The 55740-nt window shown below is 62.1% G+C and carries 59 protein-coding genes (1 of these 59 only partly in view); 38 read left to right on the top strand and 21 right to left on the bottom strand.

The genetic code is table 11. The annotated features are described in order from the left end of the window. A protein-coding gene (locus U1E20_RS06020; protein WP_409979701.1) for a YkgJ family cysteine cluster protein crosses the window boundary here: on the top strand, window positions 1–467 show its 3' portion. 331 nt of this gene lie to the left of the window's left edge; 467 of the gene's 798 nt are visible here — the last part of the coding sequence; its start codon lies beyond the left edge, outside the window; it ends in the stop codon at window positions 465–467. A 207-nt stretch (window positions 468–674) separates the two neighbouring features. On the opposite strand, the gene U1E20_RS06015 is transcribed toward U1E20_RS06020, so the two are convergent. Beyond that, window positions 675–1037, bottom strand: a complete 363-nt coding sequence (locus U1E20_RS06015) for a DUF983 domain-containing protein (protein ID WP_409979700.1) — start codon at window positions 1035–1037, stop codon at window positions 675–677. A 198-nt stretch (window positions 1038–1235) separates the two neighbouring features. Here U1E20_RS06015 and U1E20_RS06010 point away from each other — a divergent pair, with 198 nt between their 5' ends. Beyond that, window positions 1236–3500: a ComEC/Rec2 family competence protein gene (locus U1E20_RS06010; protein ID WP_409979699.1), complete on the top strand. Its 2265-nt coding sequence runs from the start codon at window positions 1236–1238 to the stop codon at window positions 3498–3500. 120 nt (window positions 3501–3620) lie between these two features. On the opposite strand, the gene lexA is transcribed toward U1E20_RS06010, so the two are convergent. Then, the gene (lexA, locus tag U1E20_RS06005) at window positions 3621–4331 is read right to left on the bottom strand and encodes a transcriptional repressor LexA (protein WP_409979698.1); all 711 of its coding nucleotides are present in this window, start codon (window positions 4329–4331) and stop codon (window positions 3621–3623) included. Between the two features lie 223 nt (window positions 4332–4554). Here lexA and gltX point away from each other — a divergent pair, with 223 nt between their 5' ends. After that, entirely contained in the window at window positions 4555–5979 is a 1425-nt protein-coding gene (gene gltX / locus U1E20_RS06000; RefSeq protein ID WP_409979697.1) for a glutamate--tRNA ligase, read from the top strand. Window positions 5980–6269: 290 nt separating this feature from the next. Then, window positions 6270–7556, top strand: coding sequence for a citrate synthase (locus tag U1E20_RS05995; protein WP_409979696.1), 1287 nt, complete (start codon window positions 6270–6272; stop codon window positions 7554–7556). Here U1E20_RS05995 and U1E20_RS05990 read toward each other — a convergent pair. Beyond that, a complete protein-coding gene (locus U1E20_RS05990) occupies window positions 7532–8050 on the bottom strand; it encodes an SRPBCC family protein (protein WP_409979695.1) in 519 nt (172 codons plus the stop codon). The two genes, U1E20_RS05995 and U1E20_RS05990, sit on opposite strands and share 25 nt — an antisense overlap. A gap of 134 nt (window positions 8051–8184) precedes the next feature. Between U1E20_RS05990 and U1E20_RS05985 the strand changes: the two genes are divergently transcribed. From U1E20_RS05985 to U1E20_RS05965, 5 genes are all read left to right on the top strand, one after another. Beyond that, on the top strand, window positions 8185–9693 hold the full coding sequence (locus U1E20_RS05985; protein ID WP_409979694.1) for a YcjX family protein: 1509 nt from the start codon (window positions 8185–8187) through the stop codon (window positions 9691–9693). A 72-nt stretch (window positions 9694–9765) separates the two neighbouring features. Beyond that, window positions 9766–9981: a dodecin gene (locus tag U1E20_RS05980; RefSeq protein ID WP_409979693.1), complete on the top strand. Its 216-nt coding sequence runs from the start codon at window positions 9766–9768 to the stop codon at window positions 9979–9981. Window positions 9982–10892: 911 nt separating this feature from the next. Continuing rightward, window positions 10893–13538, top strand: coding sequence for a hypothetical protein (locus tag U1E20_RS05975; protein ID WP_409979692.1), 2646 nt, complete (start codon window positions 10893–10895; stop codon window positions 13536–13538). A gap of 160 nt (window positions 13539–13698) precedes the next feature. Continuing rightward, entirely contained in the window at window positions 13699–13917 is a 219-nt protein-coding gene (infA, locus tag U1E20_RS05970) for a translation initiation factor IF-1 (RefSeq protein ID WP_016920926.1), read from the top strand. A gap of 24 nt (window positions 13918–13941) precedes the next feature. Next, window positions 13942–14580 carry a Maf family nucleotide pyrophosphatase gene (locus U1E20_RS05965; protein WP_409979691.1) on the top strand — a complete coding sequence of 213 codons (639 nt, stop codon included), beginning with the start codon at window positions 13942–13944 and terminating at the stop codon, window positions 14578–14580. A gap of 3 nt (window positions 14581–14583) precedes the next feature. On the opposite strand, the gene alr is transcribed toward U1E20_RS05965, so the two are convergent. Both alr and ybgC read right to left on the bottom strand, forming a co-directional pair. Beyond that, the gene (gene alr / locus U1E20_RS05960) at window positions 14584–15720 is read right to left on the bottom strand and encodes an alanine racemase (RefSeq protein ID WP_409979690.1); all 1137 of its coding nucleotides are present in this window, start codon (window positions 15718–15720) and stop codon (window positions 14584–14586) included. Window positions 15721–15777: 57 nt separating this feature from the next. Beyond that, window positions 15778–16203, bottom strand: coding sequence for a tol-pal system-associated acyl-CoA thioesterase (gene ybgC / locus U1E20_RS05955; protein ID WP_409979689.1), 426 nt, complete (start codon window positions 16201–16203; stop codon window positions 15778–15780). A gap of 199 nt (window positions 16204–16402) precedes the next feature. Between ybgC and U1E20_RS05950 the strand changes: the two genes are divergently transcribed. After that, complete coding sequence (locus U1E20_RS05950; RefSeq protein ID WP_409979688.1) at window positions 16403–17062, top strand: peroxiredoxin; 660 nt, start codon at window positions 16403–16405, stop codon at window positions 17060–17062. Between the two features lie 21 nt (window positions 17063–17083). Further along, window positions 17084–18121 (top strand): MBL fold metallo-hydrolase, encoded by a 1038-nt coding sequence (locus tag U1E20_RS05945; protein WP_409979687.1) that lies wholly within the window; start codon window positions 17084–17086, stop codon window positions 18119–18121. Window positions 18122–18164: 43 nt separating this feature from the next. Here the strand turns inward: U1E20_RS05945 and ruvB are convergent, their stop codons facing one another. Next, a complete protein-coding gene (gene ruvB, locus U1E20_RS05940) occupies window positions 18165–19205 on the bottom strand; it encodes a Holliday junction branch migration DNA helicase RuvB (protein WP_409979686.1) in 1041 nt (346 codons plus the stop codon). A 61-nt stretch (window positions 19206–19266) separates the two neighbouring features. Between ruvB and U1E20_RS05935 the strand changes: the two genes are divergently transcribed. Continuing rightward, window positions 19267–19848, top strand: coding sequence for a Uma2 family endonuclease (locus U1E20_RS05935; protein ID WP_409979685.1), 582 nt, complete (start codon window positions 19267–19269; stop codon window positions 19846–19848). Between the two features lie 10 nt (window positions 19849–19858). On the opposite strand, the gene ruvA is transcribed toward U1E20_RS05935, so the two are convergent. Genes ruvA through U1E20_RS05915 form a run of 4 tightly spaced genes read right to left on the bottom strand, consistent with a single transcriptional unit; the run spans window position 19859 to window position 22641 of the window. Beyond that, on the bottom strand, window positions 19859–20473 hold the full coding sequence (gene ruvA, locus U1E20_RS05930; RefSeq protein WP_409979684.1) for a Holliday junction branch migration protein RuvA: 615 nt from the start codon (window positions 20471–20473) through the stop codon (window positions 19859–19861). Further along, the gene (locus U1E20_RS05925; RefSeq protein ID WP_409979683.1) at window positions 20470–20835 is read right to left on the bottom strand and encodes a hypothetical protein; all 366 of its coding nucleotides are present in this window, start codon (window positions 20833–20835) and stop codon (window positions 20470–20472) included. The genes ruvA and U1E20_RS05925 overlap by 4 nt, the downstream gene beginning before the upstream one ends. Then, window positions 20832–21341: a crossover junction endodeoxyribonuclease RuvC gene (ruvC, locus tag U1E20_RS05920; RefSeq protein WP_409979682.1), complete on the bottom strand. Its 510-nt coding sequence runs from the start codon at window positions 21339–21341 to the stop codon at window positions 20832–20834. The genes U1E20_RS05925 and ruvC overlap by 4 nt, the downstream gene beginning before the upstream one ends. Before the next feature lie 58 nt (window positions 21342–21399). After that, window positions 21400–22641, bottom strand: coding sequence for a dicarboxylate/amino acid:cation symporter (locus U1E20_RS05915; RefSeq protein ID WP_409979681.1), 1242 nt, complete (start codon window positions 22639–22641; stop codon window positions 21400–21402). A 130-nt stretch (window positions 22642–22771) separates the two neighbouring features. Here U1E20_RS05915 and U1E20_RS05910 point away from each other — a divergent pair, with 130 nt between their 5' ends. Further along, window positions 22772–24283 carry a choice-of-anchor I family protein gene (locus tag U1E20_RS05910; RefSeq protein ID WP_409979680.1) on the top strand — a complete coding sequence of 504 codons (1512 nt, stop codon included), beginning with the start codon at window positions 22772–22774 and terminating at the stop codon, window positions 24281–24283. 111 nt (window positions 24284–24394) lie between these two features. Here U1E20_RS05910 and U1E20_RS05905 read toward each other — a convergent pair whose 3' ends face one another. Further along, the gene (locus tag U1E20_RS05905; RefSeq protein ID WP_409979679.1) at window positions 24395–24832 is read right to left on the bottom strand and encodes an iron-sulfur cluster assembly scaffold protein; all 438 of its coding nucleotides are present in this window, start codon (window positions 24830–24832) and stop codon (window positions 24395–24397) included. A gap of 254 nt (window positions 24833–25086) precedes the next feature. Here U1E20_RS05905 and folE point away from each other — a divergent pair, with 254 nt between their 5' ends. From folE to U1E20_RS05890, 3 genes are all read left to right on the top strand, one after another. Then, complete coding sequence (folE, locus tag U1E20_RS05900) at window positions 25087–25716, top strand: GTP cyclohydrolase I FolE (protein WP_409979678.1); 630 nt, start codon at window positions 25087–25089, stop codon at window positions 25714–25716. Further along, the gene (gene hisI / locus U1E20_RS05895; RefSeq protein ID WP_409979677.1) at window positions 25716–26123 is read left to right on the top strand and encodes a phosphoribosyl-AMP cyclohydrolase; all 408 of its coding nucleotides are present in this window, start codon (window positions 25716–25718) and stop codon (window positions 26121–26123) included. Before folE ends, hisI begins: the two co-directional genes overlap by 1 nt. A gap of 115 nt (window positions 26124–26238) precedes the next feature. Further along, window positions 26239–27288 (top strand): patatin-like phospholipase family protein, encoded by a 1050-nt coding sequence (locus U1E20_RS05890; protein WP_409979676.1) that lies wholly within the window; start codon window positions 26239–26241, stop codon window positions 27286–27288. Window positions 27289–27393: 105 nt separating this feature from the next. Here the strand turns inward: U1E20_RS05890 and U1E20_RS05885 are convergent, their stop codons facing one another. Together U1E20_RS05885 and U1E20_RS05880 are read right to left on the bottom strand one after the other, a co-directional pair. Further along, on the bottom strand, window positions 27394–27825 hold the full coding sequence (locus U1E20_RS05885; RefSeq protein ID WP_409979675.1) for a CBS domain-containing protein: 432 nt from the start codon (window positions 27823–27825) through the stop codon (window positions 27394–27396). Window positions 27826–27874: 49 nt separating this feature from the next. Then, a complete protein-coding gene (locus U1E20_RS05880; protein WP_409979674.1) occupies window positions 27875–28579 on the bottom strand; it encodes a rhomboid family intramembrane serine protease in 705 nt (234 codons plus the stop codon). A gap of 330 nt (window positions 28580–28909) precedes the next feature. Here U1E20_RS05880 and U1E20_RS05875 point away from each other — a divergent pair, with 330 nt between their 5' ends. The 6 genes from U1E20_RS05875 to U1E20_RS05850 all read left to right on the top strand — a co-directional run bounded on the left by U1E20_RS05875 (window position 28910) and on the right by U1E20_RS05850 (window position 34652). Then, the gene (locus U1E20_RS05875; protein ID WP_409979673.1) at window positions 28910–29485 is read left to right on the top strand and encodes a PAS domain-containing protein; all 576 of its coding nucleotides are present in this window, start codon (window positions 28910–28912) and stop codon (window positions 29483–29485) included. Between the two features lie 267 nt (window positions 29486–29752). After that, window positions 29753–30670 (top strand): outer membrane protein, encoded by a 918-nt coding sequence (locus U1E20_RS05870; protein WP_409979672.1) that lies wholly within the window; start codon window positions 29753–29755, stop codon window positions 30668–30670. A 268-nt stretch (window positions 30671–30938) separates the two neighbouring features. After that, window positions 30939–31868, top strand: a complete 930-nt coding sequence (locus tag U1E20_RS05865; protein WP_409980357.1) for an outer membrane protein — start codon at window positions 30939–30941, stop codon at window positions 31866–31868. Between the two features lie 259 nt (window positions 31869–32127). Next, window positions 32128–33066, top strand: coding sequence for an outer membrane protein (locus U1E20_RS05860; RefSeq protein ID WP_409980356.1), 939 nt, complete (start codon window positions 32128–32130; stop codon window positions 33064–33066). Between the two features lie 147 nt (window positions 33067–33213). Further along, window positions 33214–34005 (top strand): autoinducer binding domain-containing protein, encoded by a 792-nt coding sequence (locus U1E20_RS05855; RefSeq protein ID WP_409979671.1) that lies wholly within the window; start codon window positions 33214–33216, stop codon window positions 34003–34005. Beyond that, window positions 34002–34652 (top strand): acyl-homoserine-lactone synthase, encoded by a 651-nt coding sequence (locus tag U1E20_RS05850; protein ID WP_409979670.1) that lies wholly within the window; start codon window positions 34002–34004, stop codon window positions 34650–34652. The genes U1E20_RS05855 and U1E20_RS05850 overlap by 4 nt, the downstream gene beginning before the upstream one ends. Before the next feature lie 46 nt (window positions 34653–34698). Here the strand turns inward: U1E20_RS05850 and U1E20_RS05845 are convergent, their stop codons facing one another. Both U1E20_RS05845 and U1E20_RS05840 read right to left on the bottom strand, forming a co-directional pair. Beyond that, window positions 34699–34848, bottom strand: a complete 150-nt coding sequence (locus tag U1E20_RS05845) for a hypothetical protein (RefSeq protein ID WP_409979669.1) — start codon at window positions 34846–34848, stop codon at window positions 34699–34701. Between the two features lie 164 nt (window positions 34849–35012). After that, complete coding sequence (locus tag U1E20_RS05840; protein WP_409979668.1) at window positions 35013–36479, bottom strand: helix-turn-helix domain-containing protein; 1467 nt, start codon at window positions 36477–36479, stop codon at window positions 35013–35015. A 172-nt stretch (window positions 36480–36651) separates the two neighbouring features. Between U1E20_RS05840 and ftsH the strand changes: the two genes are divergently transcribed. The 4 genes from ftsH to U1E20_RS05820 all read left to right on the top strand — a co-directional run bounded on the left by ftsH (window position 36652) and on the right by U1E20_RS05820 (window position 40468). Beyond that, window positions 36652–38568 (top strand): ATP-dependent zinc metalloprotease FtsH, encoded by a 1917-nt coding sequence (gene ftsH / locus U1E20_RS05835; protein WP_409980355.1) that lies wholly within the window; start codon window positions 36652–36654, stop codon window positions 38566–38568. 210 nt (window positions 38569–38778) lie between these two features. Further along, complete coding sequence (amoC, locus tag U1E20_RS05830) at window positions 38779–39549, top strand: bacterial ammonia monooxygenase, subunit AmoC (protein ID WP_409979419.1); 771 nt, start codon at window positions 38779–38781, stop codon at window positions 39547–39549. 84 nt (window positions 39550–39633) lie between these two features. Further along, window positions 39634–39759 carry a hypothetical protein gene (locus U1E20_RS05825; RefSeq protein ID WP_409979667.1) on the top strand — a complete coding sequence of 42 codons (126 nt, stop codon included), beginning with the start codon at window positions 39634–39636 and terminating at the stop codon, window positions 39757–39759. Between the two features lie 211 nt (window positions 39760–39970). Next, entirely contained in the window at window positions 39971–40468 is a 498-nt protein-coding gene (locus U1E20_RS05820; protein ID WP_409979666.1) for a DUF1269 domain-containing protein, read from the top strand. A 232-nt stretch (window positions 40469–40700) separates the two neighbouring features. Here U1E20_RS05820 and U1E20_RS05815 read toward each other — a convergent pair whose 3' ends face one another. Continuing rightward, complete coding sequence (locus U1E20_RS05815) at window positions 40701–41366, bottom strand: hypothetical protein (RefSeq protein WP_409979665.1); 666 nt, start codon at window positions 41364–41366, stop codon at window positions 40701–40703. A 331-nt stretch (window positions 41367–41697) separates the two neighbouring features. On the opposite strand from U1E20_RS05815, the gene U1E20_RS05810 reads away from it, so the two are divergent. From U1E20_RS05810 to U1E20_RS05765, 10 genes are all read left to right on the top strand, one after another. Further along, window positions 41698–42840, top strand: a complete 1143-nt coding sequence (locus tag U1E20_RS05810; protein WP_409979664.1) for a 4Fe-4S dicluster domain-containing protein — start codon at window positions 41698–41700, stop codon at window positions 42838–42840. Beyond that, a complete protein-coding gene (locus U1E20_RS05805; protein ID WP_409979663.1) occupies window positions 42837–43301 on the top strand; it encodes a cyclic nucleotide-binding domain-containing protein in 465 nt (154 codons plus the stop codon). The genes U1E20_RS05810 and U1E20_RS05805 overlap by 4 nt, the downstream gene beginning before the upstream one ends. 37 nt (window positions 43302–43338) lie before the next feature. After that, window positions 43339–44133: an FAD/NAD(P)-binding protein gene (locus U1E20_RS05800; protein ID WP_409979662.1), complete on the top strand. Its 795-nt coding sequence runs from the start codon at window positions 43339–43341 to the stop codon at window positions 44131–44133. 1 nt (window position 44134) lies between these two features. Then, on the top strand, window positions 44135–44911 hold the full coding sequence (locus U1E20_RS05795) for an oxidoreductase (RefSeq protein ID WP_409979661.1): 777 nt from the start codon (window positions 44135–44137) through the stop codon (window positions 44909–44911). Then, a complete protein-coding gene (locus U1E20_RS05790) occupies window positions 44901–46193 on the top strand; it encodes a Ni/Fe hydrogenase subunit alpha (RefSeq protein ID WP_409979660.1) in 1293 nt (430 codons plus the stop codon). Before U1E20_RS05795 ends, U1E20_RS05790 begins: the two co-directional genes overlap by 11 nt. Further along, a complete protein-coding gene (locus U1E20_RS05785) occupies window positions 46183–46656 on the top strand; it encodes a hydrogenase maturation protease (protein ID WP_409979659.1) in 474 nt (157 codons plus the stop codon). The genes U1E20_RS05790 and U1E20_RS05785 overlap by 11 nt, the downstream gene beginning before the upstream one ends. A gap of 354 nt (window positions 46657–47010) precedes the next feature. Then, window positions 47011–47142 (top strand): hypothetical protein, encoded by a 132-nt coding sequence (locus tag U1E20_RS05780; protein ID WP_409979658.1) that lies wholly within the window; start codon window positions 47011–47013, stop codon window positions 47140–47142. 257 nt (window positions 47143–47399) lie between these two features. Beyond that, complete coding sequence (locus U1E20_RS05775; protein ID WP_409979657.1) at window positions 47400–47621, top strand: hypothetical protein; 222 nt, start codon at window positions 47400–47402, stop codon at window positions 47619–47621. A 434-nt stretch (window positions 47622–48055) separates the two neighbouring features. After that, window positions 48056–48631: a M15 family metallopeptidase gene (locus U1E20_RS05770; RefSeq protein WP_409979656.1), complete on the top strand. Its 576-nt coding sequence runs from the start codon at window positions 48056–48058 to the stop codon at window positions 48629–48631. Between the two features lie 924 nt (window positions 48632–49555). After that, window positions 49556–50461, top strand: a complete 906-nt coding sequence (locus tag U1E20_RS05765; RefSeq protein WP_409979655.1) for a hypothetical protein — start codon at window positions 49556–49558, stop codon at window positions 50459–50461. Window positions 50462–50939: 478 nt separating this feature from the next. Here the strand turns inward: U1E20_RS05765 and U1E20_RS05760 are convergent, their stop codons facing one another. Further along, window positions 50940–51128, bottom strand: a complete 189-nt coding sequence (locus U1E20_RS05760; RefSeq protein ID WP_409979654.1) for a hypothetical protein — start codon at window positions 51126–51128, stop codon at window positions 50940–50942. A 937-nt stretch (window positions 51129–52065) separates the two neighbouring features. Here U1E20_RS05760 and U1E20_RS05755 point away from each other — a divergent pair. Next, window positions 52066–52554, top strand: a complete 489-nt coding sequence (locus U1E20_RS05755; RefSeq protein ID WP_409979653.1) for a hypothetical protein — start codon at window positions 52066–52068, stop codon at window positions 52552–52554. Between the two features lie 195 nt (window positions 52555–52749). Here the strand turns inward: U1E20_RS05755 and U1E20_RS05750 are convergent, their stop codons facing one another. The 4 genes from U1E20_RS05750 to U1E20_RS05735 all read right to left on the bottom strand — a co-directional run bounded on the left by U1E20_RS05750 (window position 52750) and on the right by U1E20_RS05735 (window position 55205). Next, window positions 52750–53388: a cytochrome b/b6 domain-containing protein gene (locus tag U1E20_RS05750; RefSeq protein ID WP_409979652.1), complete on the bottom strand. Its 639-nt coding sequence runs from the start codon at window positions 53386–53388 to the stop codon at window positions 52750–52752. Window positions 53389–53432: 44 nt separating this feature from the next. Next, the gene (locus U1E20_RS05745) at window positions 53433–54206 is read right to left on the bottom strand and encodes a PAS domain-containing protein (RefSeq protein ID WP_409979651.1); all 774 of its coding nucleotides are present in this window, start codon (window positions 54204–54206) and stop codon (window positions 53433–53435) included. 13 nt (window positions 54207–54219) lie between these two features. Next, window positions 54220–54720 (bottom strand): SRPBCC family protein, encoded by a 501-nt coding sequence (locus U1E20_RS05740; protein WP_409979650.1) that lies wholly within the window; start codon window positions 54718–54720, stop codon window positions 54220–54222. Window positions 54721–55022: 302 nt separating this feature from the next. Further along, window positions 55023–55205: a hypothetical protein gene (locus U1E20_RS05735; RefSeq protein WP_409979649.1), complete on the bottom strand. Its 183-nt coding sequence runs from the start codon at window positions 55203–55205 to the stop codon at window positions 55023–55025. Between the two features lie 268 nt (window positions 55206–55473). Here U1E20_RS05735 and U1E20_RS05730 point away from each other — a divergent pair. Continuing rightward, on the top strand, window positions 55474–55740 hold a 267-nt coding region (locus tag U1E20_RS05730), incomplete at its 3' end, for an Arm DNA-binding domain-containing protein (RefSeq protein ID WP_409979648.1).

Raw genomic sequence — 55740 nt, 5'->3', positions numbered from 1 at the left:
CCGCCTTCGCCGAGCGCGGAATCATGCTCCTTCAGCGGGTCGCCGACGCCGATCGGGCGCTTGGCGCGCTATCCGAGGAGCAGCGCATGGCGGCGCAGGGCGCGTGCCCGTTGATCGAGCGCGAATTATGTCTCGCCTATAAAATGCGGCCGCTGGCCTGCCGCGGCCACGCGGCGTTCGACAAGGCGTCATGTCTCGCCGCCGCCCGAGGCGAAGCGGTCGAAGCGCCGATCTCGACGCCCCATCTCGTGGTCCGCAGCCTCGTCCAGAACGCCTTGATGGCGTCGCTGCGGCGCGCCGGACTGGCATGGGGACTCTATGAAATCAACCGGGCGCTGAATGTCGCGCTCTCGGCGCCGAATGCGCTCGAACAATGGATTTCAGGCGAGGACCCTTTGGCGTCCGCCCGAATTCCCGACTTCGACATGGCCGAGGCCGGCGCGATTTTTGACGCGGTCGAAGGATAAGGAATTGCATTCGCGGTTGTTTGATCGCGCGCGGCATTTCCTTCCGTGTTGAGATGAGGAGCGCGCGGCCTTTTTGCGGCCGGAGACCTCACGCCGCCGCTAAGCGGGGAGCCATGTACGACGCGAACCGTTGGGCGCAGGCGCGCGTTCGTGGGATTCTCAATGTTCTTTCATAGCCGGGGACCCCGAGAGCAAGTAGCGTCCCTTTTATGCATTCGGCTTCCTCGACAGCAGCCATAGCGCCGAGATGAGGAATCCCTTTGCAAGTGGGAGCAAGAACAAGACGAGCGCGATCGTTGTCGGCAGAACGATCAACATTTCGACCGCATAGGAGTAACGTCCGCTGCTCTCCAATATGAAGAGTAGCGACACGACGAAAATTGTTACGGCGCCGACCGTCAACCAGGCCGGGCCGTCATCCGCATCGAGGCCCGCAAAGCTTTCCCGGCAATGCTCACAAGAATCGTTCGGCTTGAGGTAGCTTGCGAACAGGGCGCCCACGCCGCAGTTCGGGCATTTTCGCGTAAGTCCGCGAAGCAGGGCCGTGACCGATGACGGTTCGCTCTTCATTGACGCCAAACCGAATGATGGCGATCGTCGCGCCATTGCGCGTAATCGCAGTCTCGCTTTGAGTTAACGGGATAGTTTCTTATCGGGCCGCAGGCAACCGTCGAAGGGCCAAGCGGCGAATCAACACATAGGCGACGCAGACAAGCGCGGCAATCAGCGTTAAGCTCGTCGCTGCATTTGAGCGGGGCCGGCATTTTCTTGAACGACGTTTCGCGCACGGCCGAGAAAGGAGAGGGGAGCCGCGATGTTTCATCGCGCCTCCTTCGCTTATCTGCGCGAGGATTAGCCGCAGCTTTGCGCGCGTCGCTCGAGCAGGAGCGGGCGCTGCGCCGACCCTTTCTTTGGCTGGTCGTCGCCGCCGGCGCCGGCGTCGCGCTCTATTTTTCGGCAGAGCGGGAACCCTCGCTAGCGCTTTGCCTCGGCGCGTTCGCAACCCTCGCCATTCTCGCCGCGCTTGCGCGCAGCCATGCGCGCGCGCAGGCGCTTTTTCTCGCGCTCGCCTTCCTCGCCGGCGGCTTCGCGTCGGGCGCCTGGCGGACGGCGCGGGTCGCCGCGCCGATCGTTCCGCGAACCGGCATCGGCGAACTGACCGGCTTCGTCGAGGAGGTCGATCTGCGGCGCGCCGGCGCGCGTTTCATTCTGCGCGTCGCGAGCGCCGAAGGCCTTCCCGATGGCGTCGTTCCCGCCCGCGTGCGGCTGACGACGCGCGGCGATCCGAGCTTTTCCGCCGGCGACTTCGTCGCTCTTAAAGCGCGGCTGATGCCGCCGGCGCGGGCGGCGCTGCCGGGCGGCTATGATTTCGCGCGCGACGCATTTTTCGCGCGCATCGGCGGCGTCGGCAATGCGCTCGGGCGCATCGAAACAATGTCGCCGCCCGATCCGGCGCCGCTGTCGCTGCGGTTTTTCGCGCGCGTCGATCGGCTGCGCAATGCGCTGGCGATGCGGGTCTATCGACTCATCGACGGCGACGCCGGCGCGATCGCCGCCGCGATGGTCACCGGCAAGCGCGACCTCCTGTCGGAAGACGCCAAGAATCTCATCCGCCGGGCCGGCATTTTTCACATCATCACGATTTCCGGCGTTCAGATGACGCTCGTCGCCGGCATCTTCTTCGTCGGCTTTCGCCGCCTGCTGGCGATGTCGCAGACGCTCGCGCTCAATTATCCGATCAAGAAATGGGCGGCGGCGCTCGCCATGATCGGCGCCGTTCTCTATGACATCGGCACGGGTTCGCGCGTCGGCACCGAGCGCGCGCTCGTCATGACTCTGATCATGCTCGCGGCGGTTCTGTTCGATCGGCCGTCGCTGTCGATGCGCAATCTCGCGATCGCCGCGCTCCTCATCGTTTCCTTCGAGCCGGAGGCGCTGCTTGGCGCGAGCTTTCAGCTTTCCTTCGCCGCTGTCGCAGCCTTGATCGCCGTCTATGAATGGCGCGGCGAATATCTTGCGACGCGCCGCATCGAGGACCGCTCGCCGCAGACATGGTGGCGTGCGTTTCGTGAAAGCGTCATCGAACGCCTGTTGCACGGTCCAGGCGCGGCGATCTTCGCGACGCTATGCGCGACTTCGGCGACGGCGTCTTTCATGGCGAATGATTTTCACGAGCTCAGCCCCTATGTGCTGATCGGCAATCCGCTGACCCTCGCCATCATCGAATTCTTCGCGGTTCCCTGCGCGCTTCTCGGCGCCGCGCTCTATCCGCTCGGCCTCGATGGATTCGTCTGGCGCTATCTCAAAATGGGCATCGACCTCGTGACCTATCTCGCCGGGCTCATCGCCAGCGCGCCGGGCGCGAGCCTGCCGGTCAAAGCCTTCGCGCCCTGGGCGATTATTTTTCTTGCTCTCGCGGTGTTGTCGCTCGTTCTGTGGCGGACATGGGCGTGGCGCGGCCTCGCCATTCCTCTCGCCTTGATCGGATTGATGGGCGCGACGGGCGGCGCGCCTTTCGACCTCGCCGTGCCGGCGACCGGAGAATCGGCGGCGCTGCGCCTGTCGTCGGGTCAGCTCTCGGTCCTCGGGCGAAGGCCGAGCGCTTTCGCCGCCGAACAATGGCTACGCGCCGACGGCGATGCGCGCCTCGCGTCGGACGCGAAGAGCGGCGTCGCCTGCGATGATTTAGGCTGCGTCGCCAAGTCGATCGACGGCCGCTTCGTCGCGCTCGTCGCCGAGCGCGGCGCCTTTTTCGAAGACTGCGCGCGCGCCGGCGTCGTCATTACGCCGCTCTATGCGCCGACTGGATGCGCGGCGCCGATCGTGATCGATCGCCGCAAGCTCAGTGAAACGGGGGCGGTGTCGCTGCGTTTCAAGGGTGACGAAGTCGAATGGACGACGGCGCGCGCGATCGACGAGGATCGGCCATGGTCGCCGGCGCCGCGCGAGCGCCGCAAGCCGGCGTTCCCGGCGCCGCTCAGCGATGACGAGCGTAACGAGGAAGACGCCCGCGCGACGGAGCCGCTGGAATAGGGCGAGCAATTTGTTCGTCATTGCGAGGAGCATAGCGACGAGGCGCTCCAGCCGGGCCGCGCGGCCCTGGATTGCTTCGCTTCGCTCGCAATGACGGCTCGCCCCTGCGTAGCGCTGAGGCTAATACTTCCGCAGCAGGCTGACGAGCTTGCCTTGAATCCGCACGCGGTCGGGGCCGAAGATGCGGGTCTCATAGGCGGGGTTCGCCGCCTCCAGGGCGATCGAGGCGCCGCGCTTGCGCAGGCGCTTCAGCGTCGCTTCCTCATCGTCGATCAGCGCCACGACAATGTCGCCAGTGTCGGCGTTGTCCTGTTTCTTGATGACGACGGTGTCGCCGTCGAGAATGCCGGCCTCGATCATCGAATCGCCGCGCACTTCGAGCGCGAAATGCTCGCCGCTCATCAGCAGGTCGGGCGGTAGGTTGATGGTATGGCTGCGGTTCTGGATGGCGGAGATCGGCGTGCCGGCGGCGATGCGCCCCATCACCGGAATCGCGACCTGCTGATCGCTCTCGTCCTCGATACGCTCGTTGAGCGGGCGCACGCGGCCGAGATTTCCTTCAATGACCGAGGGGGCGAACTTGCCGCCGCGTCCGCCAGCGCTCCGCGGCGTCGCTGATTCGGGCAGACGCAGGACTTCGAGCGCGCGAGCGCGATTGGGCAGGCGGCGGATGAAGCCGCGCTCCTCGAGCGCGAGTATGAGCCGATGAATGCCGGACTTCGAACGCAGATCGAGCGCGTCCTTCATCTCGTCGAAGGAGGGCGGCACGCCCGACTCCTTCAGGCGCTCATGGATGAAGCGCAACAGGTCGTTTTGTTTTTTGGTCAGCATCGCCGCTCCGCCTCGCAAGCCCAATCGTCGAATTTCGCCGCGCCGCAGCTTTTCGCTGGATAACCTAAACAAATCATGAACGAACGATATATGTTCTCACTGCGTTCCGCAAGTCTTATGTTCACGCTTTGGTTAAGCGATCATACCGGCGCTCTATATTCGCCGGGCGAGACGCGTGCTAGACGGTCCGACCCTTATAAAAGTTGAGGAATTCGCGGCGCTCATGTCACAAATCGTCACCCGCTTCGCTCCGTCGCCCACCGGCTTTCTGCATATCGGCGGCGCGCGCACGGCGCTGTTCAACTGGCTCTATGCCAAGAAGCACGGCGGACGGATGATGCTGCGCATCGAGGACACCGACCGCGAACGCTCCACGAAGGCGGCGATCGACGCGATCATCGACGGTCTCACATGGCTTGGCCTCGATTGGGACGGCGACATCGTCTACCAGTCCGCCCGCGCCGCGCGCCACGCCGAGATCGCGCAGGCGTTGCTGGCGCAGGGTAGGGCCTATCGCTGCTACGCCACGGCGCAGGAACTCGACGAAATGCGCGAGACCGCCAAGGCGGAAAAGCGTCCCTGGCGCTATGACGGCCGCTGGCGCGATCGCGATCCCGCCGAGGCGCCGGCGGGCGCGCCCCATGTCGTGCGCATCAAGGCGCCGCAGGACGGCGAGATGATCGTCGACGACGCGGTGCAGGGACGCGTCGTCTTCCAGAACAAGGATCTCGACGATTTCATTCTGTTGCGCTCCGACGGCGCGCCGACTTACATGCTTGCGGTCGTCGTCGACGATCATGACATGGACGTCTCCCAGATCATTCGCGGCGACGATCATCTCACCAACGCGGCGCGGCAGACGCATATCTATCAGGCGATGGGCTGGCAGACGCCGGCCTTCGCCCATATTCCGCTGATCCACGGGCAGGACGGCGCCAAGCTCTCGAAGCGCCATGGCGCGCTTGGCGTCGACGCCTATCGCGCCATGGGCTATCTGCCGGCGGCGCTGCGCAATTATCTCGTGCGTCTCGGCTGGTCGCAGGGCGACAAGGAGTTTTTCACCACGCAGGAGATGATCGACTCTTTCGATCTTGCGCAAGTGCATCGCTCGCCGGCGCGCTTCGATTACGCCAAGCTCGAAAATATGAACGGCCATTATTTGCGCGACGGCGACGACGACGAATTGTTCGAGACGCTCGTCGCGACGCTGCCCTATCTCGACGGCGGCGAGGCTGTGGCGCAGGCGCTCGACGACAGGAAACGCGCGCAATTGCGCGCTGCGCTGCCCGGCCTCAAGGCGCGCGCCAAAACCTTGAACGAACTTCTCGACGGCGCCGGCTTTCTCTTCGCGCATCGTCCGCTGCCGCTCGACGCCAAGGCGGCGCAGTTGCTCTCGACCGACGCGCGCGCTCGGCTTGCGACGCTCGTCGAAAAGCTCGCGGCCCTGCAGGACTGGACGGCGGCGGCCACCGAAGCCGTCGTGCGCGATCTCGCGACGTCGCTCGGCGTCAAGCTCGGCGATCTCGCCCAGCCCTTGCGCGCGGCGCTCACCGGCCGCGCGACCTCGCCCGGCATTTTCGACGTGCTCGAAATATTGGGGCGCGAGGAAAGCCTGGCGCGAATTTCCGACCAGGCCGCCCTCGGATAGCGCTCTACGCCCTCACGGCGCGCGTCGCTGACGAGAATTGTGGCGCCGCGCCGATTTGCGCGCCATAGGAAGACAAGCGGGCAATGCATGAGGCGCAAGAATCATGGCGCGCGCTTGACAGGCCTCGCCGTTGCTATAGCTTTTTGCGCTGCACAAATGATCGGAATGCGCATCGGCGTGCGACGGATGCGACGACATCGCGAAGGCGACGCAATTCATGCTTAGCCTTCGCCGCGCGTCGCGCCGCGAACCGGCTCGTCGCGAGGCGGGACGTTTGAGAGGGAGCGGGCATGCCGGAGAAGAACGGTATCTTCACGATCGGCGACAGATCGGTCGATTTGCCGGTCATGGACGGAACGCTGGGGCCGTCGGTGGCGGATATCCGCAATCTCTACGCCGAAACCGGCATGTTCACTTTCGATCCCGGTTTCACCTCGACCGCGTCCTGCGAGTCGAAGATCACCTTTATCGATGGCGAAGAGGGCATTCTGCTCTATCGCGGCTATCCGATCGAACAGCTCGCCGAGCACGGCGACTTTCTCGAAACCTGCTATCTGCTGCTCTATGGCGAACTGCCGTCGGCGGCTGAAAAAGCCAATTTCGATTATCGCATCACGCGCCACACCATGGTGCATGAGCAGATGGCGCGCTTCTTCCAGGGCTTCCGCCGCGACGCGCATCCGATGGCGGTGATGGTCGCCTCAGTCGGCGCGCTTTCGGCCTTCTATCACGACTCGACCAATATCGCCGATCCCACCCAGCGCATGGTGGCGTCGACGCGCATGATCGCGAAAATTCCGACGCTGGCGGCGATGGCCTATAAATATTCGATCGGCCAGCCCTTCGTTTATCCCAAGAACGATCTCGATTACACGTCGAACTTCCTGCGCATGTGTTTCGCGGTTCCTTGCGAGGAATATAAGGTCAATCCGGTGCTGTCGCGCGCGCTCGACCGCATCTTCATCCTGCACGCCGACCATGAGCAGAACGCGTCGACCTCGACCGTTCGGCTGTCCGGCTCGTCAGGCGCCAATCCCTTCGCCTGCATCGCGGCGGGCATTGCTTCGCTGTGGGGGCCGGCGCATGGCGGGGCCAATGAAGCGGTGTTGAAAATGCTCGGCGAAATCGGCACGCCGGATCGGATTCCGCAGTTCATCGCGCGCGCCAAGGACAAGAACGATCCGTTCCGGCTGATGGGTTTCGGCCATCGCGTCTATAAGAACTACGATCCGCGCGCCAAAATCATGCAGCGCACGACGCGGGAAGTTCTGAACGAACTTGGCGTCAAGGATGATCTCCTCGACGTCGCGCTGGAGCTCGAACGCATCGCCCTGCACGATGATTATTTCATCGAGAAGAAGCTCTATCCCAACATCGACTTCTATTCGGGCATCACCCTCAAGGCGATGAATTTCCCCACCGCGATGTTCACCGTGCTGTTCGCGGTCGCGCGCACGGTCGGCTGGATCGCGCAGTGGAAGGAGATGATCGAGGACCAGGGCTCGCGCATCGGGCGGCCGCGCCAGCTCTATACGGGCGAGAAGCAACGCGACTATGTGCCGATGTCGAAGCGCTGATTGAGGGAAGCAGGGCGATCGCCGCGGCGCGCCCTGAGATAATCCCTCAGTCCTTTCTCGCCCCGTGGCGTCGTCCAATAATGATTGAGGGCGAACAGCGGCCAAAGGACGGGCGCGAGGAAGCGCATGCCCGGTCGGTCGATTTTCACCTCGAAGAGCAGCGCGACATAAACATCGTCGCCGCGCTGCGTTAGCGTCGCGCTCCAGGCGCCGTCGAGATCGCCACAGGTGCGGACCGCCACTTTGCGCGGCGGCTCCAGTTCCGTCGCCTCGACGATGAAATTGAGGGTGAAGGGCAAAAAGCCGCGCACCTTTGCCCGCAGTCTCGCGCCGATCTCTGGCGCATCGCCCGGCGTCACCCGTTCGGCGTCGAGATAAACTCCCTTCCACCACCGGGGCAGGAGTTCGCCGCGCGCCAATATGTCATAGACTTCCTCGACGCTGGCGTCCGGAATGTCCCAGCTTTCGTCAAATTTGAAACTATGCGCCGACATCGCCGCCTCCCTATGCAAAGTCCTCTGGCGTAACGCGCAAAACGTCGCTTTGGATGCGCGCTCTATTCAATCCCGGCGGCTTTGGATTAGATGTGCCGCGACCATATCTTGCAGGTTGATCGACGGGAGCGGCCTTGACGCAATTTTCCGATCTGATGTTCGAAACGCGCGTCGCCGCCGAGAGCGTCGCCGATTTTCTCGCAGGGGGTCGACTGCGCCTCGGCGTCACCGGCCTGTCGCGCTCGGGCAAGACCGTCTTCATCACCGCGCTGGTGCATCAATTGACGCGCGCGCTTTCGGCGCGCGGCGCCAAGGGCGTCGACAGCAAGACTTTGCTGCCGGTGTTTCGTCCGCTCGCCGAAAGCCGTATCGTTTCGGCGCATCTCGACCCGCAGCCCGATTATAGCGTGCCGCGTTTCGCCTACGAGGAACATCTCGCGGCGCTCGCCGGCGCGGACCGGCATTGGCCGGAGTCGACCCGGCGCATTTCCGAATTGCGGGTGAGCCTCGAATATCGCGCCAAGGGCTGGTCGCTGCGCAAGGGCTTGAACCAGGGGCCGGCGCGGCTCGACATCGACATCGTCGACTACCCCGGCGAATGGCTGCTCGATCTGCCATTGCTGGGCAAATCCTATGCGCAATGGTCGCTTGAGACGCTGGAGGCGGCGAGCGTCTCGGCGCGCGCGACGATCGCCAGCGAGTGGCGCGGCCTGACGGCGCAGACCGACGTCAAGGCGCGTTATGAGGAAGAAACCGCGCAGGCTCTGGCGCGGGCCTTCACCCAATATCTACGTCTCGCGCGTTCCGATCGTTTCGCGCTGTCGAGCCTGCCGCCAGGGCGTTTTCTGATGCCCGGCGACCTTGAAGGTTCGCCGGCGCTCACCTTCGCGCCGCTGCCCGTCGCCGAAGGCGAAGAGTTTCCTTATCGCAGCCTCGGGCGCGAAATGGAGCGCCGTTATGAAGCATATAAGTCGCAGGTGGTGCGGCCGTTCTTTCGCGATCATTTCGCGCGGCTCGACCGTCAGATCGTTCTCGTCGATACGCTCGCCGCGTTGAATTCCGGCCCCGAGGCGGTGCGCGATCTCGAAACCGCGCTGACCGGCGTGCTGACGGCCTTCCGCACCGGCCGCGCCAATCTGTTCTCGACGATCTTTCGGCCGAAAATCGACCGCATTCTCTTCGCGGCGACGAAGGCCGACCATCTGCATCACACCAGTCACGACCGGCTCGAGGCGATCCTGCGCCACCTGACCGCCCGCGCCATCGAACGCGCCGAGGGAGTGGGCGCGACGATCGACGTGATCGCGCTCGCCGCCGTGCGGGCGACGCGCGAAGCGATGGTGCGCCACGAAGGCGAAAAGCTTTCCGCCATCGTCGGCGTCCCGACCGCGGGGGAGCATATCGGCGGCGAAATCTTCGACGGCGTGGCGGAAGGCGCGATTTTTCCCGGCGAGCTGCCGGCCGATCCGAGCGACGTGTTTCTCGGCGAAGCGCTGGCGGTTTCCGACGAGGAGGCCGACTTCCGCTTTCTCAAATTCCGGCCGCCGGTCGCGGCGCTTGGCGCCGACCGAAAGCCGCTGCCGCTCCCGCATATCAGGCTCGATCGGGCGATGGAGTTTCTTTTCGGCGACCGATTGAGCTGACGCTACGCGCCCGCCGGGCATGGCCTACCTATTGCAAGTCAGTATTAACAATCTGAATTGTGGGAGCCGAAGATGGAAGGCCATGTCTACAAGATCGTCGAACTCGTCGGCGCTTCGCCGGACAGCGTCGAGGACGCCGTAAGCGCCGCGCTCAAGCGCGCCGGCGAGACCCTGCGCAATTTGCGATGGTTCGAGGTAACGCAGATTCGCGGCAACATCAATAAGGGCGTGGTCGCCGAATATCAGGTGGTGCTGAAGGTCGGCTTCACCCTCGATCGCGACGACTAGGGCATGAAGTGACACGTCGCGGCTTCTGACCGATTCGGCGCCGTCGCCCCACCCCGCATTGCTGCGCAATGCGACCCTCCCCTTCAAGGGGAGGGTGGAGTCGCGCAGCATCAGATTTCCCGCCATCTTTCGACGCAGGTTTAAAAAGGGCGGTCCGGGACGCCTCGGCCCCGTTACTCGGCCGAGTGCGATAAGAGCGAATTGCGGTCGGGGCTGATGAGCCGTCCCGGACCCGGTCTTTTTCCGCGAGGCGCCTTTTTGTGCGCATCGCAAGAGCCTCATATTCGCCGCAGCGCGCTTTCCGATCAGACGAAATCGTCTGATTGATAAGAAATCGCGCCAAATAAAAAAGTGGAGCAAGTTCCGATCGAAAAAGTCTGTCAACTTTTTCGGAACTTGCTCTATGCCGCTGGAACTTTGCCCGTTCTAGGTACTCGTTCCCTGCGTGCAGCCTAAGCATTCGGCCGGGACTTTTCGCGCCTGTTGGACATGCGCCCTCCACGCGAGGAGGAGGCCCGATCGGCGGTCGGAGCGCCCGACGCAGGAGCGAGGGTCGTCGTCCTGCGCTTAACCGTCCCCGCCAGCGCCGACCCTGACGACGCCCCTTTTTAGTTGGCGAGGCGGGGGCAGGATAGGGGAGGTTTTGGGAGTGGGGATAAGTTTTGATTTTGAGGTGTCACCTTTCCACGTCATGCCCGCGCTTGTCGCGGGCATCCACGCGGCGCCGTCACCCGTTGCGCAACAAGCGCTGCGCAACGTCCCGGCGTGGATGGCCGGGACAAACCCGGCCATGACGTGTGTGGGACGGAGGCGTGGGCGACGAAAATCAGCTTATGCTTTCCGCTCGTAATCGATTATCATCAGCGCGTTTTGAGCGCCCGCCCATGCACGGGTTGAATATTGGAATGGCGATGGCCGAACTATTTCCCCTCTCAGAGCCTCAGGGCGAGGTTAAGCGTCACGTCATATTTGTTCACGGGCTCGACGGCGACCCGCGAAAAACCTGGACCAGTCCAGCGTCGCCGCAGCCGGATAACCGGCTTTGGCCGACTTGGCTTGCCGCCGACATCGACGGCCTCGCGGTCTGGTCGCTTGGCTATGAGGCGACAGCGCTCGAATGGCGCGATTCGACGATGGGTCTTGCCGACAAGGCGCGCAAAGTGCTCAGCATGCTCGAAGTCGAAGATCGACTGGCGACTGGCGAACTGATTTTCGTCGGACATAGTCTCGGCGGACTTCTCATCAAGCAAATGCTGCGCAAGGCGTCAGATGCGGCGTCGCTGCACGCGGAAGCGCTCAGTCTGATCGAGCGCACGCGCAAAATCGCCTTTGTTACGACCCCGCAGCTTGGCGCGCATCTGGCGGGCTGGGGCGACAGCTTTCGCCTGCTGTTTCGTCCCTCCGCGGGGGCGCGCGTATTGTTGCGCAACGACCAGCATTTGCGAGACCTGAACGTGTGGTATCGCGACTGGGCGCGCGAAAAGAAAATCGCTCAACTCATTTTGTATGAAACGAGAGCGACCTCTGTTTTCGGCATGCTGGACAAGCCGGACAGCGGCGATCTTGGACTGGCGTTGGAAGCGATCGCGATCGACGCCGAACACATTCAGATCGCGGAGCTGCTCAGCCCTGATCAACAAGTCTATAAATTGATCCGGGCCTTTATCGAGCGTGAGGCGGCGCGTCCAATCACGAAAGTGGAAAGGACAATTGAGGCGCTCGCCGACCGAGTCGCCAGGGAAAAAGGCGTTCTGGTCGAGCCCCTGCAAGCGATATTGGCAAAATTCAGAGAAGCAGGCGTCGCGCCTGAAACAATACCGACGCGCTTTGAGGCGAAAGCCGACGAATTAGTCGATTTACGCAGGCAGCTCGCGCGTCTGAGCAATGAACGTCCCGAACTCTCGGCGATCCGTGAGAGCGCCCTCGCGCTGATCGAGCGCGGGGATTTCGATGCGGCGCGCGCGGCGCTTGCGCGTGGTCGTGAGGCGGCGCGGGCCTTGCGCGTCGACGCTAGGCGTAGCGAGGCGGAATTGCTCGCCGACGAAGCCCGCGTCGACAATCTGCAGCTTGCCTATCGCGCCGCCGCATCAAAATATGCGGAAGCGGCGCGTCTGGTCGCCGATTTCGACAGCGAAGGCAACGTCAACTGGCTATTGGCGCGGGCGGTCGAGCTTTACGCGCAAGGAGACGAATTCGAAGATAGTGCGGCGCTTGTCGATGCGGTGGCGGCATATCGCGTGGCGCTCATGAAAATTTCGCGACAGCGCGCTCCGCTTCAATGGGCGGCGACGCAGAACGATCTCGGCGATGCGCTCGCGAGGCTCGGGGAGCGCCAGAGCGGGATCGCGCGTCTTGAGGAGGCGGTGGCATCCTATCGCGCGGCGCTGACGGAAAGAACGCAAGAGCGTGTTCCGTTGGATTGGGCGATGACGCTGAACAATCTTGGCAATACGCTCAGAACGCTGGGGGAGCGGGAGAGCACGCAAGAAGAATCCAATCGGCGACTTGAGGAGGCGGCGGCGTCCTATCGCGCAGCGCTGACGGAAGGGACGCAAGACCGCGTTCCGCTCCAATGGGCGATGACGCAGATTAATCTCGGCGATGCGCTCACCGCGCTCGGGGAGCGCGACAGCGGGCAAGAAGAATCGAATCGGAGTCTTGAGGCGGCGGTCGCGGCCTATTGCGCGGCGCTGACGGAAAGGGCGCTGGAGCGCGTTCCGTTCGATTGGGCGATGACGCAGAACAATCTCGGCGCTGCGCTCGCCAGGCTCGGGGAGTGGGAGAGCAGGCAAGAAGAGTCCACTCGGCGCCTTGAGGCGGCGGCGGCGGCTTATCGCGCGGCGCTGACGGAATGGACGCAGGAGCGCGCTCCGCTCCAATGGGCGATGGCGCAGAACAATCTCGGCGCCGCGCTCATGGCGCTCGGCGAGCGCGAGAGCAGGCAAGAGGAATCTATTCGGCGTCTTGAGGCGGCGGTCGCGGCCTATCGGGCGGCGTTGACCGAAATTGTGCAAGAGCGCGTTCCGCTCGACTGGGCGATGACGCAGAACAATCTCGGCAATGCGCTCACCAGGCTTGGGGAGCGTGAGCAGGGGCAAGTAGAATTCACTCGGCGACTAGAAGAGGCGGTGGCGGCGTACCGGGCGGCGCAGACGGAAAGGACGCAAGAGCGCGTTCCGCTCCAATGGGCGATGACGCAGAATAATCTCGGCAATGCGCTTACGGCGCTCGGAGAGCGCGAGAGGGGGCAGGAGGAATCTATTTGGCGTCTTGAGGAGGCGGTTGCGGCTTTTCGCGCGGCGCTGACGGAAAGGACGCAAGAGAGCCTGCCGCTCCAATGGGCGACCACGCAGAATAATCTTGGCGCTGCGCTCATGATCCTCGGGGAGCGTGAGAGCGGGCGAGACCAATCCATTCGGCGTCTTGAGGCAGCGGTCGCGGCCTATCGCGCCGCGCTGACGGAATGGACAACAGAGCGCGTTCAGCGCTGGCATGACATGGCGCAACAAAACCTGGCTTGGTGTTTGGCCTTGTTGGAACGGCGCCGCAACTCGTGAAGCGGCGCATTCCAACTCCCCGGTTCACAAATCCTTCGTTCTCGATTAGGGTCCGCGCCGAATTCCGCTCCCCGGCCGGGGCAGCGGGTTTTTCGCATTTTTCGCGCTTTTTAAGCCGCGCAGCCTAAGTCGCGGCGGAAAGCGCCCTGCAAGGAACCACATGGCCAAGGAAGAACTGCTCGAATTCCCGGGGATCGTGACCGAACTGCTGCCGAGCGCGATGTTTCGCGTCAAGCTCGAAAACGACCATGAAATCATCGCCCATACCGCCGGCAAGATGCGCAAGAACCGCATCCGCGTGCTGGAGGGCGACAAGGTGCTCGTCGAAATGACCCCCTATGATTTGACCAAAGGCCGTATAACATATCGCTTCAGGTAATTTCCTTCTGGCGGAGCGACCGTCTTGACAGCCCATCCTTCCATCGCCCGTCCCAAGCTCATTCTCGCCACCGCTTCGCCGCGGCGCCTGGCGCTGTTGCAGCAGGCGGGGCTCGACGCCGACGCGCTGCTGCCCGCCGACATCGACGAAACCCCGCATCGCGGAGAATCGCCGCGCGCCTATGCAATCCGAATCGCCTCCGAGAAGGCGGCCGCCGCAGCCAAGCTCAGGGCGTCGCGGCCCGAGCTGAAGGATTCATTCCTCATCGCCGCCGACACCGTCGTCGCCGTCGGCAGGCGCATCCTGCCCAAGGCCGAGACGAGGGAGGAGGCCGACGAGTGCCTGCAACTCCTGTCCGGACGCCAGCACCGGGTCTATTCGTCGGTCAGCCTGATCACCCCGCGCGGCTTCGAGCGCAAGCGGCTCGCCGAGGCGCGGCTGCGCTTCAAGCGCCTCGGCTCGACCGAGATCGAAGCCTATCTTGCGACCGGCGAATGGCGCGGCAAGGCCGGCGCCTATGCGATCCAGGGACGCGCCGGCGTGTTCGTGGTGAAGATCGTCGGCTCCTACACGGCGGTCGTCGGCCTGCCGCTTTATGAAACGCTGTCGCTGCTGGCCGGGGAGGGATATCCCGTGCTCACGCCGTGGTTCGCGATGGCGTAGGCGTTAAGGGCCGACGTAGCGCCGCGCGAATCGCGCGCCGAGCCGGGTGAGAATCTCATAGCCGATGGTGCCGGCCCGCGACGCCGCTTCCTCGACGCAGATGTCGTCGCCCAAAAGCTCGACCCATTCGCCGCGCCGCGCGGCGTCTTTCGGCGCATGGGAAACATCGAGCACGACATAATCCATCGAGACGCGGCCGATGAAGGGACAGCGGACGCCCCCGACCAGCGCTTCTCCCGCCGGCTTGCCGTCGCAGCCGGTGGCGCCGACCGGGACGCCGTCGGCATAGCCGACGCCGATTGTCGCGATTCGCGTGCGTTGCGGCGCCGACCAGAGCGCGTCATAGCCGACGCAGGCGCCAGGCTCGATCTCGCGCGTCGACAGGATGCGCGCCATGAGCCGCGCGACCGGACGCACCGGACATTCGGCATAAGGCGTCGGATTGCCGCCATAGAGCGCATAGCCGGGCCGAATGAGATCGAAATGCGGGCGCTGCGGCAGGAAAACAGCGGAGGAATTCGCCATCGACGCCGGAATGTCGGAAAAACGCGCGCGGGCGTCGAGGAAAGCCTCGATCTGGCGTTCATTGCGGGGTTCGTCGCGCATCTGCGAACAGACGAAATGGCTCATCACCAGGGTCGGCGTGATCTGGCGGGCGCGCTCGGCCGCCTCGGCCGCCTCATGGATCGGCACGCCGAAACGATTCATGCCGGTGTCGAAATGGATGGCGGCTTTCGGCCTATGGCCCGTCGCCGCCCATTCGTCGATTTCGCCGAGCGAGCCCAGGGCGGGAATGAGATCGGCGGCGACGAGGCGGCGCGCCGCGCCGGGCACGAGCCCGTCCAGGACATAGATCGTCGCGTCGGGGGCGGCCGCCCGCGCCGCTTCGCCTTCGACCAGATTGGCGACGAAAAAGGTTCGGCAGCCGGCCAGAAGCAGCGCGCGCACCGCCGGCGCAAGTCCTAACCCATAGGCGTCGGCCTTCACCACCGCGCCGCATTCGGCGCCGGATGCGAGGCGCGCCAGCATCCGCCAATTGTCGGCGAGGGCGGCAAGATCAACGGTCAAAACGCCGGTTTCCGCCGGATCCAAGGGTTCAGTCCGGGGCAGCAGTCGCGCGGCGGGTTCGATGATTCCCATCTCGACGCCATTTTAGGCGGTAAAAGGCGGCGTCTAGATGGCGGCGCGACGCTGAGGCTAATCCGGCCGCAGACTCTCGAATTTGGCCCGCACCTCCGGGGGCAGGCGGCGGGCGCGGCCGGCCTCGACGCAGACCACCGTGACTTTGGCGCTGACCAGCAGCTCGGCCTGCCGCAGCACCCGCTGCTCCAGCGCGAACGAAGCCCCGCCGATTTCTCGGGCCTCGGTTTCGACGGTCAGGAGATCGTCCATTGTCGCCGGCCGGCGAAAATCGATGTCCATCGAGCGGACGACGAAGAAAATCGGCGCGCCGGCGGCGCCGTCCAGCAACGCCTTCTGATCCAGCCCCAGCGCGCGCAGCATTTCCGTGCGCGCCCGCTCCATGAAGCGAAGATAGGAAGCGTGGTAGACGAGGCCTGAAAAATCAGTGTCCTCATAATAGACGCGGACGGGAATGCGGTGGGGGACAAAAACATTCGTCATCAAGGCTCGATAAGGCTCCCTGCGGGACCGCGCCCGGCGATCGTCAGCTTTTCTATGGGATTTAACGGGGAGAGGCTATGAACCGCGGTCAGTCCTTGATCCGAGGCACGAAAGTCGCATCATGGGGCTATGATGCGCCTCGGGCGACAGAGAGGCGCCGGCGAGACGACGAAACGAAGAATAGCGGAGGAGCTCCCACATGTCTTTCCAGATTGGCGACACGGCGCCGGATTTCGAAGCCGACACCACCCAGGGACGAATCAAATTCCACGATTGGATCGGCGATTCCTGGTGCATTCTGTTCTCGCATCCCAAGGACTTCACCCCGGTCTGCACGACCGAGCTTGGCTATATGGCGAAACTCGAGCCCGAATTTAAACGGCGCAACGTCAAAGTCATCGGCTTGAGCGTCGACCCGGTCGACAATCACGCCAAATGGGCGGTCGATATTACCGAAACGCAGGGCGCCACCCCGCATTATCCGATGATCGGCGATACCGACCTCAGCATATCGAAGCTCTACGGCATGCTGCCGGCCGCCGCCTCGGGCGACGCCAGCCAAAGGACGCCGGCCGACAATCAGACCGTGCGCAATGTCTTCGTCATTGGACCGGACAAGAAGATCAAGCTGATTATCGTCTATCCGATGACGACGGGCCGCAACTTCGACGAGGTGCTGCGCGTGGTCGATTCGCTGCAGCTGACCGCCAAACACAAGGTGGCGACGCCGGTGAACTGGCGGCCGGGCGACGATGTGATCATCGCCGGTTCGGTCTCCGATGAAGACGCGAAGAAAATCTATCCGGACGGCTGGAACGCGCCGCGGCCTTATCTGCGCATCGTTCCGCAACCGAAATGATCCGCGCGCAAGAGGCGCGCCATGATGTTTCGACAACTGTTCGATAACGCGTCGAGCACATACAGCTATCTCCTCGCCGGCGATCGCGGCGGGGAGGCGCTGATTATCGATCCGGTGCTCGATAAGGTTGATCATTATCTGCAGCTGATGCGCGAACTTGATGTCCGGCTGGTCAAGGCCGTGGATACGCATACCCACGCCGATCACATCACAGGATTAGGCGCGCTGCGCGATCGCACCCATTGCGTGACCGTGATGGGCGAACGCAGCAATGCCGACGTGGTTTCGATGCGCGTCCGGGAAGGCGACCGAATCCGCATTCCCGGCGTCGAGCTCGACGTGCTCTACACGCCGGGACATACCGACGATTCATATAGTTTCATGATGCCGGACAGGGTCTTCACCGGGGATACGCTGCTGATTCGCGGCACCGGGCGCACTGATTTTCAGAATGGCGACGCGAGGGCGCAATACGACTCGATTTTCGGCAAGCTGCTGAAGCTTCCAGATTCGACGCTCGTCTATCCCGCCCATGATTACAAGGGCGATACGGTCAGCACGATCGGCGAGGAACGGGCGTTCAATCCGCGACTGCAGGTCAAGTCCATCGATGATTATGTCGCGCTGATGGAAAGCCTGCATCTCCCCAATCCGAAAATGATGGATGTCGCGGTGCCGGCCAACAGGCATATCGGCCTGCATCAGGAAGAAATCGCCGAGCGCGGCTGGTCGTTGACCCCGCAAGAGGCGCTCGGTCTTCTCGATCAGCCGTCGATCGCTCTCGTCGATCTGCGTGAAGCGCGCGAACGCGAAGTGAACGGCATCATTCCTGGGTCTCTTCACCTGCCCTATGACGAGCTCGGCGAAAACATTCGCGATGGCGGCCTTTTGCATGAGCTTGCGGTCGCCGCCGGCAAGCGCGTCGTGTTTTATTGCGCCTATGGCGAGCGTTCGGCGATGGCGGTCGTGGCCGCGCAGGAGGCGGGATTAACGTCGGCCCGGCACATTCAGGGCGGACTCGACGCCTGGATCAAGGCCGGCGCGCCGATCGTCCGATAGCCCGGACATACGCCAATCCATGCTCGCTGTTAATCGCAGCCAGCTATTCCTCGCCTTCTTCAAACAGTCCGAACTGGCCTTGAGGCCTTGCCGGCTCGGCGAGGCCGAGGTGGCGGAAGGCGTGCGGCGTCAACAGCCGTCCTCGCGGCGTGCGCTGCAAAAAGCCCTGCTGCAGAAGGAACGGCTCAATAATGTCCTCGATCGCGTCACGCGGCTCGGAGAGCGCCGCGGCAATCGTCTCGATGCCGACCGGCCCGCCGCCAAAATTGACGGCGACAAGACTAAGGTAGCGCCGGTCCATCACGTCGAGCCCGATCGTGTCGACCTCCAGCAGCGACAAAGCGCGGTCGGCGAGCTTGCGGGTGATTGCGCCGGCGCCGTCGACGATGGCGAAGTCGCGCACCCGCCGCAGCAGGCGCCCGGCGATGCGCGGCGTGCCGCGCGAGCGTCGGGCGATTTCCTTCGCGCCGGCGTCGTCCATGCCGATCCCTAGGACGCGCGCGCCGCGCTTGACGATCAGCTCCAATTCTTCCGGCGTATAGAAATTCAGCCGGACGGGAATGCCGAAACGGTCGCGCAGCGGCGTGGTCAAGAGTCCCGCTCGCGTCGTCGCGCCGACGAGGGTGAATTTCGCCAGATCGATCTTCACCGAACGCGCCGCCGGGCCTTCGCCGATGATGAGGTCGAGCTGGAAATCCTCCATCGCCGGATAGAGAATTTCCTCCACCGCCGGGTTCAGGCGATGAATTTCATCGATGAACAGCACGTCGCGCGCTTCGAGATTGGTGAGCTGGGCGGCGAGGTCGCCGGCCTTGGCGATCACCGGGCCGGAAGTCGAGCGGAAATTGACGCCAAGTTCGCGCGCCACGATCTGGGCCAGCGTGGTCTTGCCGAGGCCCGGCGGGCCGACAAGCAGCACATGGTCGAGCGCCTCGCCGCGCGTCTTCGCCGCCTCGATGAAGACCCGCAAATTGGCGCGCGCCGCCTCCTGGCCGGTGAAATCGGCGAGCGACAGCGGCCGCAGCGACGCGTCGGCGTCGTCGTCGCGTTGTTCGGGGCTTAGAAGGCGCGCGGGCGTGGTCAAACGGGCGGCTCCATGCGCTGGCGCGGGCGCTGTGCTAAGATGCGGCAAACGGAGCCGCGCCGTGAATCGCCCGTCCTCGCAATATGAGTATATGTCCCTCGACGATTTCGAGGAACTTCTCCCCGACAAGCCCGCCGACGAGAAATGGGAGCTGATCGGCGGCCGGGTCGTGTGCATGATGGAGGGCGCGCGGTGGGAGCATCACCTCATCGCGCAGAATCTGGCTTTCGGGTTGCGTCGGCGGCTCTATGAGAAAGGCGCAGGCTGCCTAGTCTTTCTTGAAACCTTTTATATGAAGAAGAAATCGGTCGAGTCCGCGACCTTGCCCGACGTGATGGTCCGTTGCGGCCCCATGGAGCCGGGCGCAACTTCCGCTGACGACCCCACCGTGCTCGTCGAAGTTATGTCGGATGGCGGCAAGGCGCGCGACCGCTTCGAAAAATGGGCTGTTTATCAAAAGCTCCCAAGTCTCAAACATTACGTACTGGTTGAGCGCGATCGGGCGCATATCGAGGTGTTCGATCGTATCGGGGAGGAATGGGGGGTGCGTATCCTCGACGGTCTCGAGGCTACACTCGATCTGCCGGCGATCGGCGTTCGTGTGCCGCACGCCGAAATCTACCAAAGCGTGATCGCCGCCTGATCGCGCGCGCTCAGCGCGCGAGTTCGCGCAGGCCCTGCCGAATCAGCGCGCCGGCTTCGGCGGCTTCGCCGAGCTGCTTTAAACTTTCCGCCACCGCCGCGGCCGCCTGCGGGCGGCCGTAACCGAGATTGACCAGCGCCGAAATCGCATCGCGCGCGGCTGACGGCGCGCCCTCTCGCTCTTCGCCCGAGAGGCGGGCGAGGGCGGGGTCGACCGCGCCGAAGGCGGGCGCCTTGTCTTTAAGCTCCGCGACGATGCGCGCCGCGAGCTTCGGGCCGACGCCGGGCGCCCGCGCGACCGTCGCTTTGTCCTGCATGGCGATCGCCGAGGCGAGATCATTGGCGGAAAGAATCGACAGAATCGCCAGCGCCACTTTGGCGCCGACGCCCTGCACGCTCTGCAACAGCCGAAACCAGTCGCGCTCCGCCTCGCTGGCAAAGCCGAAGAGGCGGATCGAATCTTCGCGCACCTGCGTCTCGATGGCGAGCGACGACGCCTCGCCGACGCGCGGCAGTTTTTGCAGCGTGCGCGACGAACAATGCACGACATAGCCGACGCCATTCACGTCGAGGATGACGAAGTCCTCGCCGTAGCTGTCGATGAGTCCCTTGAGCTTGCCGATCATGGCGCGCAGCGCGTGAAAACCGCGCTCTTCGTTGCATCCGCCCAGACAATCTGCTGGCCGGCGGCGTCGACGATGAGAGTAAACGTCTCCTTATGAGGCTTCATCGATTCCTCGCCGACGCAGGATGTGGCGTTCGCCTTGTAGATGGCGCGGGCGCCCTTGTTTTCGGTCTGATCGTAGTCGACGCCCTTGCAGCTGAAGGTCGGCAGAACCGCCTCGTTTTCGGTGAGCGTGACGAAATAATCCTTCGCCGTGCAGGCGGCGGCGTCGAGCGCATAGCGCCCGATAGGCGAATCCTTGCCGACCGAGGCGGCGAGCGCCGGCGCCGACATCAAAGCGAGGATTACGGCGAGGCGTCTCATCCAATCTTCTCCTTGAGGGCGCGCGCGCCGCGATGCTGCGCATGGCAGATCGCGACGGCCAGCGCGTCGGCGGCGTCGGCGCTGGTCGCGCCGCTCGCCGGGAGCAGCACGCGCACCATCATCTGCACCTGCGCCTTCTCGGCATGGCCGGCGCCGACCACGGTTTTTTTCACGAGATTGGCGGCATATTCGGCGATGACGAGCCCGGCGAGGGCGGGGGCGGTCAGCGCCACGCCGCGCGCCTGTCCAAGCTTTAGGGCCGATTGCGGATCGCGATTGACGAAAGTTTCTTCGATCGCCGCCTCATGCGGCGCATGATCGGCGATGACGCCCATCAGCCCCTCATGCAATTGCCGCAGCCGCGCGCCCATATTGAGGCTCGCGTCGGAGCGCACGCGCCCGCAGGCGACGAAGGAGAGCCGCGAGCCCTGCGCCTCGATGACGCCCCAGCCGGTGTTGCGCAGGCCGGGATCAATGCCGAGGATGCGAATCGGGGCAGGGGTCATGCTGCAAGCGTAGGCGGAAAGCGGCGTCGGGGCGAGACTCTTGCGGCGTCTCGGCTTTTTAGGTCGGTCGCGTATCAGGCTGCTCGCGCGTTTTTCCGTCCAGCAGACAGCTGACCGTCACGTCGCCCATGACATTTATGGCTGTCCGGCAGCGGTCCAGGAACCAGTCGACGGTGAACAGCATCGCGATGTAGTCGGTGGGCAGCGCCACGGCCTTGAACACCATGGTCATCGTCACCAAGCCGGCTTCCGGAATGCCGGCCGCCCCGACCGACGCGACGACCGACGTCACGACGACGATGAACTGCTGGCTGAGCGTCAATTGCATGCCGAGCAATTGCGCGACGAACAGCGCCGACATGGCTTCGTAGAGCGCCGTGCCGTCATTGTTGAAATTCGCGCCGACGAGCGCGCCCATGCTGGCCGATTGTTCGCGCAGTCCGACATTTTCGCGAAGGCAGGCGTAGGTCACCGGCATGGTGGCGGTGGAGCTGCCGGTCGAAAACGCCATCACCAGCGCGTCGCGAACGCCGCGAAGCACACGGAGCGGCGGCGCCCAGGACTCCAGTCTCACGCGCATGAGATAATAGCCCGCCTGCAGCGTCAGCGCCGCGAGGACCGCGACGACAAAGCCCCCCAGTGCGAGAAAATCGCCAAAGCCTTTCACGCCGATGATGCTCGCGACAATGCCGAAAACAGCCAGCGGCACCAGTTCGATGATCCAATGCAGAATGGTGATCAGGCTCTCCAGCGCCACGTGAACGAGGTCTTCGACAGTGCGCACCTCATGATGGCGCAGGCTTCTCAGGGCGACGCCCATCGCCAACGCGATGAAGATGACGCCCATCACCGCGCCATTGTCCGAAAATGGCCCGGCGATGCTCTTGGGCACGTTGTCGAGGAATTGCGCGAGCGGATTGGCGGCGGCAGCGGCCTTGGCGGGCTCATGCGCCGGCACAGCCTCCGTCCATGAACCGGGTTGAAGGACGTTCGCGACAAGGAGACCGATGCCGATCGCCACCAGCGTGTTTGTCGCCAGCAGCGTGACCAGTCGCAGCGCCTGCCGTCCGCCAAGATGGGCGCGCATCAGCGCCTGCACGATCGCCAGCAGGATCAGCGGCGGCGCAAGCGCGCCGAGCAGGCGCAGGATGAGCTTCGCCGGAATTTCCAGCGGCGCGGCGTCCTGCCCAAAGGCGACGCCCACCGCGACGCCGACCGTCGCCGCGCCGAGGATGCGAAGGTAAAGCGGCGCTCCGCGCCACCAGCCGAGGACTTCTGAATCTTCCCGATCGAAGGTCAACCGCGCCGCTCCTGTCGCGGCTCAGCATAAGCCCGATGCGGTCGCGAAAGAAGGATGTCATCCGGCTGAAACGTTTCCCTTAGATAGCACTGTCGAGCCATAGCTTCTCGAATTTCGGAAAGATTTGCACATGCGCCTGACTAACAAACTGTGCGCCGGCGCGGCCTTGCGCGGCCTGTCCATCGCTCTTGCGTCATTGTATATCGGCGGCGCGTCGGCTGAGCCGACGCTGTCAATCGAAACCCGCCGCGTCTGGAGCTATTCCCACGCGCTGAGCAATGTTCCAGGACAAAAGTCGGAAATCGTCGCTTATGACGAGCGCAACGACACGCTGTGGGTGGCGGGCGTCGTCGGCGTCGACGTGCTTGAACGCGCCACCGGCAAATGGATCCGCAACATCAGCATTGCGCCCTATGGCGGGGTCAACAGCGTGGCGATCCACGACGGGCTTGCCGCGCTTGCGGTAGAGGCCAGCGATCGCTCGCAGCCTGGCGTGGTCCTCTTCATCAATACGCGCACCGGACAGCTCGTTGGCGACCCGCTCACCGTCGGCGCATTGCCGGACATGGTGACTTTTACGCCGAACGGCCGCATGGCGCTCGTGGCCAATGAAGGCACGCCCAATCCGCGCACGACCGGCCAGCCCTGTCCGGTGGATCCGCCCGGCAGCGTCAGCCTGATCGATCTGTGGACGCGCAATGTCACGACGCTGCCGATCAGCCCGATGCTGCCCGGCTATGCCGAGCTTCGCCAGTTTCCGGCGATCGGCAACGGCACGACGCGCCCCGATATGTGTCCTTACGATCCGGAGCCGGAATATATCGCCGTCGACCCACGGGGCGAAAAGGCCTATGTCGGCCTTCAGGAAGCCAATGGCGTCGCCGTGCTGGACTTGCGAACCCGCCGCTTTGAGCGGGTTTTTGGCCTTGGCCTGAAAGACTTCAGTCTGCCCGGCAATGGCATCGACCCGAATGATCAGGACGGCGTCATCAAGCTGCAGCAGGTCCCGGTAAAGGGACTTTATCAGCCCGATTCGATCGACGCCTATGAACATCGCGGCCGCACCTATCTGGTCATGGCCAATGAAGGCGATGCGCGGGACAATGGAAGCAACGACGGCGAGGACGAGCGTCGCGGCTCCGCCGGCAACTCCAGCGTGGAATATGTGCCGGATGGTTCACTGCTCGGCCGACTGGTGATGTCGAACGTCGAGTCGAGCCGGGACAATCTCGTCGCATTCGGCGGCCGGTCGTTTTCGATTCGCGAGACTTCGGGCCGCATCGTGTTCGACAGCGGCAATCAGCTCGACGCCGAGGCGATCAGCCGCGGCGTCTATGACGATGGGCGCAGCGACAACAAAGGCGTCGAGCCGGAAGGCGTGGCGCTGATGCATGTCGAGGGTCATGTGCTGGCCTTCATCGGCCTTGAGCGCACGACGAAGTCGGCCGTGGCGATTTACGACGTCACCAGTCCCTTCGCGGTTCGCTTCCTGGACACGATCGTCAGCGACGGCGATATCGCGCCGGAAGGCGTGACCGCGCTGCGCGTGCGCGGGCGCAATTACCTCGCGGTCGCAAACGAATCGTCCGCTACGACCTCGCTGTTCGAGATTCGCCTGCATCAAGGCTGGGTTTCGCGCTGAACAGTGAAACGGTTGCGGGTGGGCGGTAACGCCTTTGCGCCTCGCGCGTGTGGACATGCCGCGAAGTCTCGCGGGATCGGCGGCGGGGACGAGGGTTGCGCAGTGTCGCCCTCAAAGAGAGGGCGCGGCCTCCGCCTTCCCCACCGCTTCCGCCACCGCGTCAAACGCCAGCATTGTCGAACCATGGCGCGCCTTATAATCGCGCACCGGCTCCAGCACCGCGAGGTCGGCCCATTTGCCGGTCGGCGGCGGGCCGTTCTCCTTCAGCATTTTGCGCAGCGCCTCGCGCGCCTCGCGCAGCTCCTGCGGGGTCGAGCCGACGATGTTGCGGGCCATGATCGAGGCCGACGCCTGGCCGAGCGCGCAGGCCTTCAATTCTTGCGCGTAATCCGCCACCTTCCCGTCGCGCAGATTGAGATCGACGGTGATCGTCGAGCCGCAAAGCTTGGAATAGGCGGAGGCGGTGGCGTCCGGCCGCGCCAGCCGGCCGAGGCGCGGAATATTTCCGGCAAGCTCCAGAATGCGTTGATTATAGATGTTGTTCAGCATCGCCGCCGGCGCTTCCAAAGCCGAGGCCTTACCATCGCCTCGGTAAATCTCTATATAGGTTTTCGCGCGACCTCGCGAAAGCGATCGCCGCGCCGGGGCCGTCGACGGCCCTGTTCGTCTCGAATTCTCGCGTGATCTCGACACCATCAGGAGAGGGCGACGATTTGAGGGGCGCCTTGCACGTTTCGTGCTAGGCGGGAGGCGGCCGACGCGCTTTTGAGCGCGGGCGGCAAGAGTTTAGTCGGAGGCGCCACATGGATGACGTGGTTAAGACCTTTCCCCTTTCGTCGCTGGAGCCGCCCCCGCAGATCGAGCGCCCGAGCCGCGAAGAGGCGGAGGCCGCCGTGCGCACGCTGTTGCGCTGGGCCGGCGACAATCCCGATCGCGAAGGCTTGCGCGACACGCCGCGCCGGGTGGTCAAGGCCTATGAGGAATTCTTCAGCGGCTATCAGGAAAGCGCCGACGAGGTCCTCTCCAAGGTCTTCGAGGAGGTCGAAGGCTATGACGATCTCGTGCTGGTTCGCGACATTCCCTTCACGTCGCATTGCGAACATCATGTCGTGCCCTTCGTCGGCAAGGCGCACATCGCTTATTATCCCAATGGCGGGGTGGTAGGCCTCTCCAAGCTCGCCCGGCTCGTCGAGATATTCGCGCGCCGCCTCCAGACCCAGGAGGCGATGACCGCGCAGATCGCCGCGGCGATCGACGAGGCGCTCGCGCCGCGCGGGGTCGCCGTGATGGTCGAAGCGGAACATATGTGCATGTCGATGCGCGGCGTGATGAAACAGGGGTCGTCCACGGTCACCATGCAGTTTTCCGGCGTGTTCCGCGACGATCCGGCCGAGCAGGCGCATTTTTATACGCTGCTGCGCGGAGCCCGCTGATGGCGCCGGCCGTCAAGGAGCAGATGGACAAGAGGGATGTGGAGGAGGGGGTCGTCTTCGCGCCGAAATTCGACGCGCATGGCCTCATCGTCTGCGTCACCGTCGAGGCTGCGACGCGCGACGTGCTGATGGTCGCCTATATGAATCGGCTCGCCCTCGACAAGACGATCGAGACCGGCTTCGCGCATTATTGGTCGCGGTCGCGGCGCGAGCTTTGGCGTAAAGGCGACACCTCCGGCCAGACCCAAAGGGTTCTGTCGTTGCGCGTCGACTGCGATCAGGACGCCTTGCTGCTCGAAGTCGACGTCGGCGGCGACGGCAAAGCCTGCCATACCGGGCGGAAATCCTGCTTCTACCGGGCGCTCACGGGCGATGGCGCGCTGGTCTTTGCCGCCGAGGGTGAATAAGGCGACGCTATCTGACGGAAAGTTAACCTGAAAGCCATTTTCAAGGCGCAGCCTGATCGCCAAATATGTCTTGCGCCGATTCAATCCCAAGGAGAGAGCCGAGCAGGAACGCCGCATGATATCGCTACGCTCACGCAATCTTCAGAATAACGGCGCCGACGCCGGCAGCGCGATGACGGGCGCGCCTCTCGCCCCGCCGACCACCGTGGTTCGCACGGCGGATGCCCAGGCGAAGCACGAGAGACGCGGACAGCCGACCATCGGATTGGCGCTCGGCGCCGGGGCGGCGCGCGGCTGGTCGCATATTGGCGTGCTGCGCGAGCTTTCGGCGCATGGCATCTATCCGGATGTGATCGCGGGCACGTCGATCGGCGCGGTGATCGGCGGCTGCTACGCCGCCGGCAAGCTCGATGCAATCGAAAGTTTCGCGCGCTCGCTCACCAAGCGGCGCGTCTTCACGCTGATGGACCTTTCCTTTTCGGGCGCCAGCCTGATCACCGGCGAAAGGCTGCGCGCCGCGCTGGAGAAGGAGCTCGCCGATATAAAAATCGAAGAGCTGCCGATTCCCTTCGCGGCCGTCGCGACCGAGGTCGGCACGGGTCATGAAGTGTGGCTGCAACATGGATCGGCGGCGCTCGCGATCCGGGCGTCCTATGCGCTGCCGGGCATTTTCGAGCCGGTGCGGATCAGCGACCGCTGGCTGTTCGACGGCGCGCTGGTCAATCCGGTGCCGGTCACCGTTTGTCGCGCGCTTGGCGCCGAATATGTGATCGCGGTGAACGTCACCGCCGACACGATGTATCGCGCGCGGGTTATTCGCGACGATCCGGCGGCGCTGAAACGCGCCGCGGAGGCGGGGCCGTTCGCGGGCAAGGCCGACCTCTCCTTCGCTGATCGCTTCCTGCCGCGCTATTTTGACCGCCAATCGAGCGACGCGCCGAATGTCGCCACGGCGATGATCGACGCGTTCAACATCATTCAGGACAGAATCCTGCGTTCGCGGCTGGCCGGCGACCCGCCTGACGCGACCATCACCGCGCGCATGGAGGAAGTCGGGATGTTCGACTTTCACAAAGCCGAGCAGCTCATCCATGTCGGCAGCGAGGCGACGAAGCGGGCGCTGCCGAATATTTTCGCCCACATCCCGCTGCCGACCGCCGTTTGATCGAAGTCGGCGCCGCGATTCAGCAGCACCGACGCCGGCCGGTTCGCGCCCGTGCGAGCCTCCTGGCTCGCCAACGCTCGCGATTCAGTTAGTTCTTGGCGTCGCCTAAGCCTGGGCGATGTATTCGCGCATCGAGCGGTGTTCCTCCTCGATGACGCGTATCCGGTATTTCACCACGTCGCCGATCGAGACGAGGCCGACGAGCCGGGCTTCCCGAACCACCGGAATGTGCCGGCGCCGTTCGACGGTCATCACCCGCATCGTATTCTCTACCGCGTCCTCTTCCCGGGCCGGTTCGGGATGATGCTGCATGAAGGACGAAATGGGCTGCGTCATCGCTTCCGAACCATTGAGCGCGACCGCCGAAACAATGTCGCGCTCGGCGATGAGTCCCATCAACCGGCCGATGTCGTCGAGAATGACGATCGCGCCGATCCTGTATTGCATCATCAGCTGCGCCGCCTCTTGCAGCGTCGTGTCGGCGCTCGCCGTCACCACCTCTCTTCCTTTCTCCGCGAGTATGTTGGCGATCGTCATCTGGCCCTCCTCCAGTCTCTCGACCGCGCTCCCCGGCGGCCGAAAGGCGTCACAGCGAATTCGAAGCTCGTCGGCCGTCGCGGTCAAAAAAGCCGAAAAACAGCAGGCCGAACAAAAATCCCCCGACATGCGCCTCCCAGGCGATGGCGCTCGACGCGCCGGCCGCCCGAGGAAATGCGCCAAGAAGCAGGTTGGCCGCCAACCAGGCGATGAGGAAAAACATCGCTTGCCGGTTGAGCGCCAGTTGCGACAGAGAGGTGGAGCTTCGTCCCTTGTCGTATGGCGCCTGCGTGCCCCTCGCGTCCGCCAGTCGCGCGCCTGGCGTAAATGCGAAACGCACGATTGCCCCCATTGTTCCTGAGATTGCGCCCGACGCCCCGACAACCGGCGCGATTTCGTATGGATGCAGCGCAAGAAAGAACAACGCGCCCGCGCCTGCGCTCGCCGCGAGAAACAGCAGGTAGCGGGCGGCGCCGAACCGGCGTTCGACCGGCGTGCCGAAGGCGGCAAGCGCGAATATATTGACCACAAGATGCGTCCAGTCGCCGTGCAGCATCGTATAAGTCACCATCGTGAAATATTCGGCGCCGCCTTCGAGCGTCACCCGCGCCGGGACGAAGGCGAATGTCGTCAACAGCCACTGGCTGAATTCCGCAGGGCCGTAGGCGACGACGAATTGGATTGCCGCCAGCGCGACGATGAGCGACTTGGTCGCTTTCGGAAGATTGAAGATTGGCTCCCGCGCGGCGGGCATGTTGGCTCCTGTCCGTTTTCCGGGCGAGGGCCCGCAGAGACTCGATGCTAATCCAGCGCAAGTGGTCTAGGCGAGCGTCCCGATTTGAAGCGCCCGGCGGCGCCGGCCGAGCCACTGTGTCACGTCCCGATCGATTCGGACCAGCGCCGCCAAAATGTCTCATCTTATTGTTTTAAAGCCTCACTTTGAGTTGGTGAAGGATCGCGCCGCGGCGCTGCGGCCGCCACTGTGGCGATGGCACGAGCGCTGCTGTATCGGCGACAGGGCGCAAAGATTCGAGGGCGGCGTGCCAATCCGGGGCGGGTGCGCAAAAGCGTCGGACGAAAATAGATGAGACTGCCGGTTACGAGGGATCTTCACGACTATTGGGGTCGATTGAAGGGCAAGCGGGCGGCGCCGGATCGGGCGGACATCGATCCCTTAGCGATTCGCCAGATCCTGGCTGACACATTCATCATCGAAGTGGACGCCTCCCGTCGCTTTCCGATTCGGCTCTGCGGCGCGCGAATCAACGCGCTCTGGCTCGCCGAACAAAAGGGCCTCCATTTCCTCAACTGGTGGTCGAGCCGGCATTGTCACGACATCGCCGCGGCGCTTCGCCAAGTCGTCGACAATGAAACGCCGCTATTGGCCCACGCCACGGCGCCGGAGGGCGGCGAATCGACCGAATTCGATCTTCTGCTTTTGCCGCTACGCTGCTTCGGCGCCAGGCGTTCCCGAGTTTTGGGGTCGCTTGCGCCGGTTCTGGTGCCTGCGTGGCTGGGACTGCGCCCAATCGGACAGCTCGACCTCGTCGCCGCGCGGACCTTGCCTGAAAAAGTGGTGGAAGCGCCAGTCGACGATTGGTCCCTCGGCCCGACGAGGCGGATGGCCACGGCCGGCGGCGATTCCCGCTCCTTTCCCTGATCGAGCGCTGGTTGCGAAAGGCCGCGGCGCTGAGGCTTTCGCTCGTCACGCCGCAACGCGGTCAAGCGCCGCGTCGCAATTCGCTGTGGCGCCGGCGCAACACCTCCTGGAAATCCAACCAAACGCTAGGGAAACTAGGGAGTTTTGAATTGACTGTGCGCGGTTGCGACTGATTGATTGCGTCCATAGCGAGCAATCGCTGTTTGGTTCCACCGGGGTCGTTCGGGCGAAAATTTTTTCGCCTTAATCTAGGCAATGAGGATTCAAATGAAAAAAACACTTTCCATCGCCGCTCTGGCGCTCGCGATGACCGGATCGGCCTTCGCAGCGGATCTTCCGCACTACAAGGCGCCTCCGCCGCCGCCCCCGCCGCCGCCGCCCCTGTGGACGGGCTTCTACGTCGGTCTGAACGCTGGCGGCACATGGAGCAATAGCAACAACACCACCGTTCAGAGCGCGACTATTTTCAATAATGCTGCGGTTCTGTCGCCTTTGGGACTCACATATGGCCCTGCAGCCGCTCTCGGTTCGAGCGGCGTGGTGTCGTCGCAGAACAGTGGCTTCATTGGCGGCGGTCAGATCGGCTACAACTGGCAATTCTACAATAGCTTCGTCGCGGGTATCGAGGCTGATATTCAAGGGATCGCTGGTTCAAATAAAGCCGGGAATTATGCCACTATCGTCGATCGTGGTCTGCCGGCCGCGGGCACGAATTTCGTAGGCACATTCGCAACTACTTCCCGAAGCCTGGACTATCTGGGCACGGTGCGAGGCCGTCTTGGTTGGCTATTTACCCCGACCTTGCTGGTTTATGGCACGGGCGGCTTGGCATATGGCGGCGTTAATTCTTCAGTGAGTTTCATTGGCCTCCAGATTCCTAACACCGGCTCCTCCCCTTTTTCCGGCGCTGGGGCGTTTTCCGATACGCGGGTCGGCTGGACGGCTGGCGGAGGCGTCGAGTGGATGTTCTGGCCCAATTGGTCGGCAAAGGTCGAGTATCTCTACTATGATCTCGGCACCGTGGCTTATGCAAACTCTGCGAGCGTCGCGACTTTGATTGCGACAGGCGATACGACCTTCGTCAATATCTCACAGACGAGGACGCGTTTTAACGGCAACGTTGTCCGCGCCGGCGTGAACTATCACTTCAACTGGGGGGCGCCCCCGGTCGTTGCGAAATACTGATCGACCGAACAGGTCGCATCACGGAAAGCCCGGTCCAAAAGACCGGGCTTTCTCTTTTTGGGTGACGACTCCGATTGAATTTCCCCTAGGCATCGCAAGTGTATCTTTGGCGCCACATCCTCCGAGAATGTGTTGCCGTCTTCAGCTAATTCCCTTTCTCGCGATTGACTGTGTGCGCCCACTCCGTGTTTGAGTGAGCGCATAAGCAGTCGTGAGAGTTTCTGAAGTCCAGGCCTCGCGACGCTTCGGGTCGGCGGAGAAAATGCAGATGAAAAATTTCCTTCCTCAAAAATTGCTTGCCGTAACGGCTTTGGCGCTTATGTCCGGCGCGGCCCTCGCAGCCGATCTTCCGCACTATAAGGCGCCTCCGCCGCCGCCCCCGCCGCCGCCGCCCCTGTGGACGGGCTTCTACGTCGGTCTGAACGCTGGCGGCACATGGAGCAATAGCAACAACACCACCGTTCAGAGCGCGACTATTTTCAATAATGCTGCGGTTCTGTCGCCTTTGGGACTCACATATGGCCCTGCAGCCGCTCTCGGTTCGAGCGGCGTGGTGTCGTCGCAGAACAGTGGCTTCATTGGCGGCGGTCAGATCGGCTACAACTGGCAATTCTACAATAGCTTCGTCGCGGGTATCGAGGCTGATATTCAAGGGATCGCTGGTTCAAATAAAGCCGGGAATTATGCCACTATCGTCGATCGTGGTCTGCCGGCCGCGGGCACGAATTTCGTAGGCACATTCGCAACTACTTCCCGAAGCCTGGACTATCTGGGCACGGTGCGAGGCCGTCTTGGTTGGCTATTTACCCCGACCTTGCTGGTTTATGGCACGGGCGGCTTGGCATATGGCGGCGTTAATTCTTCAGTGAGTTTCATTGGCCTCCAGATTCCTAACACCGGCTCCTCCCCTTTTTCCGGCGCTGGGGCGTTTTCCGATACGCGGGTCGGCTGGACGGCTGGCGGAGGCGTCGAGTGGATGTTCTGGCCCAATTGGTCGGCAAAGGTCGAGTATCTCTACTATGATCTCGGCACCGTGGCTTATGCAAACTCTGCGAGCGTCGCGACTTTGATTGCGACAGGCGATACGACCTTCGTCAATATCTCACAGACGAGGACGCGTTTTAACGGCAACGTTGTCCGCGCCGGCGTGAACTATCACTTCAACTGGGGGGCGCCCCCGGTCGTTGCGAAATACTGATCGACCGAACAGGTCTCAACGTAGAAGCCCGGTCCATCAGACCGGGCTTTTTCGTTGCGGACAACGGCTCCGATTGACTTTGCTTTCGACATCGCAATGCGTCTTTGGCGCTACATCGTCCAAGTATTTATTCCGGCCTTCCCTCTATACCCCTTATTGCGATTGACTGTGCGCGTCTGCTCCGTGGTTGAGTGCGCATCGGCGGTCGCAAGAACTTCCGCCGCAGCTGTGACCCTTCGACCAGGCGGCAAGAATGCAGATGAAAAAGCTCCACTCAAGAAAAATGGTTGCCGTGTTCGCTTTGGCGCTGTCGTCAGGCGCCGCGATGGCCGCCGATCTTCCCCACTACAAGGCGCCGCCGCCCCCGCCGCCTCCCATGTGGACGGGCTTCTATGTCGGCCTGAACGCGGGCGGAACGTGGGGCAACAGCAACGCCGTGTGGACCACGTCGGCCCCAATTTTCGCCTTGGGCGGCGGCGCGGCCACGACCCTTTTGGCCGCGAGTTCCGCGCTGGGCGCCTCGGCCGTTTCGCCGGGAAAAACCAGCGGATTTATCGGTGGCGGCCAGATCGGCTACAACTGGCAGTTCTACAATAGCTTCGTTGCGGGCGTCGAAGCCGATATCCAGGGCGTCGCCGCGAGCAACAGCAACACGACGGCGGGCACCGCTGTCGGCGCGTTCCCCTTCATCGGCGCCGCCGAGGTTCTCGTGACAGGGATCGCCGCTTCGAAGAGACTCGATTACATCGGAACGGTTCGGGGTCGTCTTGGCTGGCTCTTCACCCCGACTTTGCTCGTCTATGGCACAGGGGGTCTGGCTTACGGCGGCGTTTCCGTGTCAACCGGGATCACTCAGTTCAACAATGACTGCGCTCAATTCCCGGGCGCCTGCCTGGCGCCTGCCGCTTTCTCGTCCGGAGCCTTTTCCGACACGCGCGTCGGCTGGACGGCCGGCGGCGGACTGGAGTGGATGTTCTGGCCGAACTGGAGCGCGAAGGTCGAGTATCTTTATTACGATCTCGGCAATGTCAGCTATTCCGCCGGCGTTCTTGCGACTGGCGGCGACACGTTGTTCGCTGGCGCCATCGCCGCGGCGGTGGTTATGCAATCGCACACCCGCTTCAACGGCAATATCGTTCGCGCCGGCGTGAATTATCACTTCAACTGGGGCGCGCCCCCCGTCGTCGCGAAATTTTGATCCTGAACGATCGAAATCGAAGGAGCCCGGCCGAAAGCCGGGCTCTTTTTTGTTCGTCTTGCCAGCGGTTATGCGCGCGCGGCGCATTGCCTGATTCGGGCCTAAGCATTATCAGATTACTGCTTGGCTCGCGCTTGATGGGCGAAAATGTATCGCGAAGACGTTTTCGATCTGATCGATCGGCTCGCGCGCGCCGACAGGCGATCCATTCTCAACAGTTTCCTCGACGAATTCCTGCACGAGACGGGCCTCGCCGACGTCGCTTACGTCGCCTTCAATCTCCCAACGGAAGGCGCAGACCGCGCCCTGCTGTCCGCCGCTTGCGGGCCGAATTGGCGTAAGCTCTATGTCCAGTCCGGCCGCGTCGACCTTGGACCCTTGCTGCGCGCCGGTCTGGGCGGCGTCGCGCCAGTGGACTGGGGCGCGCTGGAGCGCGACGATCCAATCATTGGCAAATTGCTCAGCGAAGCGCTCGAGCTTGATGTTGGCGCGACTGGCGTCTCGTTTCCCCTGCGCGGCCGGGATGGCGCATATGCGCTGTTCAACGTCGCTGTCCCGGACGCCGGGCTGTCGGCGATGTCGCGCCAAGATTTTATCCGCCGGCTCATGGTCGCGAGCGCGATCTTCCACGCGACGGTCCGGCACGTCTCCGCATCCCGAACATCGCGCGGCGATCTTCTGACCGACCGCGAGCTCACCTGTCTGCGCCTCAAGGCGTCGAAAAAAACCGATGGCGAGATCGGCCTCGCCCTCGGCGCCAGTTCGAGTGCCGCGCGATTCTGGTTGGAAACGGCGCGCGCGAGGCTTAACGCCGCGACGGTCGCCGCCGCGATCGAAATCGCGGCGCGAATGGGATCGGAGCGGCCTGTCGGCGAGGCGCCTTCCGCCTCGCTCAATTCAATTCCTCTCGCGCCGTCGATCGTCTGGCGCGCGCGATGATCGCGCTGCTTCCCGGCGAATCGCGCGCGCTCTATCCTCGACTGACCAAAGACATGTACGGCCTGCGGCTGAGCGCCGCCCGGGCGCGCGGCGATCGCCCGCCGGGCGCGGCCAATCAGCTGGCGGTCGTCGATTATTTTGATTCGCTCGATCCGCTTTACGTCCTGGCGCTCGATGACGCGGAGCGAATCGTCGGCGCATTGAGACTGTTGCCGACCACCGGCGAGACGATGCTGAATGATGCTTTCGGGCCGCGTTCGCCGCAGTTTGCGCGAATCGAAAGTCCGTTGATCTGGGAAGCCAGTCGCCTGACTTTGTGCGCGAGCGAAAATTGTCAGCCGCGGCAGCCGCTCATCGATCGCGCGATTGGCGAAATCGGCGTGGCGCTGAACGGGATCGCCACGAATGCGGCGCTGACGCATGTGATCGGCGTTTTCGACAGCGCCGCCCATAGATCGCTGTCGCTTCGCGGCTGCACCGGCGAAGCGCTCACGCCGCCGATGAGCCTGGACGGCTCGGAATATAATGTCGTTCTTTATGAAGTCGGCCCAGCGATGGACGCGCAATTCCTCCGGCTTGGCGGCAAGGACGCTTGCCGGCCGGTCGATCTCGCCAGCCTCGAAAGCGCACGCTTTCGCGGGCGCTAATTTTTAAAACTCGCCGACGGGCGGCGAGCGAGGCTTATGCGCGGGCTCAGGCGTTGACGATCGCGGTGATCGCCAGCGTGATGGCGGCGGCGGCGGCGAAGATCGAAAGAATCGCAGAGATGGCGTTCATGGCGCTTTGTCCTATGGCTCGCAGCCCTGTGGAGACGAATGACCGCACCGGGAGCAGACGCGACAATTTAGCGCATCGACTTCATATTTAGCCAAGTGGGAAAAGCTGCTGCGATGCCGTAGACTTGCCGCTCGACGGTGCGCTGCGCCGGTTCGCTTCGCCTCCGGTATTCCAATTTCAATCAATCATTACTCCGTCAAGTTGCAGGCGCCTGTGCGGCGCAATGACGATTAATCCGGCAACGACATAAGCTTAGCTTTGAGGTCGCCGATTTCCAGCTCGGCCTTAACTTGGTCGCTGACGTCATATTGCACGCCGAGGAAATACAGGAGCCGCCCATCGGGGTCGAACAGGGGCGTTATGTTGAGCCTGTTGTGAAAGAGCGTCCCGTCCTTGCGGTAATTGCGCAGCGTGACTTCGACCTGCTGGCGATTGCCGATGGCTTCGCGCAATCGCAGTCTTCCCTCCTGGTCTCGATCGTCGGCTTGAAGAAAGCGGCAGTTGCGGCCGATCACCTCGTCGAGTTCATAGCCGGTGATTCGCGTGAACGGCCGGTTGGCGTAAATGATCGGCAAGTCTTCGAGATCGGGGTCGACAAGGGTGACGCCGTTGACGCAGGCGTCGAAGATGGTCGTGAGCATTTTCGGAAGAATTTCCGTTTCCTTTCGCAAAGCGAAAAGCTGCCCCTTGTTCTGACTTCTGGCGCGCGCCCAAACCCGATAGGCGCTCGGCGCCATGCCGGCGACGCGGTGGAAAGCGCGGCGAAAGCTTGCCTCGTCGGCGAAGCCGGCGCTGGATGCGAGTTCCTTGACCGGCTTGGCGCTGGTCTCGAGCAGCATCCGCGCGGTCTCGACCCGAATCCGATCGATAAATGTCTTCGGCGATTCTCCGGAGGCTTGCTTGAGCTTTCGGTGCAGCGTCCGCTCGGAGGTCGAAAGCGCCCGCGCCAGCTCTTGAGCGTTGAACGACGAGTCGGACTGCCGAACGATCCGCTCCGCCTCGGCGAGAAAGGCGTTCGCGCCTTCGTTCAACGTCGTCGCGCGATAGGCGGCAGGGCCGCGCGGGGCGCCTTTCACCAGCGCCGCCTCGCCAACGGTGAAATCCGCGGCGACCCGCGCGGTGTCGACCCCGCAAAGCGCTCGAACGACGTGCAAGGCGACGTCGATCCAGGAAAGCGGGCCGGCGGCGGTGACGATCCGACGATCCTCGATCAACCGCGCGCCCCATGCGGCGTCGATCCGCGCATAGCGCTGCCTCAGCTCCTCGTGATGCCACCAGCTTGTCGTGCAGCGTCGGCCGTCGAGGAGCCCCGCTTCGCCGAGAAGAAACACGCCCGAACCGCAGCCCGCGATCAGCGCGCCCCGCGCATGGTGGCGGCGCAGCCAGGCCGCCGCCGGCGAGAAGCGAGACATGTCCGGCGGCTGGCCGTCCTTGTCCGGCGAGAAGCTCGGCACGATGATTGCGTCGCAGGCGGCGATCGCCTCGAAGGAGGCGGCGACGGGAAAACTCGCTCCCGTAGGATCGCGGACCGGCTCGCCATCCGCGCTCGCGGCGACGACGTAGAAAGGGTCGTCCGCGCTTTGGCCAGGCGCGCTGGCGCGGACGATCGCGCGGCGCGCTAGCGCCAAAAGGTCGGTCAGTCCTATGAAAGCCGAGCCCAGGCATTGGTTTAGGCCGGCAATGACAATCTTACGCATTCGCCTCTACTTTTGGCGAATTATGGTGCCTGTTTGGCGATTGCGCCATCCTGACCTAAATTACTTCTAATCCCATCCTGTTCTGGTCGGGGCGTCTTCGCTTCTGGCCCAGGATGCACGAAATCTGGCGATGACGCCGGGCGAAGCCCTGGCTCTCGTCATGGAGGTGAAAATGAAGGCGAATTGGAAGAAATATTTGCCTTGGGTCGTCTTCGTCGCGCTCGGCGCCTTGCTGTTCGGGCTGTTTCAACACCAGCAGACCCGCACGCCGGCGCGTGAAATCACCTTCAGCGAACTGCTGGTGCAGATCGACGAAGGCCGCGTCCATGACGTGACGATGTCGGGCAACGAAATCTCCGGCCATTTCAACGACAACCGCTCCTTCACGACCTATGCGCCCAATGATCCGGGCCTCGTGCAGAAGCTTGAGTCGAAGAAGGTGCAGATCAGCGCCAAGCCGGCGAGCGACAGTCCTGGCTGGCTTTCGACCCTGCTGGTCAACGGACTGCCGCTGCTGCTGTTCATCGCCGTGTGGATTTACATGGCGCGGCAGATGCAGGGCGGGGCAGGCGGCCGGGCGATGGGCTTTGGCAAGTCGAAGGCGAAGCTTTTGACCGAGACGCAAGGCCGCGTGACGTTCGAGGACGTGGCCGGCGTCGACGAGGCCAAGGAGGATTTGCAGGAAATCGTCGAATTCCTGCGCGATCCGCAGAAGTTCCAGCGCCTCGGCGGGCGGATTCCGCGCGGCGTGCTGCTCGTCGGACCGCCCGGCACGGGTAAAACCTTGCTCGCCCGCGCCATCGCCGGCGAAGCGGGCGTGCCCTTCTTCTCGATCTCGGGCTCCGACTTCGTCGAAATGTTCGTCGGCGTCGGCGCGTCGCGCGTGCGCGACATGTTCGAACAGGCGAAGAAGAACGCGCCCTGCATCATCTTCGTCGACGAAATCGACGCGGTCGGGCGCCATCGCGGCGCCGGACTTGGCGGCGGCAATGACGAGCGCGAGCAGACGCTCAATCAGCTGCTTGTCGAGATGGACGGCTTCGAGGCGAATGAGGGGATCATCCTGATCGCCGCGACCAACCGTCCGGACGTGCTCGACCCGGCGCTGATGCGTCCGGGCCGTTTCGACCGTCAGATTCAGGTGCCGAACCCGGACTTCATCGGCCGCGAGAAAATCCTCAAGGTTCACGCCCGCAAGGTGCCTCTGGCGCCGGATGTGGATTTGAAGGTGGTGGCGCGCGGCACGCCTGGGTTCTCTGGCGCCGATCTGATGAATCTCGTCAACGAGGCGGCGCTGCTGGCGGCGCGTCGGTCGAAGCGCATCGTCACGAACCAGGAGTTCGAAGACGCGCGCGACAAGATCATGATGGGCGCGGAGCGCCGCACCCTGGTGATGACCGACGAGGAGAAGAAGCTCACCGCCTATCACGAAGGCGGCCATGCGCTGGTGCAACTCTCGGTTCCTGGCGCGATGCCGATTCACAAGGCGACGATCATCCCGCGCGGCAGAGCGCTCGGCATGGTGCAGGGCCTTCCCGAACGCGATCAGATCTCGCAGACATACGAGCAGCTGACCGCGATGCTCGCCATCGCCATGGGCGGCCGCGTCGCCGAGGAGATGATCTTCGGTCACGACAAGGTGACGTCGGGCGCGGCCTCCGACATTCAGCAATGCACCCGCGTGGCGCGGGCGATGGTCACGCAGCTTGGCTTCTCGGACAAGCTCGGCGCCGTCGCCTACGCCAATCCTGAGCAGGAGCAGTTCCTCGGTTATTCGATCGGACGCCAGCAGACGCTTTCCGAAGCCACTCAGCAGACGATCGACGCCGAGGTGCGCCGTCTGGTGCAGGAGGCCTATGACGAAGCAAAGCGCGTCCTGACCGAAAAGCGCGGACAACTCGACACGCTCGCCAATGCGCTGCTCGAATTCGAGACGCTGTCGGGCGATGAAATGAAGGGGTTGCTTGTCGGGAAGCGGCCGGTGCGCGACGAGTCGACGACGCCACCGCCGCCGCGCGGCTCCGCGGTTCCGACCACGGGACAAAAGCCGGAGCCGGACGTCGGCGGCATGGAGCCTCAGCCGGTCTAAATCCGGCGATCCAAAGCCAAGGCCCGGCGTTCGCGCCGGGCCTTTTTGTTGCGGCGCGATGAGCGAGCCGCGCTCGGGCGCTCCATTTGGCGGATTCTGCGCCCAGCTTGGCGACAAAGTCGCTATTTCCGACGCGAGGCGGCGCGCTAAAATGCAACCAGCCTCGAAGAAGCGTCTCTTCGAGCCAATGTCGATGGAGGAATACCTATTATGAGCTCGACGACTGACACAGCGGCCCGGGCGGCTGCTGGCTCGGAAGCTGTAGTAGACCTTAAGGGCATGTGGATTGGCCTTGCGGTTCTGAACGGCTTTTATCTTGTGGTCCGGATTTACGAGCAGATTTTTGGCTGGCGCGCCGGCCTTGATTCGTTTGCTCCGGAATTCCAGACCTACTGGATGGCGATTCTTTGGACGGAGATTCCGCTTGAGCTGATCTCTGGCATTGGCCTTGCGGGCTTTTTGTGGAAGACGCGCACGCGCGACTTCTCGACGCTGACGGCGCGCGAAGAGATGCGCCGGATTGTTGTCGAAATCCAGTGGCTGGTTGTTTACGCCGCGGCCATTTACTGGGGCGCGTCGTTCTTCACCGAGCAGGACGGCACCTGGCACATGACGGTGATTCGCGACACGGACTTCACGCCGTCGCACATCATCGAGTTCTACATGAGCTACCCGATCTATTCGGTGATCGCGGTTGGCGGCTTCTTCTATGCGAAGACTCGTCTGCCGTATTTCGCGAAGGGCTATTCGGTGGCGTATCTGATCGTGGCGATTGGCCCGTTCATGATCATCCCGAACGTCGGCCTGAATGAGTGGGGCCACACGTTCTGGTTCATGGAAGAACTGTTCGTTGCGCCGCTTCATTGGGGCTTCGTGTTCTTTGGCTGGATGGCGCTTGGCGTGTTCGGCGTCGTGCTTCAGCTGCTGAGCTGCATTGGCCGCCTGATCGGCAAGGAAGGCGTCGCCCTCCTGACCGAGTAATCGGCTGAACGAATGAGACATGGCGCCGCCCGCCCTGGGGCGGGCGGCGTCGCCAAAAACAAAAATCCATCCGGGAGAGGCTCCATGGTTGTCGCCATGCTGCTGATTGCCGCGGCGCTCTCGCCGCTCTGCTTCCTCTATGCTGCGCCGCGTCGCGTCCCGCATCGCGTCCGCGCCGAGGTGGTGCGACCGCGTCGTCGCCAGGATTGACGTTCGTCGCTAAATAAGACTGCCATTCGTCGACAAAGTCGGAGAGCCGGCGTCGGCTCAAGGCATTGCGGCCGGCGCCGGCTGTTCGCGCCGCCCCAGCGGCGATTGGCCTCGCGAAGAACGAGCCGCGCCGCATTGTCTTGAGCTATTCACTGAACTAGATCGTCAATGGCGCCGCGCCGCGATCCTGCGCGCGAAATAGGAGAGCCAGATGAATGATCTTCTCGTGATTGCGTTTTCTTCGGAAGAAAAAGCCGAGGAAGTTCGGCAGAAGCTCTTCACCATGCAGAAGGAATATCTGATCGAGCTCGGCGACGCGGTCGTCGCGGTCAAGAACGCGGACGGGGCGGTGAAGCTCAATCAGCTCTTCAACACCACGGCGCTTGGCGGAGTCTCCGGCGCGTTCTGGGGCGCTCTGATCGGATTGATCTTCATGATGCCGCTCGCCGGCGCGGCGATCGGCGCCGGCGCTGGCGCCGTGTCCGGGGCGCTGACCGATTTCGGCATCGACGATAAATTCATGAAGGACGTGGCCGCCGCGATCCCGCCCGGCGGCGCAGCCCTGTTCCTGCTCGTGCGCAAGATGACGACCGACAAGGTGCTCGAAGGCTTGAAAGGCGTTGGCGGCGTGGTGCTGCGGACTTCGTTCGACAAATCGAAGGACGAGGCGATCCGCGCCGCGCTCGCCGCGCAACCGGCCTCCGCCTAGATCGCGTCGCCTTTGGGCCGAATTAAAACATGCGCCCGACGAAACGTCGGCGCAGGTTTTATGCGAATTCCGGCTGGTCGGTTCCCTTGGCCCGTATCGTTCCCGGCAGGCCGAAGGCCTGACCGGGAATCCAGCACCACTCCAAGAACGCTGGTTTTGCTCTGGATTCCCGATCGCGCGCGTTGCGCGCGTCGGAAATGACAGCGGAGCGGATCAACGGATTTCTTGGCGTTCAGGCGATATCGTCTTCGGCGGCTTTGGTTTGTCGGCGATGCGCATGCATCGTGATGTAGATGCTCGCGGCGACGAAGCCGACGCCGAGGACCGAGACGAGTATGAACAGCGACGAGCGCTGAATAATCGCCACCAAGGGGACGAAGAGTCCGAGAAGGATTCCGACGACGCAGATTTGCCAAGCGGCGGCGTGGACGCCGGCGACGAAGGTCGCGACGGCGAGCAGCACCATCAGATTGAGGCCGGCGGCGTTGACGTCAATCAGCTGGCGCAGCGGCGGCGAATAGATCAGCCACATGCCAAAGAGAAACGCCGCCCAGTGCAGGATTTGCGTCCAGACGAGCCGCGTGCGTTCATGTCTCGTTTCAGCATGTCGCCATCCGACGTAAATGCAGATCGCGCAATAGACCGGCGTCAGGAACTCCCAATATAAGGCGACCGGTTGTCCGGTGAAGGTGACAATGCCGATGCCGAGCACTGCCGTCGAGAGCATGACGATATAGGGCAGATCGATTTTGAGGACGTCGAGGAAGAGAACTTCCGCCGGCTGGGTCCTGATCTCCTCGAAACCATGTTCGAGCGTCTCGATGCCATGCCCGATCGTCGTCGCCCAATTGTCTTCGTGCGGCGGCGTCGGTTCGGCCGGGTCGGAGCTATTCGACATGAGCATTCCTCGCTGGTTCGGGCGCGAAAGACGTTGCGGCGCCTTCGCCTTGCGCTTCGCGCCTGTTGGCCGAATTTGGAGGCCAAGATAGTTCGTGCTCGGGAAGCGGGCAACCGGCGCGCCGCGAATTCGGCGCTTCTGCTCTCATGCAGCGCCGCCAGGGCGCCGCGGCAGGCGTCGCCGCGACGCGAAAAAGCATGCGGACTTCGGCGACGCTCTTGTCATGGCGGCGTCACATAGGCGCCGGCAAAGGCTATTTGCCGCAGACAAAATCCCAATTGGCCAAATATATCTTGAGTGGCGCGCCAAGCGAGCGCGGCAGGAGCGGATCGTGACCCAGATTGACGGCAAGACGGCGATCGTAACGGTCGAAGGATTGCAGGCCTTGCTGCAGACGATCCAGTCGCGCGGCTATCGCGCCATCGCGCCCACCGTGCAAAATCAGGCGATCGTTTACGACGACATCGAATCGATCGACGATCTGCCGCGCGGATGGGCGGATGAGCAGGACGGCGGCCGCTACAGGCTGGCGCGCCGCGACGACGACGCCTTGTTTGGATATTCGGTCGGGCCGCAGTCGTGGAAGAAATTTCTCCATGCGCCGAAGCTGCGGCTTTGGACGGCGGAGCGTCGCGGCGACGATATCAGCGTCGCGCCCGAGGCGCAGCCCGACGACCGACTGGCCTTCATCGGCGTTCGCGCCTGCGAAATCCGCGCGATTGAAATTCAGGATCGGACGCTCATAGGCGATCTTTACGTCGATCCGCACTACCAGGCGTTGCGCGCGCGCGCGCTGATCGTCGCGGTCAACTGCGGCGAGGCGGGGGGCACGTGCTTTTGCGCCTCGATGCAGGCCGGCCCGCGCGTCGAGAGGGGCTTCGACATTGCGCTGACTGAACTGCTTGACGGCGGCGAACATATTTTTCTCGTCGAGACCGGCAGCGACGAAGGGCGCGCGCTCGTCGCGCAGATTCCGCATCGCGCCGCTTCCGATCGCGAGATCGAAGCCGCCAAAGCTTTGATCGAACGAACCGCTTCCTCGATGGGTCGCGACATGCGTTCGGATGATCTCAACGAACTGCTGACGAAAAATCTCGAACATCCGCGCTGGGACGAGGTGGCGACGCGCTGTCTCGCCTGCGCCAATTGCACGCTGGTCTGTCCGACCTGTTTCTGCACGTCGGTCGAAGACGTATCCGATCTCTCCGGCGAGCGCGCCGAACGCTGGCGTCGCTGGGATTCATGCTTCACCATGGACTTTTCCTATATCCACGGCGGCAGCGTGCGCGCCAGCGCGAAATCGCGCTACCGCCAATGGATGACCCACAAGCTTGCGACCTGGATCGACCAATTCGGCTCTTCTGGCTGCGTCGGTTGTGGCCGCTGCATCACCTGGTGTCCGGTAGGCATCGACATTACCGAGGAGGTCCGCGCTATTCGCGGACATGACGCCTCGGCCGAGGAGCCGCGATGAAGGACATTGCCGATCTGCTTCGTCATCATCCCTTCGCCGAGGGGCTGGATGACGACACGCTGGCGCTCGTCGCCGGTTGCGCGAAGAACGTCGTGCTGCAACAGGGAGAATATTTTTTTCGCGAAGGCGCCGCCGCCGACTCCTTCTTTCTCGTGCGGCATGGCGCCGTGGCGCTCGAAACTTTCATGCCCGGGCGCGGAACTTTCGCGTTTCTCACCATCAAGAGCGGAGAGATACTCGGCTCCGACTGGCTCATTCCGCCCTATCGCTCGTCATTCGACGCGCGCGCCGTCGAACTGACCCGCGCCATCGCTTTCGATGCCAAGTGTCTGCGCGGCAAATGCGAGGCGGATCCGCGCGTCGGCTATGAAATGATGAAGCGCTTCATTCCGCCGCTCGTCAAACGTTTGCAGTCGGCGCGGATGCAGGCGCTCGGGATGTATGATGCCGCAAACGCTTGAAGCCTGCGCGACGCAGCCATATCCGATGGTCCCGCGCATGACGCCCGTGACGCGCTTCATCCGCGAGTCGGAAGACGTGTTCACCTTCGATCTCGCGCCGGAGCGCGCGACGCCCTTCGCGCCGGGACAGTTCAACATGCTCTATGCCTTCGGCGTCGGCGAGATACCGATCAGCATCAGCGGCGACTCGCAGAACCCGGAGCTTCTCACCCATACGATCCGCGCCGTCGGGCCGGTGAGCGCCGCGCTCGGCAAATTGAAGATCGGCGATCGCGTCGGCCTGCGCGGCCCTTTCGGAGTCGGCTGGCCGGTCGACGCCTACAAGGGCTTTGACGTGCTGCTGATCGCCGGCGGAATCGGACTCGCGCCGCTCCGGCCCGTCATCTATTGGCTGTTGCGCCATCGCGCCGCCTATGGCCGCGTCGGCGTTCTCTATGGCGCGCGCGCGCCGGACGATCTCATCTTTCGCAGCGAATTGGAGGAATGGCGGCGAACGCCCGACTTCCAATTGCGCGTGGCGGTGGAGCGCGCCGGACCCGAATGGACGGGCGACGTCGGCTATGTCACGCCCTTGCTGTCGAAGCTGCGTTTCGATCCTGCGGATACTGTCGCGATGATCTGCGGGCCGGAAGTGATGATCCGCGCGAGCGCGCTTGCGCTGGAGGATGCCGGCATTGCCGATTCAAGAATCTTCGTGTCGATGGAGCGCAATATGAAATGCGCGATCGGCCATTGCGGCCACTGCCAATTCGGTCCGCTGTTCATCTGCAAGGACGGGCCGGTGCATCCTTATGACCGAGTGCGCAATTTTCTTGCCTGTCGGGAGCTGTGACGTGACCCGCATTCGACCGAAGCTCGCCCTCTGGAAATTCGCGTCATGCGACGGGTGCCAGCTCAGCCTGCTCGACTGCGAAGACGAACTGCTGGCGATCGCCGGCGAGGTCGAGATTGCGTATTTTCTTGAAGCGACGCGTGCGACAGTCGAAGGCCCTTATGATCTCTCGCTCGTCGAGGGCTCGGTGACGACGCCGCATGACGCCGAGCGCATTCAGGAAATCCGCAAGAAGTCGCGCTTGCTGATGACGATCGGCGCCTGCGCCACCTCGGGCGGCATTCAGGCGCTGCGCAATTTCGCCGACGTGCGGGAATATTTGTCCATCGTCTATGCGCGGCCCGACTATATACAGACGCTCGCCAAATCGACGCCGATCGCCGATCATGTGCAGGTCGATTTCGAACTGCGCGGCTGTCCGATCAGCACCAGGCAGCTCGTAGAGGTGATTTCGGCCTTTCTCGCCGGACGCAAGCCGAAGACGCCGCGGCATAGCGTCTGCGTCGAATGCAAGATCGCCGGCAATCTCTGCGTCATGGTCGGCCATGGGACGCCATGTCTCGGGCCTGTGACTCACGCCGGCTGCGGCGCGATCTGCCCTTCCTACAATCGCGGCTGCTATGGCTGCTACGGGCCGATGGAGACGCCGAACGCGCCGTCGCTTTCTGCGTCGTTGCGCAAGCTCGGCATGGATGATGACGCGCTTAAGCGCGTCTATCGGACCTTCAACGCCAATGCCGACGCCTTCCGGAAGGAAAGCGAACGTCATGACGGTTAGGACGATCAAGGTCGATCAGCTTGCGCGCGTCGAAGGCGAGGGCGCGCTCAGGGTCGTGGCGCGCGACGGAATCGTGCAGTCGGCCGAACTCAATATTTTCGAGCCGCCGCGCTTCTTCGAAGCCTTCTTGCGCGACCGCATGTTCACCGAAGCGCCGGACCTCACCGCGCGCATTTGCGGCATCTGTCCGGTCGCCTATCAGATGAGCGCGGTGCACGCGATGGAGAATGCGCTCGGCGTCGTCGTCGACGGACCTCTGCGCGATCTGCGGCGGCTCATTTATTGCGGCGAATGGATCGAGAGCCATACGCTGCACGTCCATATGCTGCACGCGCCGGATTTTCTCGGCTATGAAGGCGCGATCGAAATGGCGCGAGATCATGGCGACATCGTGCGGCGCGCGCTCAATCTCAAGAAGGCCGGCAATTCTATTATCGCGCTGCTCGGCGGGCGTGAAATTCATCCGATCAATGTCCGCGTCGGCGGCTTTTATCGCACGCCGCGCGAGCGGGAGTTTCAGCCGCTCGCCGAAGAGTTGAAGCGCGCGCGGGAGCTGGCGCTCGCCACCGTGCACTGGACCGCCGGCTTTGATTTCCCCGACGTTGAGCGCGACTATGAATTCGTCGCGCTGCGGGGCGACGGCGAATATCCGTTCAGCCAAGGCCGCATCGCCTCGAGCCGCGGACTCGATATATCGGCCGCGGAATATGACGAATATTTCGAAGAGACGCAGGTCGCGCACTCGACCGCGCTGCACGCGCATTTGAAGGCGCGCGGAGCCTATCTCACCGGCCCCTTGGCGCGCTATGCGCTCAACGCTGCATCTCTCTCGCCGCTGGCGCGCGAGGCGGCGCAAGAAGCCGGACTGGGGACGGTCTGCGCCAATCCATTTCGCAGCATCGTCGTTCGCGCCGTCGAAGTTCTCTATGCCTGCGACGAGGCGCTGAGGATCATTGCGAACTATGAAGAGCCGGAGCGGCCTGCGATCGAGATCGAGCCGCATGCGGCGACGGGCTTTGCGGCGACCGAGGCGCCGCGCGGCATGCTGTATCACCGCTATCGTCTCAATCCCGATGGAAAAATCGCCGACGCGCGCATTGTGCCGCCGACCTCGCAAAATCAGCCGAGCATCGAAGAGGATTTGAAGACGTTCGCGACCGCCTGGCTCGATCTGCCGGACGACGCGCTGCGCCATCGCTGCGAACAGACGATCCGCAATCACGACCCCTGCATTTCCTGCGCGACGCATTTCCTGCGGCTCGAAGTCGATCGTGGCGGATAGAACGCGAGAGCGCCGGCGCATCGTCGCGCTCTGCATCGGCAATCCCCAGCGCGGCGACGATGGCGCGGGCCGCGCAGTCGCACTAACGTTGCGCGCGTCTCTCGACGGCGTCGACATCATCGAGGAAGAGGGCGAGGCGACAAGCGTGCTGGCGCAACTCGAAGGCGCCGACGCCGCCTTCATCGTCGACGCCTGTCTTTCCGGGGCGGCCCCTGGCGAGATACGTCGCTTCGACGTTAGCGCAGCGCCGCTTCCGCAAATGGCCTTTGGCGCGTCGACGCATAGCTTCGGCCTCGCCGAGGCTCTGGAGCTCGCCAGGGCGCTCGGCGTCCTGCCGGCGCGCTGCGTCGTTTACGCGATCGAGGGCGAAAACTTCACGATCGGCGCGACGATGTCGCCGAAGGTCGCGGCGGCGGCCGAGATCGTCGCGGATCGGCTGCGCGCGGAACTTCTCGGGCAATGATCGCGGAGGCGCCACATTCGGCGCGGCGTCAATCTATGGTTAAAAAGCGGTAAGGCGAACCGCGCGACGTTTTCGCAGCTCTTGTCCATGCGGCGCCGATCTTCAGGTTGGCCCTGAATGCTGGATAAATAAGCGTTTTTTGGTCCGGGATGGCGATTCTTGGAGCCACGGCGGAACGGCGACGGCCTGATCGCCCCGCCCATCCGCGCACAAATTTGACGCAAGGCTGAAACTGATCGGCAACATTGCAGCAACCCGCCTGAAACGTCCGCATGGCTAAATGCAGGCTCGCGCTAGCCATCGGCCGCCTTCCACTCCCCGGGATGAGCGGCGCGCCAATAAATGGAGCTGTGAATGCCGCGTCTCGTTTCTTCGACCTTCTCGACGGTTCGCATTCTCGTCAGGCTGCCGATGAACATCGCGCGTCGGATCGCGGCTTCGCCGGACGCGTTCATTGACGCCATCGAACGTTTCGCGAAGCGCTAGTCGCGCGCCCTTGGGCGACATCGCCCAGGGCGGATTTTGTGAACCTATCGAGCGCGCCTCTAAGCGAAGGACTTGGTGAAGGACTTGGCTCCGGTTTTTCGCGCCGGCGCTCTAAGCCTGAGCGTCGGCGCGACAAATATTTCCGAACTTTCACAGACGCTCATGCATCAGTAATTATGTTGGGCCTGCTTGGGGTTGAATGATCCAGCGCGCATCCCAGTTCGATTTGGCGAACGACAATCAACTGGGAGGAAGCAATGCTCAAATTCACGCTAGTGATGGTCGCGACGTTCCTGGCTTTGGCGACATCCGCTCAGGCTCAGCGAGTCGGCGCGCTTCCTTACGACGGCGATATCCAGGCCTATGGCGGGCCCTGGCGCTATCAGCATCGGGATTGGAGCAGTCCCGGACATCCGCACGATCCAGGCGTGTGCTACTACTGGAACGATCATATGGGCCTGTGGGAATGGCGCTGCTGAAATAGCGCGCATAAACTCGCTGATACGAATTCCGGCTGATCGCTTCGCTTGGGCTGTGTCATTTTCGGCAGGCCGAAGGCCTGACCGGGAATCCAGGGCCAATCCGAGAATGCTGGTTTTGCTCTGGATCGCCGATCGCACTTCCGCGTCGGGGTCGGGAATGACAGCCGAGCGGATCAAACGGAAATCGTATGAGACGCTAAAAACGCCCCGCCGCGTCGCCGCAGTCGGGGCGTTTATGTTATTAGATTGAAAGGCGCCGTTAAACGCCGCCAATATTGTCGTTTATGAATCCTTAGAGCCGTCAAAACGCGCGCATGTCGACCGTATTGTCCGCATATCGAAAGGCTCGAATTCGCAATCTGCGCGCGCTGCGAGCGGTTGCGCTTTTGTCTTTGCTTCTTGCGAACGCAGCGCATGCGCGGGGCGCCAAGGTGACCGCTGAGCCGATACCGGACACGGTCTGGGCTTATATGCAGGGGAGATCGTGGCGCGCGGAGCTGCCCTGTCCGAGACGGGACGAGCTGATTCTCTTGCGCGTCCCTTATCTCGATTTCGACGGCAATGCGCAGACCGGCGCGCTGATCGTCGCGAGAAGCGTCGCCAAGGCGGTCGCCGCCGCCTTTCAGGAAATCTACGACAGCGGCAAATTTCGAATCTATCGAATGTCGCTGATCGATGAATTTGGCGGCGATGACGCGCGATCGATGGCGGCGAACAACACCAGCGCCTTCAACTGCCGAACCACCGATCGCGGCGCGATGTCGCGACACGCCTATGGCATGGCGGTGGACATTAATCCTGTCCAAAATCCCTATCGGGAGGGAAATCTGACCGAGCCGGAAGCCGGACGCGCCTATGACGCGCCCGAGAAGCGCAGGCGAGATATCGTCGGGATCATCGTCGACGGGGACGTCGTGACCAGGGCCTTCTCACGGCAAGGCTGGCGTTGGGGCGGACATTGGAAAAGAAGCGTCGACTATCAGCATTTTTCCAATGATGGTCACTGACTGAGGAAGCAGGGGAAACGACCAGCGATTGAATCGCCAGGAAATATTGAGCGAATCTGTGAAGTTAAGGTCCCCCATGGCAGTGCCGAATGAGGAGCGTCGCGAACGGCGACAAATCCGGATGCCTAGGTGGGGCCGTATGCCGGCCACAATCACGGCCGTTAATCGAGATAGAGGAGCGACACTCCATCTTTGAAGGCGAGGCATGGGCTTTCTACGAGCGCCATCATCTATCGGGCGTGCGCCCAGAAAAAAAGAGATCGCTCTGGTTTGGGCGAATGCGGTCGCCGCCGGTCCTCGCAGGCTGTTCGGCGAGTTGGCGCGCTTGGCGAGGGCCAACCGGATTTTTGCCTTCTCCGAGATTTCGAAGGGACTCGCGATACTCATCATCGGCGACATGGTGATCGCGGACGGAGTCGGCGAATTTGTATGCATGGCGGCGTTGACCTTCGATGCGATGCCATCGTTACGATTGCTGTCATTGGCGCCAAGCCATTAAGCAGAATCGCCTTGCTCATCATGAGCGTCGCGACCCTCCGCGGCTCGATGCCGGGAAAAGCCGACGCCGCGGCCACGCCTTGGCGGCCGATGCGTGCAGAATTCCTGAGCTGTTGAGAAAACGGGTCGGAGCGATAGGCGAAGGCGTGCTTGCCGAATTTGCATGTGATTTCAATCCATTTCGATCCGATCGCCGTTGAACCTTCGCGTTCAAGCCATGCAGCGCGGCGTTTGCCAAAGTCTGTATGATCCTGCTCGACGGCGTTCCCAAGACAGGCATGCGGCGTCGACGATAGGCGGACAAGCAAGAAATTGACTCCGTCATTTGATGTGACGAAAAGCGCGTCGAATTGATTGAGCGAATCGCACTGTGCGTGCGAGACAAATGGGAAGATTTTTTCGAATCGGCCGCAAAGGAGCGTCGCAATGACTGCAGGACCTCAGGGCGCTTCGGATCTTTCAGCAGGGATGCCGGCGCAAGCCGGAACGCCGGACGATCCAATCGCCAAACTGAATTTGACGTTCCGTTCGCTATACGGCGCCAACCGCGAACAGGTTCTGGCCGAAACCCCGCTCGCCGCGCTGACTCTCATCGGCACGGGAGAAATCTGGCGCGTCGAACATGGCGAGCTGACGAAATGCTATCGGCCGGATCAAATGCTGCCGAAGATCAAGGGATTGATGCACGCCGTGCTAGGCGCTCATGGCGCCTGGAGCCTGTCGCTGCGGGGCTGGGATTCGACCGCGGCATTGCAGGCGGCAAGGCAGCTGAATGACGCATTGGGCGAGGCGCTCGAAAGCGCGTCGGCGGAGCTGCCCGTTGACCTGGCTAACCCTGCGCGAGATGTTCTTACTGAGCTAAAGCGCCTCTCCGATGGGTGGCTGTCAGGGCGCCATACGACAGCGGACGAATTTCCGTTAGCTCTCAAGAGAGTCAATCCGCAACTCGAACGGGCCATCGCACTCGTCGGTCAGGCCGTTTACGGCGCGCTGAGGGACGGATTCGAAGCGCTTCGAAACGAGAGCAATCCGAGCGACTGGGCGCGGTGCTATGTCGGCGTTTGCGGTCCCGGACAAGGCCGCCGCGACAATATCGAGATTGCCGCGGCGATGTCGGTCATGGGCCACGAAGCTGTGGGGATAAGGCTGCTCTATCTCGAAAACGCCCTGACGCTCGCCGATGGGCTGAGGTTCTTGGCGGCTGCGTTGGTTGAGCGCGATCTCGGCCAGGCGGTCTTCAACGATCAATATCGCATGTGGCGCGACCTCTTGGCCGATGCGGCGATCGAACATGCCGGCGGCGGGTTTTTCCCGCAAATGGGGCCGGGGTGACTGGTCGTGGAGGCGCTGGGCTTTTCTAATGTATTGAGAAGATTGGTCGGAGCGAGAGGATTCGAACCTCCGACCCCCTCGTCCCAAACGAGATATGCTTTCTGAATAGCGCGTATTTGCAATGAGTTCTGATACCGTTCGCCACTGACTGCCCGCGTTCAGTTCCGCTCAATCAGTGGCCAATCAGTGGCCACTTCATGCCCGAACCGGACTTTGGAGGCTCAGGCGACGACACTGGTCACCACCAGGAACGCAGCGTCGCGGCGCCGGCATAGGTTTGTACGCAGCCGACGCACTCATCTAAACCCGCGCATTGGTAGCTGAGTGTACTGAGGGCGGTCCACAATCGGATGCCGCCTCCTGCGCCAAGGTAACGGGCTTGCCTGCAACAGACGACCGAATGCCCGATTAACCCGTCGTCAATTCGTCGCGGCTGACCCAGCCCGCATTTGCACAGGATGCCGGCGTCGCTCCAGTATCAACGATCGAAATATTCGCTCGACAGGTAGGCGGCTGGCGGCATGCACTCCATGACATGGCGCATCCAGTCGAGGTTGAATCCGCCGGGTTGAGTGTAGGAGAGGTCGATCCCAAGCATGCGCGCGGGCCAGTCGGTTATCGACAGCAGCCTTTTCGGTGACGCATCGACCGACCCGAAGCCGTGCATTCGGAATTCGCAGAGCTATTCAGGGCATCTCAATATTGCCTCGCCATCCAGCCAGTACGGCGGCCTGGGTGATCGTTTGCTCACCAGTTCCCGTCGCGCCATGCCGCGGACATTCTGTGCCCGACCAACCGCAAATTCTGATCCGGGCGATCATTTGATCAACGAACCATTTGGCAGGAGAGACTGCCTGAGCCTCACTGCCTTTGTGCACGCGCGCGTCGGGTGAGCGGGCCCCTAGGCCTGCAGCCTTGTGGCAGAAATCTCCTGCACTTTGGCAAAATCCGTTGCTGCTAGGGATGAGAGAGGCGCCAAATTCAGCGACATGAAATGCGCTGTCAGCGCAAAAGTTCTGGAGGTTGAAATGAGCGAACTGATTATTTGGGCGGGGGCCGCCATACTGGTCGTCGGTCTTCCGATCCTCCTTGCGCGCAATTCAGGAAAGCTCTGAACACGTAAGTACTCTGGCAGGCTGTTGGAAAAACCCAAACCGACTGGTCGAATCCAGAACACAACAGGCGGAAACCGACCCCCAATCGGATTCGCACTGCGACGGAATGGGTTTTTCAGCGGCCTGCTAGGGGCATCGCGTCGCCTAGCAGCAATGGAAAGCTGAGACGAAACTCATAACCACTCAGCAAACTAAAAAGCGTTCATCTGCCGGCGCAAATCGCCGGTTTGCGAGAGAGGTTAGCGATCATGTTGAATATATCGCATGAGCCGAGCACGCTTAGGAAACTCGCCCTTAGAGCCGCTGATTCCATCTACAGTTTGTGTTTCTATTCCGTCGCCGGTTTCACCTTGGCGCTTATCCTGGCCGGGGTTGTTTCCATCGCAGTCGCCAGCAGCGTTGTCGAGGTGCCAGAATTCCATTCAAGGTAAGGCCCGACGAAGAAAATGCTGCGCTAATGACCTGGCGCCTAATCGGAAGGAGTGTGTTGTGATCGATCCAGCGCGATACAAGTTTGCATTCTATGAATCGAAGCTGGCTTCCCTCCTGTCTGTTGCGGTGTTCTCGGCAGCCAGCCTCTCATTTAGCTTCGTGAGAGCTGAGACGCATCCCTTCAGCGCAATCGACGGCCGAGCGGATATAAGACATGCGGCTTCCGATTTGGTCTCTCCGACGGAAGCCAGAAGATTTCGGTCGACCGTTCTTGCGCTCGACTCCACTGTCAGTGATCGTTCCTCGAGAGCGGCTTGCGAGTTGGCAAAGAAGCAGGTCTGTGAAGAACTGGTACAAGACAATATTCTTTGGAGGATCGACGATCCTGAGAATTCCGCCTCGAGACACTGGCAACAAAAGAACCTCGACGACCTGTGCGCATGCACGAGCGATCCTTACGAGACGGTCAATTGCTTCCAGATTCAGGTCAACAATAGCCGCAAGTCTTGGCAGGAAGCGATCGCGACGTGTCGCGCCAAACCCTGAGCAAAAAGACAATCGTGTCCACGGAGCGGTTGAAGTTGACGCTGGAGGATAGGCTGAAGCAAGGCTCCCGTCGCAGAGCCGTTAAGGAAAGGACAAGCGCACAGCCTCTGTCGTAGAAAACGCCGTTCATATTTGACCCACAGCGCACCTGGCGTTCGTCTAAATGGAGCGGGACGTCTAAAATCGGGAAAAGACCTAGGCTTTTGGAGTTGGTCTTCGCAGCGGAGCGCGCAATTTGCCCGTGATCATAGATCGCAACGTAGCCTTGAAAATAAACGCAAGTGGAATATGGACGGCGAGAAATACCACAATTCCAACCATCGCGAAAAAATGCGCCTCGCGCGCAGTGTCATAGCCGCCAAAAAAATTCGTGAGCGTCTGAAACTGGACCGGTTTCCAGATTGCGAGACCGGAGACAACAGCAATGATGAGCATTGCGGCCACAAAAATGTAGAGCGCACGTTGAATCGGATTGTAGACGCCCGGGGTATGAGCAGCCAATGCCGCTAATTCTGATTTCAAATCGCGATAGGCGGCGATGGGTGGGAGCGAGAGAGGGTTTCTCCAAAAATGGCCCGTCATGAGCCCGAAAATAAAATACCCTATGATATTCGCGACGAGCAACCACATCACAGCGAAATGCCAAGCAAGCGCGCCCGCAAGCCATCCGCCGATCGTAAGTTCGGAAGGAATGGTGAAACCGAAAATCGGCGATGCGTTATAGATCTTCCATCCGCTGCCGATCATCGCAAAAACCGCGAATGCATTGATCCAGTGAAAGATGCGCACCCAGAGGGGGTGGACGATCTTGTCATCGTTACGAATGCCGGACATTTGACGCAATTTTCCACAACGGCGACGGAACGAAATGTTGCACCTTAAAAATCTCTCGGAATGATCGTCGTAAAGAAGCTCTCAATTTCTCCGCTCTGCGGGTCAACGATCGCCCATTTAAAAATGTCGAAAACGCGCTCATTGCCGGGAAACGTGACGTCTCGAAGCGCGCCACGCTTATCTGGCCGCTGAACGACGATTTCATCGAGACTTCGAAAAATCGGCGCGACCTTCGGCCCCCATAAGGTATCGTGATCCATATCAATTATATTGTCGCGACCCATACTGAAAGGAACCAAAAACGTACGTATGAATTCGTCGTTGCAATAAATATATCTTCCGCTACGTGCTGAGCGCGCAAACTCCGGGAACGGACGGGGTAATGTGTTCGAATTTAGAAGAGCGAGAGCCCCTTCGTTGGCGCGGTACATGTTAGTTACGTCGTATTGCACTCCTAAGAAATAAACAACCTTACCATCGGCATCAAAAAGTGGTTTTACAACAAGCCTATTCAAAAATAATGTCCCATTTTTGCGATAATTGCGCAATGTTACTTCAACCGCTTCGCATGCTTTTAACGCTTCACGAAGCCTGTCAAGCTCTGGCTGATCGCGATCCATTCCTTGAAGAAAGCGGCAGTTTCGTCCGACGATTTCATCTTGAGTATAACCAGATATGTCTTCAAAAGCTTTATTGGCATAGACAATTGGATTGTCCTCGATGTCTGGATCTGTCAGGGTGACCCCATTCACGCATGAATCAAGTATCTGAGTTAGCACCCTCGGGATTAAGCCGCCGTCTTTCTGCACAATAAACATGCTTTTTCTCCGGTTAAGACAAGGAAGAGCGCTTTGCGCCTGACTCGGTCTCATGCTGCTCCAGTAGCGATGCGATGTTCTGAACAGTTGCTTGAGCGCCTTCGATCAACGCTCGCTCTATCAGCTTGCGAAAAGGTCTCATCGCAAAATCTATTTCTTGAAATTCAAATTGAAAGAATATCGTTGTTTCATTTGAATTTTTCTTGCTGAATTTGTATTCGCCTCTAAAACGATCCGATATCCCCAGGATTTCAAAAGAGTTTGGCGGATCGAGTTTGGATACCTCAAATGTAGATGTCGTTTGAACGCCATTCTCGAGAGTTGTTTGGCGGGCTCTGGCCCCGATGTGAACGACGTCACTGTCAAGCGGAATGACCTCGACAACTTGAGGACACCAACGGGGATAGTTTTCAAAGAATTTTTCTGCGACAAAATCGAACACACGCTCGATAGAGACGCTGGTGTCATGCGCGGCATGGCCTGACACCGATTTCGGCATTCCCAGTTCAAACATTTCGGCTCCTGTAATGCCGAGCGCCTTTACCAGCGAATTTGGTTGGAGATGGGCCATTTAAAACAGCGAAACTCGCCAATCGCGGAGCAAAAGCCGCCGACGCTACAAACCAGCGCCAATTTCCGGCGCATTGTCCGGGTGTTTCGCATAGAAATTTTTAGAGGATGAATTCACGCGGCAAACGATAAATGCCGAACTCCTGTATTCGAAGCCTGAGCAGCGAAGAGCAATAATTTCCGAGACGTTTTGAGAGACGTCTTGCCGCAGCAGGTCGCGTCTCGACTCTTGCAGCGTCTCGACTCTTATTGATGCGCCCGCCGGTCGATCGCTTCGACGGCGCCCTTCTGGTTGTCGGGATGATGGCGCCCGTGGTTGCTCTCAAGCATCTGGACCGTCATCCCGAGATAGCCAGCCGCCTCCCATATCTCGCAGCGGTTCTGCACGAGCCATGTCGCGCCGGCGTGCCGTAACGTGTGCGGTGACACGCCTTCGAGTCCAGAGTCGGCGGCCGATCGCGCGAACGCCCTGTTTCACGCGTTCGTTTCAGTGGCCGCGGACGCGTTCAAATTTCGTAATCTATTGAAAAAACTGGTCGGAGTGAGAGTCCTCTAATCTAGCCTCCCCCGTCATTCCTCATCATGTCAAATATCCCGGTTTGTCTGCGATTAACAGCGACGCTGCCTCTTTACACATCCCAAATCATGCCCCACAATCCCACCCGATTTGTGGGGAAGATTGTGGGGAACCGCAACCATGAGCGGCAGACTGACGGCGCGTAAGGTGCAGACTGCGGATCCAGGCAAGTATGCCGATGGAGGCAACCTCTACCTGTTCGTAGATTCCAACGGGGCGAGGCGCTGGTTTTTCATCTTCAGCTGGAAGGGCCGCCGTCCGGAAATGTCGCTCGGGCGATTTCCCGATGTATCGCTCGCCGAGGCCAGGGAAGGCGCCGTTGCCGCCCGTCGTCTTCTACGCTCTGGCGTCAATCCGATCGAGGCCAGGAGGGCAGGGCAGTCCAGC

The sequence above is a fragment of the Methylocystis sp. genome, assembly GCF_046349115.1.
Classification (GTDB): Bacteria; Pseudomonadota; Alphaproteobacteria; order Rhizobiales; family Beijerinckiaceae; genus Methylocystis.
Note: the sequence above shows the minus strand (reverse complement) of the source record. Positions and strands in the feature narration are given on the sequence as shown.

Coding starts and splice junctions, on each gene's coding strand:
- U1E20_RS06015 (WP_409979700.1), bottom strand. CDS start 1,037: ATGAAGAGCGAACCGTCATCGGTCACGGCCCTGCTTCGCGGACTTACG.
- lexA (WP_409979698.1), bottom strand. CDS start 4,331: ATGCTGACCAAAAAACAAAACGACCTGTTGCGCTTCATCCATGAGCGC.
- gltX (WP_409979697.1), top strand. CDS start 4,555: ATGTCACAAATCGTCACCCGCTTCGCTCCGTCGCCCACCGGCTTTCTG.
- U1E20_RS05995 (WP_409979696.1), top strand. CDS start 6,270: ATGCCGGAGAAGAACGGTATCTTCACGATCGGCGACAGATCGGTCGAT.
- U1E20_RS05990 (WP_409979695.1), bottom strand. CDS start 8,050: ATGTCGGCGCATAGTTTCAAATTTGACGAAAGCTGGGACATTCCGGAC.
- U1E20_RS05980 (WP_409979693.1), top strand. CDS start 9,766: ATGGAAGGCCATGTCTACAAGATCGTCGAACTCGTCGGCGCTTCGCCG.
- U1E20_RS05975 (WP_409979692.1), top strand. CDS start 10,893: ATGGCCGAACTATTTCCCCTCTCAGAGCCTCAGGGCGAGGTTAAGCGT.
- infA (WP_016920926.1), top strand. CDS start 13,699: ATGGCCAAGGAAGAACTGCTCGAATTCCCGGGGATCGTGACCGAACTG.
- alr (WP_409979690.1), bottom strand. CDS start 15,720: ATGGGAATCATCGAACCCGCCGCGCGACTGCTGCCCCGGACTGAACCC.
- ybgC (WP_409979689.1), bottom strand. CDS start 16,203: ATGACGAATGTTTTTGTCCCCCACCGCATTCCCGTCCGCGTCTATTAT.
- U1E20_RS05950 (WP_409979688.1), top strand. CDS start 16,403: ATGTCTTTCCAGATTGGCGACACGGCGCCGGATTTCGAAGCCGACACC.
- U1E20_RS05945 (WP_409979687.1), top strand. CDS start 17,084: ATGATGTTTCGACAACTGTTCGATAACGCGTCGAGCACATACAGCTAT.
- ruvA (WP_409979684.1), bottom strand. CDS start 20,473: ATGATCGGCAAGCTCAAGGGACTCATCGACAGCTACGGCGAGGACTTC.
- U1E20_RS05925 (WP_409979683.1), bottom strand. CDS start 20,835: ATGAGACGCCTCGCCGTAATCCTCGCTTTGATGTCGGCGCCGGCGCTC.
- ruvC (WP_409979682.1), bottom strand. CDS start 21,341: ATGACCCCTGCCCCGATTCGCATCCTCGGCATTGATCCCGGCCTGCGC.
- U1E20_RS05910 (WP_409979680.1), top strand. CDS start 22,772: ATGCGCCTGACTAACAAACTGTGCGCCGGCGCGGCCTTGCGCGGCCTG.
- U1E20_RS05905 (WP_409979679.1), bottom strand. CDS start 24,832: ATGCTGAACAACATCTATAATCAACGCATTCTGGAGCTTGCCGGAAAT.
- folE (WP_409979678.1), top strand. CDS start 25,087: ATGGATGACGTGGTTAAGACCTTTCCCCTTTCGTCGCTGGAGCCGCCC.
- hisI (WP_409979677.1), top strand. CDS start 25,716: ATGGCGCCGGCCGTCAAGGAGCAGATGGACAAGAGGGATGTGGAGGAG.
- U1E20_RS05890 (WP_409979676.1), top strand. CDS start 26,239: ATGATATCGCTACGCTCACGCAATCTTCAGAATAACGGCGCCGACGCC.
- U1E20_RS05885 (WP_409979675.1), bottom strand. CDS start 27,825: ATGACGATCGCCAACATACTCGCGGAGAAAGGAAGAGAGGTGGTGACG.
- U1E20_RS05880 (WP_409979674.1), bottom strand. CDS start 28,579: ATGCCCGCCGCGCGGGAGCCAATCTTCAATCTTCCGAAAGCGACCAAG.
- U1E20_RS05875 (WP_409979673.1), top strand. CDS start 28,910: ATGAGACTGCCGGTTACGAGGGATCTTCACGACTATTGGGGTCGATTG.
- U1E20_RS05870 (WP_409979672.1), top strand. CDS start 29,753: ATGAAAAAAACACTTTCCATCGCCGCTCTGGCGCTCGCGATGACCGGA.
- U1E20_RS05865 (WP_409980357.1), top strand. CDS start 30,939: ATGAAAAATTTCCTTCCTCAAAAATTGCTTGCCGTAACGGCTTTGGCG.
- U1E20_RS05860 (WP_409980356.1), top strand. CDS start 32,128: ATGAAAAAGCTCCACTCAAGAAAAATGGTTGCCGTGTTCGCTTTGGCG.
- U1E20_RS05855 (WP_409979671.1), top strand. CDS start 33,214: ATGTATCGCGAAGACGTTTTCGATCTGATCGATCGGCTCGCGCGCGCC.
- U1E20_RS05850 (WP_409979670.1), top strand. CDS start 34,002: ATGATCGCGCTGCTTCCCGGCGAATCGCGCGCGCTCTATCCTCGACTG.
- U1E20_RS05840 (WP_409979668.1), bottom strand. CDS start 36,479: ATGCGTAAGATTGTCATTGCCGGCCTAAACCAATGCCTGGGCTCGGCT.
- ftsH (WP_409980355.1), top strand. CDS start 36,652: ATGAAGGCGAATTGGAAGAAATATTTGCCTTGGGTCGTCTTCGTCGCG.
- amoC (WP_409979419.1), top strand. CDS start 38,779: ATGAGCTCGACGACTGACACAGCGGCCCGGGCGGCTGCTGGCTCGGAA.
- U1E20_RS05825 (WP_409979667.1), top strand. CDS start 39,634: ATGGTTGTCGCCATGCTGCTGATTGCCGCGGCGCTCTCGCCGCTCTGC.
- U1E20_RS05820 (WP_409979666.1), top strand. CDS start 39,971: ATGAATGATCTTCTCGTGATTGCGTTTTCTTCGGAAGAAAAAGCCGAG.
- U1E20_RS05815 (WP_409979665.1), bottom strand. CDS start 41,366: ATGTCGAATAGCTCCGACCCGGCCGAACCGACGCCGCCGCACGAAGAC.
- U1E20_RS05805 (WP_409979663.1), top strand. CDS start 42,837: ATGAAGGACATTGCCGATCTGCTTCGTCATCATCCCTTCGCCGAGGGG.
- U1E20_RS05800 (WP_409979662.1), top strand. CDS start 43,339: ATGACGCCCGTGACGCGCTTCATCCGCGAGTCGGAAGACGTGTTCACC.
- U1E20_RS05790 (WP_409979660.1), top strand. CDS start 44,901: ATGACGGTTAGGACGATCAAGGTCGATCAGCTTGCGCGCGTCGAAGGC.
- U1E20_RS05780 (WP_409979658.1), top strand. CDS start 47,011: ATGCCGCGTCTCGTTTCTTCGACCTTCTCGACGGTTCGCATTCTCGTC.
- U1E20_RS05775 (WP_409979657.1), top strand. CDS start 47,400: ATGCTCAAATTCACGCTAGTGATGGTCGCGACGTTCCTGGCTTTGGCG.
- U1E20_RS05765 (WP_409979655.1), top strand. CDS start 49,556: ATGACTGCAGGACCTCAGGGCGCTTCGGATCTTTCAGCAGGGATGCCG.
- U1E20_RS05760 (WP_409979654.1), bottom strand. CDS start 51,128: ATGCACGGCTTCGGGTCGGTCGATGCGTCACCGAAAAGGCTGCTGTCG.
- U1E20_RS05750 (WP_409979652.1), bottom strand. CDS start 53,388: ATGTCCGGCATTCGTAACGATGACAAGATCGTCCACCCCCTCTGGGTG.
- U1E20_RS05745 (WP_409979651.1), bottom strand. CDS start 54,206: ATGTTTATTGTGCAGAAAGACGGCGGCTTAATCCCGAGGGTGCTAACT.
- U1E20_RS05740 (WP_409979650.1), bottom strand. CDS start 54,720: ATGTTTGAACTGGGAATGCCGAAATCGGTGTCAGGCCATGCCGCGCAT.